At 65.5% G+C, this 54,414-nt stretch carries 46 protein-coding genes, 3 tRNA genes and 3 pseudogenes (1 of these 52 cut by a window edge); 35 read left to right on the plus strand and 17 right to left on the minus strand.

Annotated features, from left to right (window positions below; all coding sequences use genetic code 11):
• Positions 1-513: the 3' portion of a hypothetical protein gene (locus H276_RS0117070; RefSeq protein WP_019972518.1), read on the plus strand. 324 nt of this gene lie to the left of the window's left edge; only the last 513 of its 837 coding nucleotides appear in the window; the start codon falls outside the window, past its left edge; it ends in the stop codon at positions 511-513.
• Positions 514-577: 64 nt separating this feature from the next.
• On the opposite strand, the gene H276_RS0117075 is transcribed toward H276_RS0117070, so the two are convergent.
• From H276_RS0117075 to H276_RS0117085, 3 genes are all read right to left on the minus strand, one after another.
• Complete coding sequence (locus tag H276_RS0117075) at positions 578-1,276, minus strand: crotonase/enoyl-CoA hydratase family protein (RefSeq protein WP_019972519.1); 699 nt, start codon at positions 1,274-1,276, stop codon at positions 578-580.
• Between the two features lie 58 nt (positions 1,277-1,334).
• Entirely contained in the window at positions 1,335-2,333 is a 999-nt protein-coding gene (locus tag H276_RS0117080; RefSeq protein ID WP_026357111.1) for a DUF2235 domain-containing protein, read from the minus strand.
• 230 nt (positions 2,334-2,563) lie between these two features.
• A complete protein-coding gene (locus H276_RS0117085; RefSeq protein ID WP_019972521.1) occupies positions 2,564-3,289 on the minus strand; it encodes an MBL fold metallo-hydrolase in 726 nt (241 codons plus the stop codon).
• A 100-nt stretch (positions 3,290-3,389) separates the two neighbouring features.
• Between H276_RS0117085 and H276_RS0117090 the strand changes: the two genes are divergently transcribed.
• From H276_RS0117090 to rplA, 13 genes are all read left to right on the plus strand, one after another.
• Positions 3,390-3,836 (plus strand): Rrf2 family transcriptional regulator, encoded by a 447-nt coding sequence (locus H276_RS0117090; RefSeq protein WP_019972522.1) that lies wholly within the window; start codon positions 3,390-3,392, stop codon positions 3,834-3,836.
• Positions 3,836-5,071: a globin domain-containing protein gene (locus H276_RS0117095; protein WP_019972523.1), complete on the plus strand. Its 1,236-nt coding sequence runs from the start codon at positions 3,836-3,838 to the stop codon at positions 5,069-5,071. Before H276_RS0117090 ends, H276_RS0117095 begins: the two co-directional genes overlap by 1 nt.
• Before the next feature lie 117 nt (positions 5,072-5,188).
• Positions 5,189-5,261, plus strand: a tRNA-Thr gene (locus tag H276_RS0117100).
• 33 nt (positions 5,262-5,294) lie between these two features.
• Positions 5,295-5,368, plus strand: a tRNA-Met gene (locus tag H276_RS0117105).
• A gap of 35 nt (positions 5,369-5,403) precedes the next feature.
• Entirely contained in the window at positions 5,404-5,571 is a 168-nt protein-coding gene (gene rpmG / locus H276_RS0117110) for a 50S ribosomal protein L33 (RefSeq protein WP_018598675.1), read from the plus strand.
• Between the two features lie 10 nt (positions 5,572-5,581).
• Complete coding sequence (gene hadA, locus H276_RS0117115) at positions 5,582-6,058, plus strand: (3R)-hydroxyacyl-ACP dehydratase subunit HadA (RefSeq protein WP_026357112.1); 477 nt, start codon at positions 5,582-5,584, stop codon at positions 6,056-6,058.
• Complete coding sequence (gene hadB, locus H276_RS0117120; RefSeq protein WP_018598677.1) at positions 6,045-6,473, plus strand: (3R)-hydroxyacyl-ACP dehydratase subunit HadB; 429 nt, start codon at positions 6,045-6,047, stop codon at positions 6,471-6,473. The genes hadA and hadB overlap by 14 nt, the downstream gene beginning before the upstream one ends.
• Positions 6,474-6,486: 13 nt before the next feature.
• Positions 6,487-6,996, plus strand: coding sequence for a (3R)-hydroxyacyl-ACP dehydratase subunit HadC (hadC, locus tag H276_RS0117125; protein ID WP_019972525.1), 510 nt, complete (start codon positions 6,487-6,489; stop codon positions 6,994-6,996).
• Between the two features lie 176 nt (positions 6,997-7,172).
• Positions 7,173-7,245 (plus strand) — tRNA-Trp (locus H276_RS0117130).
• A gap of 69 nt (positions 7,246-7,314) precedes the next feature.
• Positions 7,315-7,764 (plus strand): preprotein translocase subunit SecE, encoded by a 450-nt coding sequence (gene secE / locus H276_RS0117135; RefSeq protein ID WP_019972526.1) that lies wholly within the window; start codon positions 7,315-7,317, stop codon positions 7,762-7,764.
• 27 nt (positions 7,765-7,791) lie between these two features.
• Positions 7,792-8,655, plus strand: coding sequence for a transcription termination/antitermination protein NusG (nusG, locus tag H276_RS0117140; protein ID WP_019972527.1), 864 nt, complete (start codon positions 7,792-7,794; stop codon positions 8,653-8,655).
• Positions 8,656-8,721: 66 nt separating this feature from the next.
• Positions 8,722-9,150, plus strand: coding sequence for a 50S ribosomal protein L11 (rplK, locus tag H276_RS0117145; protein WP_018598681.1), 429 nt, complete (start codon positions 8,722-8,724; stop codon positions 9,148-9,150).
• Between the two features lie 107 nt (positions 9,151-9,257).
• Positions 9,258-9,965, plus strand: a complete 708-nt coding sequence (gene rplA / locus H276_RS0117150; RefSeq protein ID WP_019972528.1) for a 50S ribosomal protein L1 — start codon at positions 9,258-9,260, stop codon at positions 9,963-9,965.
• Between the two features lie 96 nt (positions 9,966-10,061).
• On the opposite strand, the pseudogene H276_RS23200 reads toward rplA, so the two are convergent.
• From H276_RS23200 to H276_RS0117185, 8 genes and pseudogenes are all read right to left on the minus strand, one after another.
• Positions 10,062-11,175, minus strand: a pseudogene (locus H276_RS23200) (RNA polymerase sigma factor); the annotation flags it as partial.
• Positions 11,176-11,179: 4 nt separating this feature from the next.
• Entirely contained in the window at positions 11,180-11,902 is a 723-nt protein-coding gene (locus H276_RS0117160; RefSeq protein ID WP_019972529.1) for a YciI family protein, read from the minus strand.
• 94 nt (positions 11,903-11,996) lie between these two features.
• Positions 11,997-12,857, minus strand: coding sequence for a cyclopropane mycolic acid synthase family methyltransferase (locus H276_RS0117165; protein ID WP_019972530.1), 861 nt, complete (start codon positions 12,855-12,857; stop codon positions 11,997-11,999).
• A 322-nt stretch (positions 12,858-13,179) separates the two neighbouring features.
• A complete protein-coding gene (locus tag H276_RS0117170; RefSeq protein ID WP_019972531.1) occupies positions 13,180-14,085 on the minus strand; it encodes an alpha/beta fold hydrolase in 906 nt (301 codons plus the stop codon).
• Positions 14,086-15,462, minus strand: coding sequence for an AarF/ABC1/UbiB kinase family protein (locus H276_RS0117175; protein WP_019972532.1), 1,377 nt, complete (start codon positions 15,460-15,462; stop codon positions 14,086-14,088).
• A 140-nt stretch (positions 15,463-15,602) separates the two neighbouring features.
• Positions 15,603-15,752, minus strand: a pseudogene (locus H276_RS25370) (DUF2236 domain-containing protein); the annotation flags it as partial.
• Positions 15,746-16,333: pseudogene (locus H276_RS23205) on the minus strand (DinB family protein); the annotation flags it as partial. The pseudogenes H276_RS23205 and H276_RS25370, both read right to left, overlap by 7 nt.
• A gap of 3 nt (positions 16,334-16,336) precedes the next feature.
• Entirely contained in the window at positions 16,337-16,861 is a 525-nt protein-coding gene (locus tag H276_RS0117185; RefSeq protein WP_019972534.1) for a DinB family protein, read from the minus strand.
• 61 nt (positions 16,862-16,922) lie between these two features.
• Here H276_RS0117185 and H276_RS0117190 point away from each other — a divergent pair, with 61 nt between their 5' ends.
• From H276_RS0117190 to H276_RS0117265, 15 genes are all read left to right on the plus strand, one after another.
• Positions 16,923-17,882 carry a YafY family protein gene (locus H276_RS0117190; protein ID WP_019972535.1) on the plus strand — a complete coding sequence of 320 codons (960 nt, stop codon included), beginning with the start codon at positions 16,923-16,925 and terminating at the stop codon, positions 17,880-17,882.
• A 9-nt stretch (positions 17,883-17,891) separates the two neighbouring features.
• A complete protein-coding gene (locus tag H276_RS0117195; RefSeq protein ID WP_019972536.1) occupies positions 17,892-22,043 on the plus strand; it encodes an NEW3 domain-containing protein in 4,152 nt (1,383 codons plus the stop codon).
• A gap of 29 nt (positions 22,044-22,072) precedes the next feature.
• Positions 22,073-22,684, plus strand: coding sequence for a hypothetical protein (locus H276_RS0117200; protein WP_019972537.1), 612 nt, complete (start codon positions 22,073-22,075; stop codon positions 22,682-22,684).
• Positions 22,685-22,686: 2 nt separating this feature from the next.
• Positions 22,687-23,595, plus strand: a complete 909-nt coding sequence (locus tag H276_RS0117205; protein ID WP_019972538.1) for an ROK family protein — start codon at positions 22,687-22,689, stop codon at positions 23,593-23,595.
• A 27-nt stretch (positions 23,596-23,622) separates the two neighbouring features.
• Positions 23,623-23,949: a DUF1772 domain-containing protein gene (locus H276_RS23210; protein ID WP_231376704.1), complete on the plus strand. Its 327-nt coding sequence runs from the start codon at positions 23,623-23,625 to the stop codon at positions 23,947-23,949.
• Between the two features lie 370 nt (positions 23,950-24,319).
• Positions 24,320-24,847 (plus strand): 50S ribosomal protein L10, encoded by a 528-nt coding sequence (rplJ, locus tag H276_RS0117220; RefSeq protein ID WP_018598697.1) that lies wholly within the window; start codon positions 24,320-24,322, stop codon positions 24,845-24,847.
• 57 nt (positions 24,848-24,904) lie between these two features.
• A complete protein-coding gene (gene rplL, locus H276_RS0117225) occupies positions 24,905-25,291 on the plus strand; it encodes a 50S ribosomal protein L7/L12 (RefSeq protein ID WP_019972541.1) in 387 nt (128 codons plus the stop codon).
• Positions 25,292-25,465: 174 nt separating this feature from the next.
• Positions 25,466-26,545, plus strand: a complete 1,080-nt coding sequence (locus H276_RS0117230; RefSeq protein WP_026357113.1) for an ABC transporter ATP-binding protein — start codon at positions 25,466-25,468, stop codon at positions 26,543-26,545.
• Between the two features lie 396 nt (positions 26,546-26,941).
• Entirely contained in the window at positions 26,942-30,475 is a 3,534-nt protein-coding gene (locus tag H276_RS0117235; protein WP_019972543.1) for a DNA-directed RNA polymerase subunit beta, read from the plus strand.
• Between the two features lie 61 nt (positions 30,476-30,536).
• Positions 30,537-34,490 (plus strand): DNA-directed RNA polymerase subunit beta', encoded by a 3,954-nt coding sequence (locus H276_RS0117240; RefSeq protein ID WP_019972544.1) that lies wholly within the window; start codon positions 30,537-30,539, stop codon positions 34,488-34,490.
• Between the two features lie 359 nt (positions 34,491-34,849).
• Entirely contained in the window at positions 34,850-35,605 is a 756-nt protein-coding gene (locus H276_RS0117245) for a deoxyribonuclease IV (protein ID WP_019972545.1), read from the plus strand.
• A gap of 69 nt (positions 35,606-35,674) precedes the next feature.
• On the plus strand, positions 35,675-36,751 hold the full coding sequence (locus H276_RS0117250) for a phosphatase PAP2 family protein (RefSeq protein ID WP_019972546.1): 1,077 nt from the start codon (positions 35,675-35,677) through the stop codon (positions 36,749-36,751).
• Between the two features lie 87 nt (positions 36,752-36,838).
• A complete protein-coding gene (locus tag H276_RS0117255) occupies positions 36,839-38,599 on the plus strand; it encodes an acyl-CoA dehydrogenase family protein (RefSeq protein ID WP_019972547.1) in 1,761 nt (586 codons plus the stop codon).
• Positions 38,600-38,673: 74 nt separating this feature from the next.
• Positions 38,674-39,387: a PaaX family transcriptional regulator C-terminal domain-containing protein gene (locus tag H276_RS0117260; RefSeq protein ID WP_019972548.1), complete on the plus strand. Its 714-nt coding sequence runs from the start codon at positions 38,674-38,676 to the stop codon at positions 39,385-39,387.
• Positions 39,384-40,151 (plus strand): crotonase/enoyl-CoA hydratase family protein, encoded by a 768-nt coding sequence (locus H276_RS0117265; RefSeq protein WP_019972549.1) that lies wholly within the window; start codon positions 39,384-39,386, stop codon positions 40,149-40,151. Before H276_RS0117260 ends, H276_RS0117265 begins: the two co-directional genes overlap by 4 nt.
• Positions 40,152-40,159: 8 nt before the next feature.
• Here H276_RS0117265 and H276_RS0117270 read toward each other — a convergent pair whose 3' ends face one another.
• From H276_RS0117270 to H276_RS0117295, 6 genes are all read right to left on the minus strand, one after another.
• A complete protein-coding gene (locus tag H276_RS0117270; protein WP_019972550.1) occupies positions 40,160-40,927 on the minus strand; it encodes an enoyl-CoA hydratase family protein in 768 nt (255 codons plus the stop codon).
• Between the two features lie 63 nt (positions 40,928-40,990).
• Complete coding sequence (locus tag H276_RS0117275; RefSeq protein ID WP_019972551.1) at positions 40,991-42,157, minus strand: acyl-CoA dehydrogenase family protein; 1,167 nt, start codon at positions 42,155-42,157, stop codon at positions 40,991-40,993.
• On the minus strand, positions 42,154-44,109 hold the full coding sequence (locus H276_RS0117280) for a biotin carboxylase N-terminal domain-containing protein (RefSeq protein WP_019972552.1): 1,956 nt from the start codon (positions 44,107-44,109) through the stop codon (positions 42,154-42,156). The genes H276_RS0117275 and H276_RS0117280 overlap by 4 nt, the downstream gene beginning before the upstream one ends.
• A gap of 91 nt (positions 44,110-44,200) precedes the next feature.
• Entirely contained in the window at positions 44,201-45,790 is a 1,590-nt protein-coding gene (locus tag H276_RS0117285; RefSeq protein ID WP_196807942.1) for an acyl-CoA carboxylase subunit beta, read from the minus strand.
• Positions 45,791-45,792: 2 nt separating this feature from the next.
• A complete protein-coding gene (locus tag H276_RS0117290; protein WP_019972554.1) occupies positions 45,793-46,971 on the minus strand; it encodes an acyl-CoA dehydrogenase family protein in 1,179 nt (392 codons plus the stop codon).
• The gene (locus H276_RS0117295) at positions 46,968-48,755 is read right to left on the minus strand and encodes an acyclic terpene utilization AtuA family protein (RefSeq protein ID WP_026357114.1); all 1,788 of its coding nucleotides are present in this window, start codon (positions 48,753-48,755) and stop codon (positions 46,968-46,970) included. The genes H276_RS0117290 and H276_RS0117295 overlap by 4 nt, the downstream gene beginning before the upstream one ends.
• A 177-nt stretch (positions 48,756-48,932) precedes the next feature.
• Between H276_RS0117295 and rpmF the strand changes: the two genes are divergently transcribed.
• From rpmF to H276_RS0117325, 6 genes are all read left to right on the plus strand, one after another.
• The gene (gene rpmF, locus H276_RS0117300) at positions 48,933-49,109 is read left to right on the plus strand and encodes a 50S ribosomal protein L32 (RefSeq protein WP_026255793.1); all 177 of its coding nucleotides are present in this window, start codon (positions 48,933-48,935) and stop codon (positions 49,107-49,109) included.
• A gap of 57 nt (positions 49,110-49,166) precedes the next feature.
• A complete protein-coding gene (locus H276_RS0117305; RefSeq protein ID WP_018598714.1) occupies positions 49,167-49,853 on the plus strand; it encodes a response regulator transcription factor in 687 nt (228 codons plus the stop codon).
• 7 nt (positions 49,854-49,860) lie between these two features.
• The gene (locus tag H276_RS23215) at positions 49,861-51,345 is read left to right on the plus strand and encodes a HAMP domain-containing sensor histidine kinase (protein ID WP_051111474.1); all 1,485 of its coding nucleotides are present in this window, start codon (positions 49,861-49,863) and stop codon (positions 51,343-51,345) included.
• 162 nt (positions 51,346-51,507) lie between these two features.
• Positions 51,508-52,821, plus strand: a complete 1,314-nt coding sequence (locus H276_RS0117315; RefSeq protein ID WP_026357115.1) for a S1C family serine protease — start codon at positions 51,508-51,510, stop codon at positions 52,819-52,821.
• A gap of 32 nt (positions 52,822-52,853) precedes the next feature.
• The gene (locus H276_RS0117320) at positions 52,854-53,396 is read left to right on the plus strand and encodes a molybdenum cofactor biosynthesis protein B (protein ID WP_081625497.1); all 543 of its coding nucleotides are present in this window, start codon (positions 52,854-52,856) and stop codon (positions 53,394-53,396) included.
• A gap of 653 nt (positions 53,397-54,049) precedes the next feature.
• The coding region (locus H276_RS0117325) for an MspA family porin (RefSeq protein ID WP_019972559.1) at positions 54,050-54,414 on the plus strand (365 nt) is incomplete at its 3' end.

The raw sequence follows: 54,414 nt of genomic DNA on the forward strand, positions 1-54,414 counted from the left end.
GGGATGCGCGTCACCACACCGGTTCGGACTGCGCTGGACCTGGCCTGCAAGTTCCCCGAGGCCACTGCGGTACCGGCGATCGACGCGTTGGCCCGGGCGACGAAAACGAAGGTTGCCGACATCGAATTAGCGGCGGAGCATCAGGCTGGCCGCAGGGGTATCAAGCAGGCACGCACTACGATCGCGCTGGTTGATGCGGGAGCGGAGTCGCCACGTGAAACGTGGTTGCGGCTGCTCGTAATTCGGGCGGATTACCCACCGCCGCGAACACAGCACCCCATCTACAACGAATTCGGCGTGCTGATCGGTGAAGTCGACATGGCATGGCCGGATATGAAGATCGCGCTCGAATACGAAGGGCGCGACCACTTGGATCCCGACCAGTTACGCAAGGACATTCTGCGGGTGGAGGAGATGATCAGGGCCGGCTGGATCGTCATCCGAGTCACATGCCGCGACGGCGAGGGCGGCATCCTCAAGAGGCTTGCGACAGCGTGGGCTTCGCGTATGTAACGTCACGGCGAGGAATCGGACGTTTTTCCGCCACGGCGTTACGTACGTGACGTGATCCGAGCATCTACCCCGCGAATTCCGTTGGCAGCCCGTCGATTCCCGCGCGGACCGCGAGAATCGCGGCGGCCCGGGCCTTGAGCTTGCTGCCCACGTGTGCGCCGGCGTTCAGGGTGGCTGCCGCTTCGGCGGCCACCTGCTGTGCACGGGCCAGTACCGCCTCGGATTCAACGATCTCGTCGAGCCAGCCGGCCGCGATGGCGGCGTCGCCGGCGAACGTCGCGGCCATCGAGATGGCGCGCTGGAATGCCGCATGCGTCAGACGCATCCGCATGATCTCGATCGCAGCGATCGGCAGCGTCATGCCGATCGCCACCTCGTTGGCCTGACAGCGCGATCTCGGCGAGCCCACCCGGTGATCGGCGGACAGCAGAAGGAAAGAACCCATCGCGATCGCTGGTCCGGTCGCGGCCATGACGACCGGGACCGGGAAGGTCAGGCAGCGCAGTGACAGCTCGAAACCGCCGGCCAGCATGGCCAGAGTCGCCTGAGCGTCGCCCGATGCGAACACACTCAGGTCGAAGCCGCCGCTGAATACCTTCGCGTTGCCGGCCAGCACTACGGCCTTGGCGCCGTCCTCCACGGTGCGGTCGAGTGCCGCGTTGATGTCGTTCTGCATGGCCGGCGAGAGCGCATTGACCTTGCCGTCGTCGAGCGTGACGGTCGCGACGGACTCATCGAGCTGGTAGCTCACCGGGCTGCTCATCGCACCGATGGTACGGGCGGCCTTGATCAGGCTTTGTGCCGCCCGAGCGGGTCAAATGTCAGGATGCGGCCGCGGCGAGTACTTCGGGCACCACCGGCTCGGCCTGTGCGGGCGCGGACATCAGCCGTTCGCCGCGAGCCAGCCAATCGGAGTCGGCCCATTCGATGCGGGCAGGCAGGCGCCGCCAGTATTGCGGGTGGGCGCGCAGATAAAGCTCGACACTGGCGTGCACCGACGCGTCCAGCGGCGGGTGCACGATGCCGAATGTGGGAGCGGTACCGGCGAGCGCGTCCAGTTCGTTGGGGCTGCAGAGCCGTTCGGATACTCGTAGTCCGGCTTCGACAGCGCCGGAGAGTATCCAGTCCATCGCAATCTCGGTGAGCGCCCAGCACGCGCCGGTGCCGCCGGCGATATCGCAGTGCCCGCCTCGAAACCACACCTCGTCCATCGCGCCGCAGTCACCGGCGGCCGCCGATCGTAATGCGTCGATAGCCAAGGCGTGCCTACCGGTTTGGACGTTGGTCAGCGGCCCGGTGCGATGCCCCGACCCAGGCGTGCGGACGGCATCCCACAGCCCCAAAAACCGTACGGGGACCGTGCTTTCGGAGCCCCCGGTCAGCTCGGCGGCCAACCGGTTGACGTGCTCCCAATCCTGCCGCGTACGCGCCGTGCGAGGCAGCGCGTAAGTGGCCAGCGCATAGGTGACCAGATCATCGGAACGCTCGGGCAGCAAGCCGACGGACCCCAGCAAGGCCGCCAGTTCGCGCGCCCGGTCGGCGCCGTCGGCTCCGCCGAACAGGTAGATCGCGTCGCCGGGTTCCCAGCAGTCGCCGAGGAATCGGTAGGCCTCCAGGAGCGCGTCGCGGGCGTCGGCCACCGCGGCGCCACGGCGGCGCCGGAGAAACCTCGTTGCGCGCACCGACGTCGCCCCCGAGTGGTACCAGCCGAGTTGATCGCCGTCGATGTCCAGCAACCTGAACAACGCCTCGGTATTGGTCGCGTCGCGTGGACCGGGACGCTGATCTGTGTGGTCGAAGCACAGCACTATGTTCTTCACGACGACCCCCGACTGGACGGACGAGGAAAACTCCTCTATCAGTTTGCCGGGATCACGAAAACCTGTCCTGAGTATCGCGCTACTCTAATTGTCCGTTCATGCGGCTTCTTGACTGTGCAACTGGATGGTCGAGGAAGTCTGTCGCGGATACCCTGACATGCAGGGCTATTCGTTCGTGCCCGGTCGTGCGGCCGGTCAGATCGGTGCCGCGGAGAGTGTCGGTGCGGCTGTCAGCCGCCCATCAACGTCCGCCACTGCTGCAGGTCGGAAGCCCGGTATACGTAGTTGCTGCGCTTGACATCGGCCAGCGGCGCGCTGGGTTCGGCCGAGTACCAATGGCCGGGGAACACCATCGGATTGCCGGGCAGCTGCGCGAGCGCCTGCAGGCTACGGAACATGTCGTCGACGTTGCCGCCAGGAAAGTCGGTACGGCCACAACCCTCCAGGAACAGCGTGTCACCGGCCACCAGCCGATCGTCGAGCAGGAAGCACTGGCTGCCGGGTGTGTGGCCGGGGGTGTGGAGCAACTCGATGTCGATGGCGCCGACGTTGACCTTGTCGCCATGCTGGTGCCGCGTCAGGCTGCTGAGCGGGATCCCGGTGACACGCGAAACCCAGTTGGCCTCATGGGTGTTGACGTGCACGGGTACCTCGGTCTGGTCCAGAAGTTCGGCCAGCCCCTTGAGTTCGAAGCCCATCATCGAACCGCCGACGTGATCGGGATGATGGTGGGTGACCAGCACGCCTGACAATCGCATGCCGTCCGCCTCCAACGCGTCGACCAGGTCACCGGCGGCATACGCCGGATCGACCACCACGGCCTCGCCGGTCTCGCGGTCACCGATCAGATAGGCGAAGTTGCGCATCTGCTGAGCGATCATGTCGTCCGCGGCGAAGTCACTGCCGGACAGCAGTTGCTTGAAATAAAGGCGGTCCTGGGACGTCGAGTTGGCCATCAGCCCATCATTGCAGGTCAAAAAACCGCACTTCACACAGTGTTTAACGGCACAGCGCCAAAAGTCGCATCCCGAATGCGGAATTTAATAGCGTGAGGGCATGCAACTGACCCGGTTCACCGACCTAGGCCTGCGCACGCTGATGCTGCTGGCCTCGGGTGAGTCGACCGGCCACCGGGTCACCACGCGCACTATCGCGGTGAGTGTCAACGCCTCCGAACACCACATCGCCAAGGCCGTATCGCGGCTGGCCGAGCTCGGCATGGTTCACGCCCGACGTGGACGAGTCGGGGGACTGGTCCTCACTGACGCCGGGCGAACCGCGTCGATCGGCGCTCTGGTACGCGCACTCGAAGACGACCGCGAGGTCATCGAATGCCGAGGCGACAACCCGTGCCCGTTGATCGCGGCATGCCGGCTGCGCCGCGCGTTAGCCGAGGCCAAAGAGGCGTTCTACCGCGAACTTGACCGCCATACGGTCACCGATCTGTCGGGAGGCATCGACCTTCCGATTGTTCTGCAACTCACCGGAGAAAGGACCCAATGATGACCGTCACCACGCCCGAGCCGTCGGCCGTACGTGTCGAGCTCGAGCCGGACCACGCCGACATCGTCAAGGCAACGCTGCCGTTGATCGGTGCGAACATCGACGAGATCGCCAAGGAGTTCTACCGTCGGCTCTTCGACAACCACCCGGCGTTGTCGCGCAACCTGTTCAACCGCGGCAACCAGGCGCAGGGGGCCCAGCAGCGCGCGCTGGCGGCGTCGATCGCGACCTTCGCCACCCATCTGGTCGACCCGGCGCTGCCGCATCCGGCCGAGCTGCTGTCGCGAATCGGGCACAAGCACGCCTCGCTGGGCGTCACGCCCGAGCAGTATCCGATCGTCCACGAGAACCTGTTCGCGGCCATCGTGGAGGTGCTTGGCGCCGATACCGTGACACCGGAAGTGGCGGCGGCCTGGGACCGCGTGTACTGGATCATGGCCGACACCCTGATCGAGTTGGAGCGCGGACTGTACGCCGACGCCGGTGTCGAGGTCGGCGAGGTGTTCCGCCGGATGTCGGTCATCTCCCGCGTCGACGACCTTTCGGGTACCGTGCTCGTCACCGTCCGCGCCGCCGAACCGGTGAACTTCCTGCCCGGACAATATGTTTCGGTGGGTGTCACATTGCCCGACGGGGCGCGCCAGTTGCGTCAGTACAGCCTCGTCAACGACGCCGGAACGACCGATCTGACGTTTGCCGTCAAGCCTGTGGACGCGACCTCCACCCAACCCGCAGGCGAGGTTTCGAGCTGGATCCGCGCCAACCTGTGCGTCGGTGACCTGCTCGACGTCACCGTGCCGTTCGGCGACCTGCACGCATCCGGAAGCGAGGGCAAGGCGCTGGTCCTGGTGTCGGCGGGTATCGGCATCACGCCGATGATCGGCATCCTGGAGCACCTCGTCGCCTCGCGGCCGGACAAGCACGTGCGGGTGCTGCACGCCGACCGCAGCGACACCAGCCATCCACTGCGGGAACGCCAGCACGAACTCGTCGCCGCGCTGCCGAACTCCACTCTCGACGTCTGGTACGAGGACGGAGTCACCGCGGGTACGCCGGGCGTGCATCCCGGTCTGCTGAGCCTGGCGGGCATCGAGCTGCCGGTCGACGCGGAGATTTACCTGTGTGGTGGCGCGGGCTTCGTCGCGGCTGTACGCGCCCAGCTGAGCGACCGCGGAATCCCGCTGGAACGGGTGCACTGCGAGCTGTTCGCACCCAACGATTGGCTGTTGGACTGAACCGGAATGGCAAAATGCCTCCCGGCAGCCGCTCTGACCTGCGGTTTGGTGCGGTTGCCGGGTAGGCTGTACCCTCTTTAAGGCCCACGGCTTACCGCCGCGGGCCGAAGCAGACAGGCCCCCTTAGCTCAGTCGGTAGAGCGTTTCCATGGTAAGGAAAAGGTCAACGGTTCGATTCCGTTAGGGGGCTCGGTGGTCGCGGAGCGATGCCCGTGCCTATCGGGGCGGTGTAGCTCAGCTGGTTAGAGCGCACGACTCATAATCGTGAGGTCGGGGGATCGAGCCCCCCCACCGCTACAGGTACAAGTTAGACGTGAAAGAGGGCAGCTGACGTGGCGTCGAGTACGGACGTTCGGCCGAAGATCACTTTGGCCTGCGAGGTGTGCAAGCACCGCAACTACATCACCAAGAAGAACCGCCGCAACGATCCCGATCGTCTCGAGGTCAAGAAGTTCTGCCCGAACTGCGGACACCACCAGCCGCATAAAGAGTCGCGGTAAACCAAGGCCCGTGGCTCTGTCGTCGAAGCTCGTGGGGAAGCACTTTCGCTATCCCGAGCACTACGAGGTCGGTCGCGAGAAGATTCGTGAGCACGCTCTCGCGGTCAAGAACGACGATGCCTTTTACCGTGACGAGAGGGCCGCGGCCGAACTCGGTCACAGCGCGCTACCTGCGGCCCTTACCTTCATCTGCATTTTTGGGTACACGGCGCAGTTGGCGTTTTTGCATGACGCCAACATCGGTGTCGAGGATGCCCAGATCGTCCAGGTCGACCAGGCCCTGAAGTTCATCAAGCCGATTTTCGCAGGCGACAAGCTGTACGCGGACGTGTACGTGGACTCTGTTCGGCAGGCGCACGGCACCGATCTCATCGTGTTCAAGACCATCATCACCGATGATTCCGGTGACGTTGTGCAGGAGACTTACACGGCCCTTGCGGGCCGTACGGGCGAAGATGGAGAGGGCTTTTCTGATGGCGCTGCGTGAGTTCAGTTCGGTCAAGGTCGGGGACACGCTTCCGGAGAAGATCATTCCCTTGACCCGCGGCGACCTGGTCAACTACGCCGGTGTTTCCGGCGACCTGAATCCGATCCACTGGGACGACGAGATCGCCAAGCAGGTCGGCCTCGACACCGCGATCGCACACGGCATGCTCACCATGGGTCTCGGCGGCGGCTACGTCACCTCCTGGGTCGGCGATCCGGCCGCGGTGAAGGAGTACAACGTCCGGTTCACCGCGGTGGTGCCGGTGCCCAACGACGGTGTGGGTGCGGAGATTGTTTTCAACGGCCGGATCAAGTCCGTCGACCCCGAGGAAAAGCTCGTCACCATCGCCATTTCGGCCACCGCAGGCGGAAAGAAGATCTTCGGCCGGGCTGTCGCGACCGCACAACTGGCTTAGGGGATTCTGAGGCATGGCTCTCAAGACAGATATCCGCGGCATGGTCTGGAAGTACCCGGACCCATTCCTGATCGGCCGTGAGCAGATCCGCCAGTACGCCAAGGCGGTCAAGGCGTTCGACCCGGCGAGTCATGACGAGGCGGCGGCCACCGAGCTCGGTCACGATGCTCTGATTGCCCCGCTGACCTTCGCCTCCACCCTGGCATTGTTGGTCCAGCAGCATTTCTTCAAGCATGTCGATATCGGTATGCAGACCATGCAGATCGTCCAGGTGGACCAGAAGTTCGTCTACCGCAGGCCGCTCAAAGCCGGCGACCAACTGCACGCCGTCATGGAGATCACGTCCGTCGAGGAGCGGTTCGGCGCCGACATCGTCGTCACCCACAACGTCTGCACCGACGACGACGGGGAGATCGTGCTGGAGGCCTACACCACGATGATGGGCCACGAGGGTGACCACTCCATCCAGGTCAAGTGGGATCCGGAATCCGGCCAGGTCATCCGCAAGGCAGCCGGGGAGTAGGCGGGTGGCCGGCGCGATTAGTCGTTGATACCCAGACCGGGGTACACTCGGCTCTCGGGGTTTTTCCCATTTCAGCGCGCTGTCCGTCGGCTTCATTGAGCGAACGGGGAGCGCGCGAATTGTGTAAGCCCCGGACAGAGGACGTGATGACGGGGGTCAAATCTTGTCATCGCTGAAGGGGCGTAGCTCAACTGGCAGAGCAGCGGTCTCCAAAACCGCAGGTTGCAGGTTCAAGTCCTGTCGCCCCTGCTCAAATTGAATATTCGACAAGGTGTGGACACTGGAAGGTGACCACACAACCTGGATGAAAGGCATGCGGTGAGCGACGAGCGCGAAGGTGTCGGCTCCGCAGACGACACTGGGACCGACGCTGATGGCTCCGGTAACCACAGTCGGACCGCGGTCGTGACCAGGCCGCTGCGCCCGACCGGTAAGCGGTCGCGCCGCGGAGTGCCCGGCGAGGCCGAGGACGACGAGGCCGACAGCGGTGAAGACACCGCCGAGTCGAAGGATGCCGCCAAGAACGGCTCCGGCAAGACCAAGAAGACCAAGAAGGCTGCCGGCGGGCCGTCGCGCAACCCGATCATGTTCGTCATCAACTATCTCAAGCAGGTTGTTGCCGAACTTCGGAAGGTGATCTGGCCCAACCGCAAGCAGATGGTCAGCTATACGTCCGTGGTGCTGGTCTTCCTGGTGTTCATGGTCGCGCTGATTTCAGGTGCGGACCTGGGCCTGGCGCGGCTGGTGTCGCTGGTTTTCGGCACCTGACCTGAGATTTGAGAGAGGACTGACAACGTGACCACGTTCGACGGCGATGAGCAGACACTCGCCGACGAGACCGTCAGTGTCGAAGACGGCGGAGAAGCTGTCGTGGCGGAGACCGTCGACGAAGCAGTCGAAGAGGAAGAGACTGCCGGTGAGGACACCGCCGGCGACGAGGACGCCGCCGGCGAAGACGCTGAGGCGCCTGTTGACGACGCTGAGGCACCCGTTGCCGAGGCTGCGGAGGCTCCTGCCGACGGAGAAGACGTTGACCCTGCCGTCGCGCTCAAGAAGGAGCTGCGGCTGAAGCCCGGCGACTGGTACGTGATCCACTCTTACGCCGGTTACGAGAACAAGGTGAAGGCCAACCTCGAAACCCGCGTGCAGAACCTCGATGTCGGCGACTACATCTTCCAGGTCGAGGTGCCTATCGAAGAGGTCACCGAGATCAAGAACGGCCAGCGTAAGCAGGTCAACCGCAAGGTGCTGCCCGGTTACATCCTGGTGCGCATGGAGCTCAACGACGAGTCGTGGGGCGCAGTGCGCAACACCCCGGGTGTGACGGGCTTCGTCGGCGCCACCTCTCGGCCGTCGCCGCTGGCGCTCGATGACGTGGTGAAGTTCCTGCTGCCGCAGGGCGCGGCCAAGAAGGCCGCCGCGGGCAAGACGCCCGCCGCTGCTGCCGCTGCCTCAACCGAGGCCACGCTGGAGCGTCCGGAGATCCTGGTCGATTTCGAGGTCGGCGAGTCCGTCACTGTCATGGACGGTCCGTTCGCTACGCTGCCCGCCTCGATCAGCGAGGTCAACGCCGAACAGCAGAAGCTCAAGGTGCTGGTGTCCATCTTCGGCCGCGAAACACCTGTCGAACTGACCTTCACCCAGGTCGCCAAGATTTAGTCGGTAACGGCTAGAACAGCGGGCGCGGCACGCGCCCTCGGATAAGCGAGTAAGGAACACCACAGCATGGCCCCGAAGAAGAAGGTCGCCGGGCTCATCAAGCTGCAGATCCAGGCCGGGCAGGCCAACCCTGCCCCGCCGGTTGGTCCTGCGCTTGGCCAGCACGGCGTCAACATCATGGAGTTCTGCAAGGCGTACAACGCTGCGACCGAGTCGCAGCGCGGCAACGTCATACCCGTGGAGATCACCGTCTACGAGGACCGCAGCTTCACGTTCGCCCTCAAGACCCCGCCCGCCGCCAGGCTGCTGCTCAAGGCCGCCGGTGTGCCCAAGGGTTCGGGTGAGCCGCACAAGACCAAGGTCGCCAAGGTGAGCTGGGATCAGGTGCGCGAGATCGCCGAGACCAAGAAGGCTGACCTCAACGCCAACGACATCGACGCCGCGGCGAAGATCATCGCCGGCACCGCCCGTTCCATGGGTATCACTGTCGAGTAGCGCAGCGGATCGGCGCGACAACTAAAAGTCGCGCATCCCGTATCAATGCAATACGTGGAAGGGCCCGCTTCGGCCCGCCAACCACAAACTCTGAACTGGAGATTTCAATGAGCAAGAACAGCAAGGCATATCGCGAGGCGGCCGAGAAGGTCGACAAGGACAAGCTCTACACGCCGCTGGAGGCCGCGACGCTGGCCAAGGAGACGTCGTCCAAGAAGCAGGACGCCACCGTAGAGGTGGCCATCCGCCTGGGCGTCGACCCCCGCAAGGCGGACCAGATGGTCCGCGGCACCGTCAACCTGCCGCACGGCACCGGTAAGACCGCGCGCGTCGCAGTGTTCGCCGTGGGCGAGAAGGCCGAGCAGGCTATCGCCGCCGGCGCTGACGTGGTCGGCAGCGACGACCTGATCGAAAAGATCCAGGGCGGCTTCCTCGACTTCGACGCCGCGATTGCCACCCCGGACCAGATGGCCAAGGTCGGCCGGATCGCTCGCGTGCTGGGCCCGCGCGGGCTGATGCCGAACCCCAAGACCGGCACCGTCACTCCGGATGTCACCAAGGCCGTCCAGGACATCAAGGGCGGCAAGATCAACTTCCGTGTCGACAAGCAGGCCAACCTGCACTTCATCATCGGCAAGGCGTCCTTCGACGAGGCCAAGCTGGCCGAGAACTACGGCGCCGCGCTCGACGAGGTGCTGCGGGCCAAGCCGTCGTCCTCGAAGGGTCGTTACCTCAAGAAGGTGACTGTCTCGACCACCACGGGCCCGGGCATCCCGGTTGACCCTGCGGTGACCCGGAACTTCACCGAGGCGTAGCTCGCGGAGCCGACCATCGGCACCGAGGCGTAGTTTTTTCTGCGCGAGCAGACGCGAAAGTCCCCGCACACACGGTGTGTCGGGGACTTTCGCGTCTGCTCGGCGGTCAGGCGAGTTCGGTGATGCGGCGACGACGTTGGAGCGTGCCAGCCGAGGATCGTCGGCCACCTGGTCTAACGCTGCCAGTCCGGCGTCGAACCTGTCGCGAAACGCAAGCGCCACAGCATGATTGGCGCGCACCCCCCGGTGAATCGCTGAACTCCAGCAGCCGGTCGTACGCCTGGCAGATGACCGTCCAATCAGTGAGTTGCCAGCTCGGTGCGGTGGCGTGCACCGCCGCGATCACCGCCTGCGGCAGGTAGGGACCGGCCGTACCCTCGGCCAACCGCAACTGCTCCAGGCCGCGCGCGATGCGGCCACGGTCCCAACGCTTTCGGTCCTGTTCGTCCAGCGGTACCAGTGCACCGCTGTCGTCCACGCGGGTGCGCCGACGTGAATCATGCAGCAGCACAAGGGCTGCCAGTGCATGCGCATCCGGATTGTCGGACATCAACGCGCACAGCTCGCCGGCAAGTCGAACTCCCTCGTCGCACAACTCGTCGCGGATGGCCGACGGCCCGCCGGTGGACCAATAGCCCTCGGTGAACACCGAATAGATGCAGCCGAGTACGTGTGGTGTGTGTTCGGGCAGCAACTCTGCCGGTGGTACCCGTAGCGGGATGTTCGCGTTGCGAATCTTGTTCTTGGCCCGCGTGATTCGCTGGCCGATTGCGGCCTCGGACTGCAGCCGCGCCCGGGCGATCTCGGCCCCGGTGAGCCCGGAGATCAGCCGCAGGGTCAGGGCCAGCTGTGAGCTGCCATCAAGGGCCGGGTGTGCGCACGTGAACATCATCCGAAGCTGGTCGTCGTGGACGGGGTGCACTTCCTCGGTGACGTTCACGCGCGCCGTCATCTCCTCGTACACCGCTGCGAGTTCCTTTCCTGAACGCTGGAATTCGCGCCGGAAGCGGTCCAGGGCACGGTTGCGGGCCACCGCTGTCAGCCAGGCGCCGGGATTGGCGGGAAGGCCGTCGGAAGGCCAGGTGCGTAGCGCCTGGGCACAGGCCTCCTGAACGGCGTCCTCGGCGATGGTGAGATCACCGGACCACCGTGCGAGCGCTGCAACGGCAGGGCCCCACTCACGCCGGAAGACGCCGTCCAGCTCGGACATCCGCCTAGAGGCCGGCGATACCGGACAGCTGGCGCACCTCGATCGTCGAGGCCGGAATCATCGAGGCCAGCTTGACCGCCTCGTCGCGGTCGGTCGCGCGCAGCACATAGAAGCCGTTGGCCACTTCGGCGCCTTCGGCGTACGGACCGTCGGTGAGCATCACCTTGCCGTCTCGGACCTGCACCGTGGTGGCAGTGGACGGCGGATGCAGGGGTGCGCCGGCCAGGGTTTTGTCACCTATGGTCTTGGCAAGTTCGACGTGCCGGCCCGCCTGCTTGTTCCACTCGTCGGTTCCAGGCGTGTGAACGTTCTCCGGCGGCTCCAGCAATAGGGCAAGCCAATCGTTGCCCAGCGGCTGCTCGGGTGCCTGCCAGTGGACCATCGGCCACAGTTCGACGGCGCCGTGCTTTGCGACGGGTATATCGCGGGCCAGCGCGATGGCCTCGTCGAGATTGTTCGCTTCGAACACGTAGTAGCCCCCGGCTACTTCGGCGCCTTCTGCGAACGGGCCGTCGGTGACGGTCGTCGGCGGTGCCGACAATTGGACTACAGGATCGCCCGGACCGCCGGAGATGCGGACCGCAGCTGCAGCCGGGGTCAGCGCATCGCCCGCACGAATCGACGCTGCCGCTTTGGCGTGGAAGTCCAGGTACGCCGACATCTCGGCGGCACCCTGCTCAGGGGTGAGTGCCTTCTCCCGATTGATCAGTAGGGCGAAGTAGTACATCGTCGTCTCCCGGTGTCAGCGAGTGAGAACCTGCTGTTCCACTCTCTACCTATCCGACGAACGACGCCGCCGCGATCCGACAGCTCGCGCGAAATTACTTCTGCAGCGTGAACTGATGCACGCTGATGTGGCCCGAGGCGAAGTACTTCTGGCAGCCGTTGAGGTACTTGTCGTAGCGGTCGTAGACCTCTTGGCTCTGGATCGCGATGGCCTCGTCCTTGTGGGCCTCGAGCGCGTCGGCCCAGATCTTGAGCGTCCGGACGTAGTGCGGCCCGATCTCCTGCAGCTGGGTGAGCTTGAACCCGGCCTCGATGGCTTTCTCTTTCTCCATCGACACCGAGGGCAGCCGGCCACCGGGGAAGATCTCGGTCATGATGAACCGGGCGAACCGGGCGTCTTCGAACGTCATGTGCAGGCCGAGCTTCTGGCCTTCACGAAGATCGAACCCCGTGATGTTGTGCAGGAGCATCCGGCCGCCGTCGGGCAGCGCGTCGTAGGCCATCTTGAAGAAGGCCGGATAGCGGTCGAACCCGAAGTGCTCGAACGCGCCGATCGAGACGATGCGGTCGACCTTCTCGTCGAACTCTTCCCAGCCCTGCAGACGAACCTCGACATTGCGCTCGGTGGGGATCTTGGAGAGCTTGTCGATGGCGTACTCGCGCTGCTCGCCGGACAGGGTCAGGCCGATGACGTTGACGTCGTACTTTTCGACGGCCCGCGCCATGCCGCCGCCCCAGCCGCAGCCGATGTCGAGCAACGTCATGCCGGGTTCCAGGCCGAGTTTGCCCAGTGACAGGTCGAACTTGGCGAGCTGGGCCTCGTCGCCGGTCATGTCCTCGCGTTCGAAGTACCCACAGGTGTAGCCCATTGTCGGGCCGAGGAACAGTTCGTAGAATTCGTTCGAAATGTCGTAGATCGACTGCAGTTCTTCATATTTCGGTGTCAATTTGGACATATTCGAAAATGCTCCAAGCCTATAGTTTTCTGCTTGCGGGAAGTCAGCCTACAGCAGGTCAAGGCCGGTCAGCTTTGACTGCTGTCAACGTATCTGCCTGGCAAACGCGTAGTCTGTGCCACTGCGCCAATCGACTCACCGGTGCCAGCGGAAATCTAATCGCACCTAGGCTGGCAGCGAAGTCGATGCGACACGCCTATCGCTGCAAAGCGAACTGGTTTACGTCGATGTCGCCCCAGTCTGTGCGGAGTGTTCGTCGACCATCTGCACTGTCGGCAGCCGGCCGCCCGGGACAATTTCGGCCTTCTTGCGGGCTCACGCACTAGCCGGCATAGGCGAAATTCGTCTTGAGCTCGCCGACGATGTCGTCCCACACCGGTTCAGGTAGCTCGTGGCCCATGCCGTCGATCAACACCAGCCGGGCGCCTGCGATCGCCTTGGCCACGGCACGTCCCCCGAACGGCCGCATCAACCGGTCCGCGAGACCGTGGATCACCACTGTCGGGGCGGTGATCCGCTGATCGTGGTGAACCAGGCTGCCACTACCGAGGATCGCGGCGAAGTGTCGTGCGATGCCGGCCGGGTAGTACGCGCGGTCGTAGAGTTCGGCCGCCTCGGCGCGCATCTGGTCGTCTGGTGTGGGAAAGGCCGGGCTGCCGTTGATCTTGCCCAGCCGAACGGCGTTGTCGATGATGGCATCTCGCGTCGAGTTCGCCGGAGGACCGGTGATCACCGACAGCAATTGTTTGATACCCGGCGGCGGCAAGAGCGCCTTGTTGTTGCTGGAGAAGATCACCGCGAGGGTTTTGGTCCGGTCCCGGTACCGCGACGCGAAGACCTGAGCGACCATCCCGCCCATCGATCCGCCGACGATGTGGGCGGCGTCGATGTCGAGGTGATCGAGCAGGGCCGCGGCGTCGTCGGCGATGTCCTCGAGCGTGTATACCGACGGGCTGCGCAGCCCCAGGAACGAGCGGGCCATGCGGAACGCCAGCGGGGTTTCGACCCGCCGGCCGGACAACTTGCTCGACAGCCCGACGTCTCGATTGTCGTAGCGGATGACGCGCAACCCCTGGTCGACGAGCTTCTCGCAGAAACCGGTGCGCCACAACAACAATTGCGCACCCAGACCCATGATCAGCAAGACCACCGGGTCGTTCGGGTCGCCCATGTCCTCGTAGTAGAGGTCGATATCGCCGGCTTTGGCGTATCCGTTGCGAATTTCCATCTAGGTTTCGACCTCATCGCCGGTTTGTTCATCGACGGACTGGTGCTCGCGGCCGATATCCACCATGACGTTGGCGAAATAACCGGTGAGCTGCGGATCGTTCATCATCTGCCAATCGGGTGCCAGCAGTTTCATGTACCGCTCGACGTAGAGGAACTGTTTGCCGATCAGCACGAGCTCGCGGGGCAGCTTGACGTCATACGCATCGGCCAGCGCCGAGAGCTGCTTGCCGATTTCCGCGTAGGACATATCGCCCAGGGACTTCATGGTCAGCGGGGTCGTGAACGCCTCCAGGTCCTTGGCGGCCTCGCCCTCGGGCTTGACTGTGCCCACCGCGCCCATCAACACCACGATCTTGCCCGCGGCGGCATGGTCCTTATTGACCAGCAGGGCGTAGACGAGCTCCCGCAGCAGCCAGCGGGTGCGCGGATCGATGCGGCCCATGATGCCGAAGTCGAAGAACACGATCTTGCCGTCGTGGTCCACATGCAGATTGCCGGCGTGCAGGTCGCCGTGGAACAGGCCGTGCTTGAGGCCGCCCTCGAAAACACTGAACAGCAGCGCCTTCACCAGCTCCGTGCCGGCGAAACCGGCCTTGCGGATGGCGGCCACGTCGTCGATGCGGATGCCGGCCACGCGCTCCATCGTCAGTACTCGCGCACTCGTCAGGTCCCAATACACCTGCGGGACCCGGATGTTCTCACCGAGCGGTGAGGCGTGCATGTGCGACACCCACGCGTCCATCGACTGGGCCTCGAGTCGGAAGTCGAGTTCCTCGGCCAGGTTGTCGGCGAAATCGGCGACCACATCCTGCGCGGACAGTCGCCGGCCCAGCTTGGCGAGTTCGATGACCTGGGCGCTGCGCTTGAGGATCTGTAGATCCGCCGCGACGCGACGACGGATGCCAGGACGCTGGATCTTGACGACCACCTCTTCACCGGAGTGCAGCCTCGCGTGATGGACCTGGGCGATCGAGGCAGAGGCGAACGGCTTCTCGTCGAACGACTTGAACAGATTCTGTGGGTCGTCGCCGAGTTCCTCTTTGAAGAGTTCGTGTACCGCTGCGGTGTCCGCCGGCGGCACCCGGTCCAGCAGGCTGCGGAATTCCCGGCTCAACGGCTCACCGAAGGCGCCGGGGCTGGAGGCGATGATCTGGCCGAACTTGACGTACGTCGGACCCAGATCAGAGAACGTCTGAGGAACCTGCCTGATGATCTTCTCCTGCAGAGATCCCTTGCCGAGGAGGTTCGTGACGACGCGGGCGCCCGTGCGGGTGATCTGCCAGCCGGTCGCGCCGATGCGTGCGGCCTCGACCGGCAGGGGGACGCGATCCAGCTTGGCTCCCTCGCGCTGTTTGGATTTCGGCGGAGTGCTCACTACCGCAGTGTCTCAAAACCGCCGGTACCGCCAAAAATGGGTGTGTTGTGTATCACAGTGCGACGGCGTGCGCGCAATGCACACAACCGCTTAATCGCTGCTCAGGCCGGCTTGTGTGCACAACCGTGCCATTCGTCATGTCAGGCGAAGCTGTGCTCGACCTGGTCGCGGCTGAGTGTCGGATCACTGCCGGGCACATATGTCGGTACGGTATGCGGCGCCAAGATGGGGTCGACGCCGCCGGCAACTCGGGCCTGCGCCTGCCGGAACTCCGGAATGGGCCCGGCCGCCACCGCTTGATCCACTCGGTCTCTGGCCATTCCTCCGCGGCGGCCATCAACTCGTACATCGTTGCCCCATCGACGGATTCACGGATGATGTCAGCGTGCCCGGCATGCCGGGCGAGCTCCTCCACCAGATGCATGGCCACCCAGCGCGGCGACCAGTGTTCGATGTCCTTGGGGAACCACGGCACGTCCTGAGGAACCGGGACGGGTGTGTTCACGTCGGCCTCGGCGAACGTTTGCCGGGTGGCGGCGTTCTCTGCCGTCAGCGCGGCGACCAGACCATCGAGGGTTTCGTCCTCGCGCATCACATGCTGGTCGGCGTACTCGGCCATGATCTCGGCCATCGGCCGCGGGTCTGGCGCCGGGAAGCCCGGTGCTGACCTGACGCGGTCCGCCCAACTGCGTTGCACCGCGGTGACATGCTTGATCAGGCCGCCCACCGACAGCGCGCTCACCGATGGAGTACAGCGGGCCTGCTCGTCGGTGAGGCCGTGGCACACCGCCACGAATGCGTTCTGATTGTGGCGCAGGAACTCGATCAGGCTCTGACGCTCGTCGGCGGCCGGTGTGGGCAATCCGGGCATGGTTCAGTTCTCCTGGTTGTGGTGTGAATGCGCGTAAAGGTCTCGGATGCACGCGATTTCGGCACCGTGATGGATGGCCTCCCGGTTGATGTGCAGAATCAGCTCGGTCATCGAGTAGTCGGCCCATTGCCCTTCGGCCGGTCCGATCGGCTTGTTCAGCTCATCGTCGCCGAGGGACCGGACTCCGTCGATCCAGACTCGATACGCGGTGTCGAGCTGGGTCAGGGCGGTGGCCGCGTCGGTGGCGTACGGCCAGGACTGGTAGTCGGCGGGCGGGCCGCCGAAGTGCGCGTAGTTGCGCATGGCGAACACGCCGACGATGACGTGCGCCAGCCGCCACGCGATGGTTGTGAACGGTTCGGGCTGCGGCGGGGGATAGCTGAAGTCGATGGCGCCGTCGGGATGGACCGTCCAGCAGTCGGGGACCGGCTGCCAGAAGTACTCGGCGTCGGTGAGTCCCTCCAACCGGGGGCGCAGCTGGTGGATCCAGTGGTAGTCCAACTGATCGGCCAGCGGGTTTCTCTGCATAAAGCCACCTTTGCACCCATAGAGGACAGTTCCTGTCCTAAGAATGCGGCAGACTTTGTCCATGGCTGAAACGACCGGCCGGGTCCTCCAATTGCTCGGCCTGCTGCAGTCGCGTCGCGTCTGGTCGGGGGAGGAACTCTCCGAGCGGCTCGGCGTTACCGCCCGCAGCGTCCGGCGCGACGTCGAGCGGCTGCGCGACCTGGGATATCCGGTGCACGCCAGCAAGGGGCACGGCGGTGGCTATCAGCTCGGTGCCGGGGCGGCGCTGCCCCCGCTGCTGCTCGACCCGGACGAAGCTGTCGCGATGGCCGTCTGCCTGCGCCTGGCCGCCGGCGGCAGCGTCGCCGGCGTCGGGGAATCGGCCCTGCGGGCACTGTCCAAACTCGACCAGGTGATGCCGGCGCGGCTGCGCTCACAGGTAGCGGCGGTGCACGACGCCACCGTCACCCTGGCACCCGACTCATCGGACGCGCCGGTCGAACCCGATGTGCTGATGACCCTGGCCCGTGCCTGCCGCGACCGCGAACACGTCGCCGCCGGCTACACCGACGTCCGTGGCAACGACACGCAACGACGGCTGGAGCCCTATCAGCTCGTCACCACTGGTCGCCGGTGGTATCTGATGGCCTACGACCGCGACCGCGCCGACTGGCGTACGCTGCGCCTGGACCGGATGTCCGAGGTCAGGGCGCTGGGCAGCACCTTCACACCGCGGGACGCGCCCGACCCGGCCGACTACGTGCGCCGGGCGATCAGCGCGTCGCCGTACCGGTATGTGGCCCGGGTGCGGTACCAGGCCCCGCAAGACGTTGTGGCACCGATGTTTTCACCGGCCTCAGCTATCGTCGAGGCGGACGGGTCCGATGCGTGCATCGTGACCGCCGGAGCCGACGACCCGCAACGCATGGTGATGTACTTCGCCACAGTGGGGCACGATTTCGAGGTGCTTGAGCCGCGTGAGCTGACCACGGCCGTGCGGGCAATGGCCGAACGCCTGTCCCGGAGCGTTGCACAAACGTAAGGTCGCTGCATGCCCGTCATCGCCGCGGAGTCCACGGAATTATTCGTCGGTTCTTCGGATCTACCGGTGCAGCTGGCCCGAGTGACCTACACGGGATGTACCGCTCCGGCGACCGTCCGGGTAGAGGGCGACGGCTTGTCCGGGCACGCTGTCGCGGGCCCGGGTGACGGCGTGGTCGAGGTGCCGGTGACCGTGCGCGATCCGATCCCCGGGGAGACGCGCGCCGCCGTGGTCGACGGACTGGAGTTCGAGTTCACCGTTGCCGAACCGGGCTGGACGATGTACATGATCAGCCACTTTCACTATGACCCGGTGTGGTGGAACACCCAGGCCGCCTACACCAGCGTGTGGACCGAGGACCCACCCGGCCGGTGCCGACAGACCAACGGCTTCGACCTGGTTCACGCGCATCTGGAAATGGCCCGCCGCGAACCGGAATACAAGTTCGTGCTGGCCGAGGTGGACTACCTCAAGCCCTACTGGGATGCCCACCCCGAAGACCGGGCCGATCTGCGCCGGTTCATCGCCGAGGGCCGCGTCGAGATCATGGGCGGCACCTACAACGAACCGAACACCAACCTCACCAGTCCCGAGACAGCCATCCGAAACTTCGTGGCGGGCATGGGCTTCCAGCGTGACGTGCTCGGCGCAAACCCCGCGACGGCATGGCAGCTCGACGTGTTCGGACACGATCCGCAGTTCCCCGGCATGGCGGCCGACGCGGGCCTGACATCCAGTTCGTGGGCCCGTGGACCGCATCACCAGTGGGGTCCGATGCAGAACGACGGTGACCCCGAACGCATGCAGTTCGCCAGCGAATTCGAGTGGATCGCCCCGTCGGGTCGCGGGCTGCTGACCCACTACATGCCGGCGCACTACTCGGCCGGTTGGTGGATGGATTCCGCGGCCACGCTGGCCGATGCCGAAGAGTCCACCTACCGGCTGTTCACCAAACTCAAGCGCGTCGCCCTGACCCGCAACGTGCTGCTGCCGGTCGGCACCGACTACACCCCGCCCAACAAATGGGTCACCCAGATCCACCGCGACTGGAACGCCCGCTACCTCTGGCCGAAGTTCGTGTGCGCACTGCCCAGCGAGTTCTTCGCCGCGGTACGAGCCGAACTCGACTCCCGCGGCGGCAAACCCTCGCCGCAGACCCGGGACATGAACCCGATCTACACCGGCAAGGACGTCTCCTACATCGACACCAAACAGGCCAACCGGGCCGCCGAGGACGTGGTGCTCGATGCCGAACGCTTCGCGGTGTTCGCGAGCCTGCTCGGGGGTGCGGACTACCCGCAGGCGGCGCTTGCCAAAGCGTGGGTGCAACTGGCTTACGGCGCGCACCACGACGCCATCACCGGATCGGAATCCGATCAGGTCTACCTCGATCTGCTGACCGGATGGCGTGACGCGTGGGAGCTGGGCCGCGTCGCCCGAGACAATGCGCTGGCGCTGCTCTCTGAGGCGGTGTACGGATCCCTGGTGGTATGGAACCCGTTGGCGCACAAGCGTACAGATCTGGTCACCGTGCATCTCGACGTGCCGTTGGGTGGCGTGCTGCTCGACACCGACGGCTCCGAGGTGCCCGTTCTGGTCGAACACGGCGGCAGGACCGTGAGCTTTTTGGCCCGCGACGTGCCTTCGCTGGGCTGGCGTGCCTACCGGTTCGCCGACGGCTCGGTGCAGGGGTGGGAACCGTTGGTGGGGCACACGATCGAGAACGACCGCTATCGACTGACGGTCGACCCGGCTCGAGGCGGCGGGGTGGTCTCACTGATCCGGGCCGGCCGCGAACTGATCGCCGACGGAGCGGTGGGCAACGAACTGGCGGTGTACGACGAATACCCGGCCCATCCGCAAGCCGGTGAGGGTCCGTGGCACCTGCTGCCCAAGGGGCCTGTCGTTTGCTCCTCCAGCGGTGCGGCCGACGAAGTCCTTTGCCACCGAAGTGTATTGGGGCAGCGGCTGACCGTGCGCGGCCGCATCGACGGGCTGCTCCGGTATACCCAGACGATCACCCTGTGGCACGGCCTGGATCGCGTCGACTGCCGCACCACGATCGATGACTTCACCGGATCCGACAAACTGCTGCGACTGCGTTGGCCGTGTCCCGTGCCCGGTGCGCTGCCGGTCAGTGAAGTCGGCGACGCGGTCATCGGGCGCGGCTTCGGTCTGCTGCATGATCACGAACAGACCGCAGTCGACACGGCACAGCATCCATGGACGCTGGACAACCCCGCCTACGGCTGGTTCGGTCTGTCCTCGGCGGTGCGTATCAAGGTCGGGGACACGATGCGGGCGGTGTCGGTGGCAGAAGTGGTCACGCCGGACCTCATCGCTTCCTCGGATGCAGCTGACCCGCGAGAGCTGATGGTCGCACTCGTCCGTGCCGGGGTGACCGCCACCTGCAGCAGCGCCGACAAACCTCGCTACGGCAACCTGGCCGTGGATTCCAACCTGCCCGACACCCGGCTCGCTCTCGGCGGACCCAGTGAAAACTCTTTCACTGCAGCAGTTCTCGCCGAAGCCGATGTCGCCTATAGTGACGAACTCAAACGTCAGCTGGACGCCACCGGATCGGCCAGGGTGTGGGTGCCCGCGACGACGCCACTGGCTGAGCAGTGGGTTCCCGACGCCGACCTGCGTGCGCCGCGGGCCTTGCCGGTGTTGATCCTGGCCGGCGACCTCACGGCGGTGGTCGACGACCTCGCCGACGCCGAGATCGTCGTCGACCAGCATGTGCCGACCGAGGCCGAAGCGTTCGAGCAGCGCACGGTTGCGGTGCTCAACCGAGGTGTGCCGGGGTTCGCCGTCGAGCCTGACGGCACCCTGCACACCTCGCTCATGCGGTCGTGCACCGGCTGGCCGTCGGGCACGTGGATCGACCCGCCGCGAAGGACCGCACCCGACGGTTCTAATTTCCAATTACAGCACTGGACACATACTTTCGACTACGCAGTGGTGGCCGGCGATGGTGACTGGCGTGAGGTCGGCGTCGCCGCGCGCGGGGCGGAATTCAACCGGCCGCTGCGGGCGGTACCGGCTGGGCGCAGCCCGGCCGGTGGCCTGCCGTCGTGGGGTTCTCTGCTGGAGATCGAGCCGGCCGGACAGGTGCGACTCGACGCGCTCAAGCCCACCGGCAATCCGTTGTCCTCCGGCAGTGTGCGGCCCGCTGACCCGGCTGGCGGCATCACCGCTCGGCTGGTCGAAATCTGCGGTAAGGCAACCGATGTGCAAATCCGATCCGGGCTGCGCTTGGTACCTCTGACACGCCTCACTCTGCTCGAGGAGTCCCGCATGCAGCAGGTACCGCGAGACCAATTGGGGCTGAGTGGTTTTGAGATAGCAACGGTGTCAACCCGGCTGAACCTGCCCCGGATATTACGTGCGGAGCACCGCGCATTGGCCCCGGAGGCCGAGGCTGTCCAACCGCTCTACGCTCGGTACTGGCTGCACAATCGAGGCCCGGCACCGCTGGGTGGCCTGCCAGCTGTGGCGCATCTGCACCCGGAAAGCCTTACCGTGACGGCGGATTCACCGGTGGTGCTGCACCTTACCGTGGCCAGTGACTGCACCGATGCGCCACTGCACGGCCGGGTCCGGGTGATCGTTCCGCCGGGGTGGACAGCGGAGCCGGCCGAACTCCCGTTCGTGCTCCCGCCTGACGAACATCTGGAAACGGAGGTGACACTGGGCATGCCGGCCGGCGTCGCACCCGGGCTTTACCCGATTCGCGCGGAACTCGTGGTCACCGGAACCGACTCGGCCGCGTTGCCGCCGTCTTGGCGTCAGGTGGTCGAGGACATCTGCGTCGTGACCGTCGGTGAACCGGGCGGGAAGGTGCTCAAACTGTGCTCCGAACTGCAGCCGATAGAGGTGAAAGCCGGTGATAACAAACAGCTTTCGGTTGAGCTGGGTACTGATGCCCGGGCCGCCTTGAGTGCCCAGGCGCACTTGATCAGCCCGTGGGGCACCTGGGACTGGATGGGGCCGGCGGCCGTCGGATTTGAACTTCCGGCAGGTGGGACGGCGCAGATCGGTTTCGACGTGATGCCGCCCGAATGGATCGAGCCAGGTGAATGGTGGGCGCTGATCAGGGTCGGCTGTGCCGGGCGGCTGTTGTACACCCCTGCTGTCCGGGTGGTGGTGCACCAGTGAGCGCTTGCGCGAAGAGCCGAGCGGCCCCGATGGGTGTGGCTGCGGTGGTCGCTGGAAAGCCGGTGCTGGTCAGTGAGATCGACCAACGGGAGGCGATGGTGCGGGCAGGAAACCTTGCGTCGGCGCTGCCGCGTCCTGGTACCAGCGAGGGCAGGCAGCTACGCCGCTGGCTGACGCAGCTCGTAGTGGCGGAACGGGTCGTGGCGATCGAGGCCGCTGCCCGCCACCCGGACCTCGCCGGGGCCGACACCGAGGACGAGCTGTTGCCGGATACGGCCGCGCGCCTGGAGATCGGCAGTGTGGCCGCCGCAGTACTGACCACGCCACTGGCACGGGCGGTGTTTACCGAGGTCACCCGGGCCGTAGAGGTGAGCGACGAGGATATTGTCGCGTACCACGCCCGTAACCCGTTGCGCTTCGCGGCGAAACCTGGAGTCCAGCAACAGGGCTGGCATGCCAAGCCGGTGCCGCCGGCGTTCGATCAGGTGCGCGACCGGATCGCCCAGCACCTGTTGGCCGCAGCCCGCCGACGTACCTTCCGGCTGTGGCTCGACGTGCGGTGTGCCGAACTGGTCGAGCTCGCGGCCGGGTATGAGCATCCGGGGGATCCGCGGCAGCCAGACAACACCCACAAGCATTAGCGATGAGCACCCTCACCCTTGCCCTGGACATCGGCGGAACCAAGGTCGCCGCGGGTCTCGTCGACGCCGACGGCGTCCTGGTGCACCACGCCACCGCGCCGACCCCGGACGGGGACGCCGAGACGATCTGGGGCGCCGTCGAGACTCTGCTCGTCGACACGCTGCGCCTGGCCGACGGGGCAGTGTGTGGTGTCGGTATCGGATCAGCCGGGCCGATAGACCTGCCGAGCGGAACCGTCAGCCCCATCAATATCACGCAGTGGCATCGGTTTCCGATCGTCGAACGCGTTGAGTCGGTGTCGCGGTTGCCGGTGCGACTCGGGGGCGACGGGTTATGCCTGGCGTTGGGGGAGCATTGGCGGGGTGCCGGTCGGGGTGCCCGGTTCATGCTCGGCATGGTGGTGTCGACCGGGGTCGGCGGCGGGCTGGTGTTCGACGGCGCGCCGTATGCCGGCCGCACCGGGAATGCCGGACACGTCGGACATGTCATCGTTGCGCCGGAAGGCGGGGCGCTGTGTGCGTGCGGCGGGTACGGGTGTGTGGAGACGATCGCCTCCGGACCGCACCTGGTGCAGTGGGCGCGCGAACAGGGCTGGGCTGCGCCCGAGGGTGCCGACGCCGGGGCGCTGGCCGCCGCAGCCCTCGCGGGGGAGCCGCTTGCGCACAAGGCTTTTCGACGTGGTGCCACTGCGATTGCGGCGATGATCGCGTCGGTGGGCGCGGTGTGCGACCTCGACTTGGTCGTGATCGGCGGCGGGGTGGCCAAGTCCGGGGACCTGCTGTTCACACCGATCCGCGACGCGCTTGCGTGCTATGCCGGGCTGGCGTTTCTGCGCACGTTGCGCGTCGTGCCTGCCGAACTGGGCGGCGACGCCGGCCTGGTCGGTGCGGCCGCTCTCCTGCGCGCCTGAGGCTTCTGCATCTGGAGCTGCATGTGGGTGCGTCCCCAGTCGCACAGGACCTGCAGCACCGGCCCCAGCGTCATGCCGTTCTGGTACTTCGCTGCGGCGGCCCCGTTGGTCGGTGTCGCGTGGCTGGGGCGGTCCCCGCTGGCGATTGCCGCGGTCGCGTTGATGGGTGTGATCATGGTCCTGTCACTGACCACGCTGGTGCCCATCAACAATCGCGTCGCGGCGTCGGTGGGAGCCGGTCCCGAGGAGACGCCGGTTCGGGAGCTGGCGCATCGGTGGGACCGACTGCATTGGCTGCGGGTGGCCCTGTTGGCCGTGGCGTTCGTGTTGCTGGTGGTCGCGGGTGCACGCTGAGCGGCGACGAACGTGCGCATAGTGGCGGTCGGACGCGGTGTGTCGGGTGACAGACGCGCACGTTCGCGGTGCAGGGGACGAGGAATTAGGACGCCAGGCGGGTGCTCGGCTACTCTTATCGGGTTCCACCGAAGACCGTCGGTCACCGATGAGCGCTTGCGCGAAGAGCAAGTGGCTCGGCAATCGGTTGAAGGCCTGGGAGAGATCCCAGCGGCCCACGCAGGAGGACGAGGCTAGTTGCGACCTTCGGATTTAAAAGTCCGTAGATTTCCACGCCCCGACCTGTCTGCGTCGGGGCGTTCGTCATTTCATGGCCTTTGGCGCCGGCTGTCCAGGTGGATCGACCGATACCCACCACAAGGAGGCATGCATGGCCAAGGCTGATAAGGCCACGGCGGTTGCCGACATTGCCGAGCAGTTCAAGGGGGCGACGGCCACCGTCGTCACCGAGTACCGCGGGCTCACCGTGGCAAACCTGGCCGAACTCCGTCGTTCCCTCGGCGACTCGACCACGTACACCGTCGCCAAGAACACCCTGGTGAAGCGGGCCGCCTCGGAAGCCGGCATTGAAGGCCTCGATGATCTGTTCGCCGGTCCGACGGCGATCGCGTTCGTCCAGGGCGAGCCGGTCGACGCCGCCAAGGCGATCAAGAAGTTCGCCAAGGACCACAAGGCGCTCGTCATCAAGGGCGGCTACATGGACGGCCGCGCCCTCTCGATCTCCGAGGTCGAGAAGATCGCCGACCTCGAGTCGCGCGAGGTGCTGCTGGCCAAGCTGGCAGGCGCCATGAAGGGCAACCTGTCCAAGGCTGCCGGCCTGTTCAACGCACCCGCTTCTCAGGTCGCCCGGCTGGCCGCCGCGCTGCAGGAGAAGAAGGCATCCGAAGAAGCGGCATAGAGCCCGCCGCTTTCACCTACCCCATACATCAGTAAGAAATAAGGAAGGACCATCAACATGGCAAAGCTGTCCACCGACGAACTGCTCGACGCTTTCAAGGAAATGACGCTGCTGGAGCTCTCTGAGTTCGTCAAGCAGTTCGAGGAGACCTTCGAGGTCACCGCCGCCGCTCCGGTCGCCGTCGCGGCCGCCGGTGCCGCCCCGGCCGCCGCCGAGGCCGCCGAGGAGCAGTCGGAGTTCGACGTCATCCTCGAGGGTGCCGGCGAGAAGAAGATCGGCGTCATCAAGGTCGTCCGCGAGATCGTCTCCGGCCTGGGCCTGAAGGAAGCCAAGGATCTGGTCGACGGCGCCCCCAAGCCGTTGCTGGAGAAGGTCACCAAGGAGGCCGCCGAGGACGCCAAGGCCAAGCTCGAGGCTGCCGGCGCTTCGGTCACCGTCAAGTAGTTTCCGTCTTGCCAAAGATCCCCGAATCCCTCGGATTCGGGGATCTTTGCTGTTCTGGCAGCTGTGCGGATTCCGTGGACACAACGCTGCTGCGGTGGTAGTGCGTAGGTTATGGTGACTCAACCCACAGGCTGGAGTCGTGGCGCGGTCAAGGGGTAGGCGGAAGGATCTTTGATGGGCGTCCAAATCGACGTAACCGGACTCAGCAAGTCATTTGGATCATCGAAGATCTGGGAAGACGTGACCCTGACCATCCCTGCCGGGGAGGTCAGCGTGTTGCTGGGCCCGTCCGGTACCGGGAAGTCTGTGTTCCTGAAGTCTCTGATCGGTCTGCTGCGTCCCGAGCGCGGCTCGATCGTCATCGACGGCACCGACATCATCGAGTGCTCGGCCAAGGAACTCTACGAGATCCGCACGCTGTTCGGTGTGCTGTTCCAGGACGGCGCGCTGTTCGGCTCGATGAACATCTACGACAACACCGCCTTCCCGCTGCGCGAGCACACCAAGAAGTCCGAAAGCGAAATCCGCAACATCGTCATGGAGAAGCTCGAGCTGGTGGGCATGCCCAACGACGGGCACAAGTTCCCTGGTGAGATCTCCGGCGGTATGCGCAAACGTGCCGGCCTGGCCCGCGCTTTGGTGCTGGATCCGAAGATCATCCTGTGTGACGAGCCGGACTCCGGTCTGGACCCGGTCCGTACCGCCTACCTGAGCCAGTTGCTGATCGACATCAATGCCCAGATCGACGCCACGATCCTGATCGTGACGCACAACATCAACATCGCTCGAACCGTGCCGGACAACATGGGCATGCTGTTCCGTAAGCACTTGGTCATGTTCGGCCCCCGTGAGGTGCTGTTGACCAGCGACGAGCCAGTCGTCAAACAGTTCCTCAACGGCCGGCGGATCGGGCCGATCGGAATGTCCGAGGAGAAGGACGAGGCGACCGCCGCGGCCGAGCAGGCCATGTTGGACCTGGGCCAGCACGACGGCGGCGTCGAAGAGATCGAGGGCGTGCCGCCACAGCTCATGGCGACGCCCGGCATGCCCGAGCGCAAGGCGGTGGCGCGTCGTCAGGCCCGCGTGCGCGAGATGATGCACACCCTGCCGCCGGCCGCGCAGGCAGCGATCATGGACGACCTCGAGGGCACTCACAAGTATCCCGTGCACGAGTACGACGAGCCCACCAAACGGCATGATCGTTCGGCGGACGACGACCCGACGGGCGTCATCGAGGTGCCCACTCAGAGCTGAGTCGTGAAATATCCCGCGACGTCCGGTCAAGTTTCCTGGCTAAAGGAGCGTGTGAACTCTTGACTGACGAGCCCAGACGGGTCAATCTGTTGGTCAGCATGTGTGAACGGGTTCAGGACGCCAGCCAGCGACGAGTGACCCAGCTCATAGCATGGGTCTGTCTGGTTGAGGAATGCGCCGTTCTGCGCTATCGTTGGACGTTGCGCTGGCTGCATCCTGCCCACCTCACCTGTACCTGACATCGTGGTCCTAGTCTGAGCATTGCTCAGTACCTAGTCGCGTGCGTTGCGTCCGGGAGTTTGGACGAGGCTCAAAGCAGGAAAACGCCAGCCGAACCGACGCAGAACAGAGCGACAACAGGACCGGTGCAGTCCGGCATCCGAATCGTCGCGTGAGGTGCTGGAAGGATGCATCTTGGCAGTCTCTAGCCAGAGCACAGCGAACGCTAACACCAATAACTCCGTCCCAGGAGCACCGAACAGAGTTTCATTTGCCAAGCTCCGCGAGCCGCTTGAGGTTCCGGGGCTTCTCGACGTTCAGACCGATTCTTTCGAGTGGCTGGTCGGCTCCGACCGGTGGCGGCAGAACGCTGTCGACCGCGGTGACGACAATCCCGTCGGTGGCCTCGAAGAGGTCCTCGCCGAGCTCTCGCCGATCGAGGACTTCTCCGGCTCGATGTCGCTGAGCTTCTCCGACCCGCGTTTCGACGAGGTCAAGGCTCCGGTCGACGAGTGCAAAGACAAGGACATGACGTACGCGGCCCCGCTGTTCGTCACGGCCGAGTTCATCAACAACAACACCGGTGAGATCAAGAGCCAGACGGTCTTCATGGGTGACTTCCCGATGATGACCGAGAAGGGCACCTTCATCATCAACGGCACCGAGCGTGTCGTGGTGAGCCAGCTGGTCCGTTCGCCGGGTGTGTACTTCGACGAGAGCATCGACAAGTCGACCGAGAAGACCCTGCACAGCGTCAAGGTCATCCCCGGCCGCGGCGCGTGGCTGGAGTTCGACGTCGACAAGCGCGACACCGTCGGCGTGCGCATCGACCGCAAGCGCCGTCAGCCGGTCACCGTGCTGCTCAAGGCGCTGGGCTGGACCGCCGAGCAGATCACCGAGCGCTTCGGCTTCTCCGAGATCATGATGGGCACGCTGGAGAAGGACAGCACCGCAGGCACCGACGAGGCGCTGCTGGACATCTACCGCAAGCTGCGTCCGGGCGAGCCGCCGACCAAGGAGTCCGCGCAGACCCTGCTGGAGAACCTGTTCTTCAAGGAGAAGCGCTACGACCTGGCCCGCGTCGGCCGTTACAAGGTCAACAAGAAGCTGGGCCTCAACCCCAACAGCAAGGTCCAGCCATCCACTTCGACCACGCTGACCGAAGAAGACATCGTCGCGACCATCGAGTACCTCGTGCGCCTGCACGAGGGCCAGACCACGATGACGGTCCCCGATGGTGTCGAGGTTCCCGTAGAGGTCGACGACATCGACCACTTCGGCAACCGTCGTCTGCGTACCGTCGGCGAGCTGATCCAGAACCAGATCCGGGTCGGCCTCTCGCGTATGGAGCGTGTCGTCCGCGAGCGGATGACCACCCAGGACGTCGAGGCGATCACGCCGCAGACCCTGATCAACATCCGTCCCGTCGTGGCGGCGATCAAGGAGTTCTTCGGGACCAGCCAGCTGTCGCAGTTCATGGACCAGAACAACCCGCTGTCGGGTCTGACCCACAAGCGTCGTCTGTCGGCGCTGGGCCCCGGTGGTCTGTCCCGTGAGCGCGCCGGCCTTGAGGTCCGCGACGTGCACTCGTCGCACTACGGCCGCATGTGCCCGATCGAGACCCCTGAAGGTCCGAACATCGGTCTGATCGGCTCGTTGTCGGTGTACGCCCGGGTCAACCCGTTCGGCTTCATCGAGACCCCGTACCGCAAGGTCGTCGACGGTGTCGTCACCGACCAGATCGACTACCTGACCGCCGACGAGGAGGACCGCCACGTCGTGGCGCAGGCCAACTCGCCGACGACCGACACCGATGGCGGTGCCCGGTTCGTCGAAGAGCGCGTCATGGTCCGCAAGAAGGGCGGCGAGGTCGAGTTCGTGGCGGCCGACCAGGTCGACTACATGGACGTCTCGCCGCGCCAGATGGTGTCGGTCGCGACCGCGATGATCCCGTTCCTCGAGCACGACGACGCCAACCGCGCCCTGATGGGTGCCAACATGCAGCGCCAGGCGGTTCCGCTGGTGCGCAGCGAGGCCCCGCTGGTCGGTACCGGCATGGAACTGCGCGCCGCGATCGACGCCGGTGACGTGGTGGTCACGGCCAAGTCCGGTGTGGTCGAGGAAGTGTCCGCCGACTACGTCACCGTGATGGCCGACGACGGCACCCGGCACACCTACCGGATGCGCAAGTTCGCCCGGTCCAACCACGGCACGTGCGCCAACCAGCGTCCGATCGTGGACGCCGGGCAGCGCGTCGAGTCCGGCCAGGTGATCGCCGACGGTCCGTGCACCGAGAACGGTGAGATGGCCCTGGGCAAGAACCTGCTCGTGGCGATCATGCCGTGGGAAGGCCACAACTACGAGGACGCGATCATCCTCTCCAACCGCCTGGTGGAAGAGGACGTGCTGACTTCGATCCACATCGAGGAGCACGAGATCGATGCCCGCGACACCAAGCTGGGCGCCGAGGAGATCACCCGGGACATCCCGAACGTCTCCGATGAGGTCCTGGCCGATCTCGACGAGCGCGGCATCGTCCGCATCGGCGCCGAGGTCCGTGACGGCGACATCCTGGTCGGCAAGGTCACCCCGAAGGGTGAGACCGAGCTGACCCCGGAGGAGCGCCTGCTGCGTGCCATCTTCGGTGAGAAGGCCCGCGAGGTTCGCGACACGTCGCTCAAGGTTCCGCACGGTGAGTCCGGCAAGGTCATCGGCATCCGCGTGTTCTCGCGCGAGGACGACGACGAGCTGCCTGCCGGTGTCAACGAGCTGGTCCGCGTGTACGTCGCCCAGAAGCGCAAGATCTCCGACGGCGACAAGCTCGCCGGACGCCACGGCAACAAGGGCGTCATCGGCAAGATCCTGCCGGTCGAGGACATGCCGTTCCTGCCCGATGGCACCCCGGTGGACATCATCCTGAACACCCACGGTGTGCCGCGTCGTATGAACATCGGCCAGATCCTGGAAACCCACCTCGGATGGGTGGCCAAGGCCGGCTGGACCATAGATACGGACGCAGCTGGAGCACCTCCCGCTTGGGCGACCAAGCTGCCCGAGGATCTGTACAGCGCGCCGCGCGACAGCATCGTGAGCACCCCGGTGTTCGACGGTGCGCAGGAAGGTGAGCTGCAGGGCTTGCTCGGTTCGACGCTGCCGAACCGCGATGGCGAGGTCATGGTCGACGCCGACGGTAAGGCGACGCTGTTCGACGGGCGTTCCGGCGAACCGTTCCCGTACCCGGTGACGGTCGGCTACATGTACATCCTCAAGCTGCACCACCTAGTGGACGACAAGATCCACGCCCGCTCGACTGGCCCGTACTCGATGATCACCCAGCAACCGCTCGGTGGTAAGGCGCAGTTCGGTGGCCAGCGCTTCGGTGAGATGGAGTGCTGGGCCATGCAGGCCTACGGCGCTGCGTACACCCTGCAGGAGCTGCTGACGATCAAGTCCGACGACACGGTCGGCCGCGTGAAGGTCTACGAGGCCATCGTCAAGGGCGAGAACATCCCTGAACCCGGTATCCCCGAGTCGTTCAAGGTGCTTCTCAAGGAGCTGCAGTCGCTGTGCCTCAACGTCGAGGTGCTCTCCAGCGACGGCGCGGCGATCGAGATGCGTGACGGTGACGACGAGGACCTGGAGCGTGCCGCTGCCAACCTCGGTATCAACCTGTCGCGCAACGAGTCCGCCTCTGTCGAAGACTTGGCCTGATTCGCGGCACCGCCGCGGGCACTGAGTTGTTTTCTAGTCCCGAAAGGGGAAAGGGAGTTACGTGCTAGACGTCAACTTCTTCGATGAACTCCGCATCGGCCTCGCCACCGCGGACGACATCCGTAACTGGTCCTTCGGCGAGGTCAAGAAGCCGGAGACCATCAACTACCGCACGCTCAAGCCTGAGAAGGACGGCCTGTTCTGCGAGAAGATCTTCGGACCGACTCGCGACTGGGAGTGCTACTGCGGTAAGTACAAGCGCGTTCGCTTCAAGGGCATCATCTGTGAGCGCTGTGGCGTCGAGGTCACTCGCGCCAAGGTGCGTCGTGAGCGGATGGGCCACATCGAGCTGGCCGCGCCCGTCACGCACATCTGGTACTTCAAGGGCGTCCCGTCGCGCTTGGGCTACCTGCTGGACCTGGCCCCGAAGGATCTGGAAAAGATCATCTACTTCGCGGCCTACGTGATCACCGCAGTCGACGACGAGATGCGGCACAACGAGCTCTCCACGCTCGAGGCCGAGATGGCCGTCGAGCGCAAGGCCGTCGAGGACCAGCGTGACTCCGACCTGGAGGCGCGGGCCCAGAAGCTCGAGGCCGACATGGCCGAGCTCGAGGCCGAGGGTGCCAAGTCTGACGTGCGCCGCAAGGTGCGCGACGGCGGCGAGCGCGAGATGCGTCAGCTGCGTGACCGGGCCCAGCGCGAGCTGGACCGGCTCGACGAGATCTGGAGCACCTTCACCAAGCTGGCTCCCAAGCAGCTGATCGTGGACGAGGTGCTCTACCGCGAGCTGCAGGACCGCTACGGCGAGTACTTCACCGGCGCCATGGGCGCCGAGTCGATCAAGAAGCTCATCGAGAACTTCGACATCGACGCCGAGGCGGAGTCGCTGCGCGACACCATCAAGAACGGCAAGGGCCAGAAGAAGCTGCGCGCGCTCAAGCGCCTGAAGGTCGTCGCGGCCTTCCAGCAGTCCGGCAATTCGCCGATGGGCATGGTGCTCGACGCCGTCCCGGTGATCCCGCCGGAACTGCGCCCGATGGTTCAGCTCGACGGTGGCCGGTTCGCCACCTCCGACCTGAACGACCTGTACCGCCGCGTGATCAACCGCAACAACCGGCTCAAGCGACTGATCGACCTCGGCGCACCCGAGATCATCGTCAACAACGAGAAGCGCATGCTTCAGGAGTCCGTGGACGCGCTGTTCGACAACGGCCGTCGTGGTCGTCCCGTCACCGGGCCGGGCAACCGTCCGCTCAAGTCGCTGTCCGATCTGCTCAAGGGCAAGCAGGGCCGCTTCCGGCAGAACCTGCTCGGTAAGCGCGTGGATTACTCCGGTCGCTCCGTTATCGTCGTGGGTCCGCAGCTCAAGCTGCATCAGTGCGGTCTGCCCAAGCTGATGGCCCTGGAACTGTTCAAGCCGTTCGTGATGAAGCGTCTGGTCGACCTGAACCACGCGCAGAACATCAAGAGCGCCAAGCGCATGGTCGAGCGTCAGCGCCCGCAGGTGTGGGACGTCCTCGAAGAGGTCATCGCCGAGCACCCCGTGCTGCTGAACCGTGCACCTACGCTGCACCGCCTGGGCATCCAGGCCTTCGAGCCGCAGCTGGTGGAAGGCAAGGCCATCCAGCTGCACCCGCTGGTGTGTGAGGCGTTCAACGCCGACTTCGACGGTGACCAGATGGCCGTGCACCTGCCGCTGTCGGCAGAGGCGCAGGCCGAGGCGCGGATTCTCATGCTGTCCTCGAACAACATCCTGTCGCCTGCGTCGGGTAAGCCGCTGGCCATGCCGCGTCTGGACATGGTGACGGGGCTGTACTTCCTGACCACCGAGGTTCCCGGTGACATCGGCGAGTACACCCCGGCCGGTACGGACACCCCGGAGACCGGCGTGTATAGCAGCCCGGCCGAGGCCATCATGGCCCTCGACCGTGGTGCGCTGTCGGTGCGTGCCCGGATCAAGGTCCGGCTCACCGATCTGCGGCCGCCGGCCGACGTCGAGGCCCAGCTGTTCGAGGACGGCTGGAAGTACGGTGACGCCTGGATCGCGGACACCACGCTGGGTCGGGTGCTGTTCAACGAGTTGCTGCCGCACGGGTATCCGTTCGTCAACGAGCAGATGCACAAGAAGGTCCAGGCCCGGATCATCAACGATCTGGCCGAGCGTTACCCGATGATCGTGGTGGCGCAGACCGTCGACAAGCTCAAGGACGCCGGCTTCCACTGGGCCACCCGTTCGGGTGTCACGGTTTCGATGGCCGACGTTCTGGTGCCGCCGCAGAAGCAGGAGATCCTGGAGCGCCACGAGGCCGAGGCCGAGGCGATCGAGAAGAAGTACCAGCGCGGTGCGCTCAACCACACCGAGCGCAACGAGTCGCTGGTCAAGATCTGGCAGGACGCCACCGAAGAGGTCGGTAAGGCGATGGAGGAGTACTACCCGGCGGACAACCCGATCATCACGATCGTGAAGTCCGGCGCCACGGGTAACCTCACCCAGACCCGCACCCTGGCCGGCATGAAGGGCCTGGTGACCAACCCGAAGGGTGAGTTCATCCCGCGTCCCATCAAGTCCTCGTTCCGCGAGGGCCTGACGGTGCTGGAGTACTTCATCAACACCCACGGCGCTCGTAAGGGCCTCGCGGACACCGCTCTTCGTACCGCCGACTCGGGTTACCTGACCCGTCGTCTGGTCGACGTGTCGCAGGACGTCATCGTTCGCGAGACCGACTGTGAGACCGAGCGCGGCATCATCGTCACGCTGGCCGAGCGCGGCCACGACGGTTCGCTGATCCGCGATGCGCACGTCGAGACCTCGGCCTTCGCCCGGACTCTGGCGACCGACGCGGTCGACGCCAACGGCAAGGTGATCATCGAGCGCGGTCACGATCTCGGTGATCCGGCGATCGACGCGCTGCTGGCCGCGGGTATCTCGCAGGTGAAGGTGCGTTCGGTGCTGACCTGTGCGTCGGCTGCCGGCGTGTGTGCGAAGTGCTACGGCCGTTCGATGGCCACCGGCAAGCTGGTCGACATCGGCGAGGCCGTCGGCATCGTCGCCGCCCAGTCCATCGGTGAGCCCGGCACGCAGCTGACCATGCGTACCTTCCACCAGGGTGGTGTTACCGGTGGTGCGGACATCGTCGGTGGTCTGCCTCGCGTGCAGGAGCTGTTCGAGGCTCGTATCCCGCGGAACAAGGCGCCCATCGCCGACGTCGCGGGCCGCGTCCGGCTGGAGGAGAGCGACAAGTTCTTCAAGATCACCATCGTCCCCGACGATGGCGGCGAGGAAGTTGTCTACGACAAGCTCACCAAGCGTCAGCGCCTGCGGGTCATCACGCACGAGGACGGCTCGGAGGGCGTGCTCTCCGACGGCGACCACGTCGAGGTCGGCGACCAGCTGATGGAAGGCTCCGCCGATCCGCACGAGGTGCTGCGTGTCCAGGGCCCCCGCGAGGTGCAGATTCACCTCGTCAAGGAGGTCCAGGAGGTCTACCGGGCCCAGGGTGTGTCGATCCACGACAAGCACATCGAGGTCATCGTCCGGCAGATGCTGCGTCGCGTCACGATCATCGATTCGGGTTCGACGGAGTTCCTGCCCGGCTCGCTGACCGAGCGTGCCGAGTTCGAGACCGAGAACCGTCGCGTCGTGGCCGAGGGCGGCGAGCCCGCGGCCGGACGTCCGGTGCTGATGGGTATCACCAAGGCGAGCCTCGCCACCGATTCGTGGCTGTCGGCGGCGTCGTTCCAGGAGACCACTCGCGTGCTGACCGATGCGGCGATCAACTGCCGCAGCGACAAGCTGCAGGGTCTGAAGGAGAACGTGATCATCGGCAAGCTGATCCCGGCCGGTACCGGTATCAACCGCTACCGCAACATCCAGGTGCAGCCCACCGAAGAGGCCCGCGCTGCTGCGTACACGATCCCGTCCTACGAGGATCAGTACTACAGCCCGGACTTCGGCCAGGCCACCGGTGCTGCGGTGCCGCTGGACGATTACGGCTACTCGGACTACCGCTAGTCACTACGGAAAAGCCCCCGCTTCGGCGGGGGCTTTTGCGTCTGCGGGTCCGGTCGGCCGTGCAGGCTGCGGCTCTGTGCGGGCCGGTCGCGCTCCGTCGCCGATGGGCTCTGTCACGGACTACTCTGTCGCCGACTGCTTTGTCGCCGGGACGGCTCTGTCACGCCAGAGTGGCTCCCGACGCTGAGAGCCACTCTGGCGTGACGCTCGACAAGTGGGGCCGACATGACAGCCTCGGCTCGCCACTCTGGCGTGACACTCGAGCGCGACAGTCACTCTGGCGTGACAGACCCCGCGCCCCTGCAGGGATGACAATGCGGGTAGGCGGGCGTGTCGCTGGGGCTCACTAGACTGGCGGCGTGCTCATCGGTTCGCATGTAGACAACACTGACCCGCTGGCCGCGGCGGCCGCTGACGGCGCCGACGTCGTGCAGTTCTTCCTCGGCAACCCGCAGAGCTGGAAGAAACCGAAGCCTCGCGAAGATGCCGCCGTGCTCAAGGCCGCGAGCGTTCCGCTGTACGTGCATGCGCCGTACCTCATCAATGTCGCGTCCGCGAACAACCGGGTGCGCATCCCATCCCGCAAGATCCTGCAGGACACGTGCGACGCTGCCGCCGAGATCGGCGCCACCGCAGTGATCGTGCACGGCGGGCATGCCGATGACAACGACATGGAGGCCGGGTTCGAGCGCTGGGGCAAGGCGCTCGACTATCTGAATTCCGACGTACCGGTGTATCTGGAGAACACCGCGGGTGGGGACCACGCCATGGCCCGCCATTTCGACACCATCGCCCGGCTGTGGGACCGCATCGGTGACAAGGGTATTGGCTTCTGCCTGGACACCTGCCACGCATGGGCCGCGGGCGAGGCGCTGGTCGACGCGGTGGACCGCATCAAGGCCATCACCGGGCGCATCGATCTGGTGCACTGCAACGACTCCCGGGATGCCGCAGGCTCCGGCGCCGACCGGCACGCCAATTTCGGTCTGGGACAGATCGATCCACACCTGCTGGCCGCGGTGGTCAACGCCGCCGACGCTCCGGTGATCTGTGAGACGTCCGAGGAAGGTCGCAAGGACGACATCGCGTTCCTCCGCGAGCACACTGTGGGCTGAGCCGCCACGCCAGAAACGGTTCCCAAACGGGGGGTTAGCGGCCGGTGAACTAGCCTTGTCCGGGTGTCCATGATTGACGAAGGGCAGTCAATCGTGCGATCACCGGTCGATCCTCCAGCGGAGGCCGCCGCGCGCCGCGCGCTTTTGTTGCGTATCGTGCGCTATCTAGCGGTCGCGGTCTGGGCTGTCATCGTCGGTTATCGGACGGTCACCGACGGTTTCGCATTCAATCGAGAACTGTTGCTGCTCTACATCTCTACGGGCCTGCTGGCCGCCAGCATCGGACAGGGCCGGCGCATGCTCTACGTCATCCGAGACTGGCTTCCGTTCGCGTTGGTGCTCGTCGCCTACGACTTCAGCAGGGGAGCGGCGACGTTGATCGGGCGGCCGACCCTCTGGCAGTGGCAGGTCAACGCGGACCGCTGGATGTTCTTCGGGACAGTACCGACGGTGTGGCTACAGGAACGACTCAAGGCTCTGAACCCGCCGTGGTGGGAGATCGTGATCAGCACGGTCTACATGTCGTTCTTCATCCTGCCGTACGTTGTCGCCGGGGTGTTGTGGCTGCGTGACCGTGAGGAGTGGAAACGGTTCGTGCGGCTGTTCGTCGGGCTGTCGTTCGCGGCACTGATGATTTATGCGTTGCTGCCCGCCGCGCCGCCGTGGGCTGCAGCCCGGTGTACCGCAGATGATGTCGACGGTGGTCCGTCCGGCCCGCGGTGCATGTTCCGCTCGGCGCGCGAGACCACCAACGGCGGACTGCTCGGGGCGATGCAGGGCAACCGGGACGGCGGGCATGAGTGGATCGAGCGAATCGTCACGCGCGGCTGGGGCAAGCTCAACCTGCACACTGCGACAGCGTTGATCGATCAAGGCCAGGCGAGCGTAAATCTGGTGGCGGCCATTCCATCACTACATGCCGGACTGACAGCGGCGGTCTCGGCGTTTCTGTGGAACCGCGTCAACCGCGGCTGGCGGCCGGTCTTGGTGGGTTACGTCCTGATCATGGCATTCACGTTGGTCTACACCGCCGAGCACTACGTGATCGATATCCTGCTGGGCTGGGCCTTGGCGGCCGTAGTGGTGACGGTGTTGAACCGCTATGAAGCGCGGCGGTCCGCACGCGAATCCGACGTCGGCGCCTAGAGATGTCTGCTCGCAAACGCGGGCACGGGGGTTTCCGGCGGTCATTACAACTCTTGAACAACTGTCGAGAAACTGTAACACTGGGGTATGGCTCACAATCCTGCGCTCCTCGCGTCCGCGGTTGACCCTGCGCTCCTCGCGTCCGCGGTTGACCCTGCGCTCCTCGCGTCCGCGGTTGACCCTGCGCTCCTCGCGTCCGCGGCCACCCACGTCGTCACCAATCAGGTCCCGCCGCTCGAGAACTTCAACTCCGCGGCCTCACCGGTGTTGACCGAGGCACTCATTCGCGAAGGTGGTGAGTGGGGTCTCGACGAGGTCAACGCGGTCGGTGCGCTCAGCGGCAGCGCCCAGGTCCAGCGCTGGGGCGAGCTTGCCGACCGCAACCAGCCGATCCTGCACACCCACGACCAATACGGCTACCGCGTCGACGAGGTCGAATACGACCCGGCCTACCACGAGCTGATGGCCGCGGCGATCAAGCACGGCTTGCACGCGGCACCATGGGCCGATGACCGGCCCGGATCCCACGTGGTGCGCGCCGCCAAGACCTCGGTGTGGACCGCCGAGCCCGGTCACATGTGTCCGATCTCGATGACATACGCCGTGGTCCCCGCGCTGCGGTTCAACCCAAAGCTGGCCAAGGTTTACGAACCCCTGCTGACCAGTCGAGTCTACGACCCCGAGCTCAAGGTGCCGTCGACCAAACCCGGCATCACCGCGGGCATGTCGATGACCGAGAAGCAAGGTGGCTCCGACGTCCGGGCCGGTACCACGCAGGCTGTGCCCAACGGTGACGGCACCTACTCGCTCACCGGGCACAAATGGTTCACCTCGGCGCCGATGGGCGACATCTTCTTGGTGTTGGCCCAAGCGCGCAGAGACGAGCGAAGCGACGGAGGATCGTCCGGTGGGCTGAGCTGTTTCTTCCTGCCGCGGGTGCTGCCCGATGGCAGCCGCAACCGAATGTTCTTGCAGCGCCTCAAGGACAAGCTCGGAAATCATGCCAATGCCTCCGGCGAGGTCGAGTACGACGGCGCGGTGGCGTGGCTGGTCGGCGAGGAAGGTCAGGGTGTGAAGACCATCATCGAGATGGTCAACCTGACCCGGCTCGACTGTACGTTGGGCAGCGCCACCAGTATGCGTACCGGGCTGAGCCGTGCGGTGCACCACGCCCAGCACCGAAAGGTGTTCGGCACCTACTTGATTGACCAGCCATTGATGCGCAACGTACTTGCCGACCTCGCCGTGGAAGCCGAAGCGGCCACGATGCTCGCCATGCGGATGGCCGGGGCCACCGACAAGGCGGTGCGCGGCGACGAACGCGAAGCGCTACTGCGCCGCATCGGGTTGGCTGCCGGAAAATACTGGGTGTGCAAGCGCGCTACCCCGCACGCGGGTGAGACGATGGAATGCCTGGGCGGCAACGGCTACGTCGAGGAATCCGGTATGCCGCGGTTGTACCGCGAGGCTCCGCTGATGGGCATCTGGGAGGGTTCCGGCAACGTCAGCGCCCTGGATACGTTGCGCGCCATGGCTACTCGCCCCGAGTGTGTCGAAGTGATGTTCGACGAGTTGGCGCTGGGACAGGATCCACGGCTGGACGCCCACGCCGCGGCGCTCAAGGAGCAGCTCGGCACGTTCGACAACATCGAATACCGCGCCCGAAAGATCGCCGAGGACATCAGCCTGGCCCTGCAGGGCTCGCTGCTGATCCGCCACGGTCACCCGGCGGTGGCCGAGGCGTTCCTGGCCAGCCGGCTCGGCGGGCAGTGGGGCGGTGCCTTCGGAACCCTGCCCGCCGGGCTGGATCTCGCCCCGATCATCGAGCGCGCGTTGGTCAAGGGATGATTTCCAACCCCTCGCGAGGAGCGGTGACGGCACGGCCGCCAGCCGGGGTCTGACGGGTGCCTGCCCTGAACCGGATGACGGCCCGTTCGGTCGTGCTGAGCGTACTGCTCGGGGCGCACCCCGCATGGGCGAGTGCAGCTGAACTGATCAGGCTCACAGCGGATTTCGATATCAAGGAAACCGCGTTGCGGGTCGCGCTCACTCGCATGGTCGCGGCGGGTGACCTGGTGCGCTCCGAGGACGGCTATCGACTGGCCGACCGACTGCTGGCCCGGCAGCGCCGCCAAGACGACGCCATCAACCCCCGGCTGCGCCCAGACAACGGGGAATGGCTCACCCTCGTCATCACCAGTGTCGGCACCGACGCACGTACCCGCGCCGCCCTGCGAATCACTTTGCAGCAGTATCGTTTTGCTGAGTTGCGTGAGGGGGTATGGATGCGGCCCGACAATCTCGACCAGGTGCTGCCGCAGGAAATCACCGAACGAGTGCGGATACTGCACACCCGCGACGACGACCCGTTCGATCTGGTCGGCCGGTTGTGGGATCTGCCCGGTTGGGTCCGGGCGAGCCTCCGGTTGTTGGACGATATCGCGTCCGCCACCGATGTTCCGGGCCGGTTCGTGGCGGCCGCGGGTATCGTGCGGCATCTACTCACCGACCCGGTGCTGCCCGACGAACTGTTGCCTGCAGACTGGCCCGGCACGCAACTGCGCACGGCGTACACCGATTTTGCCGCCGAACTCGTCGCGCGGCGCGACCGGGAAGAACTCATGGAGGCGACATGACCGAACCCGTCCGAACCGAGCGCGACGGCGCGGTGACCACCGTCATCCTGCATCGTCCGCACGCGCGCAATGCGGTGGACGGACCTACCGCGGCCGCGCTGGTCGCCGCGTTCGAAGAATTCGACGCCGACGATGCCGCATCGGTCGCCGTGTTGTGGGGCGATGGTGGAACATTCTGTGCCGGAGCCGATCTCAAGGCGTTCGGCACGCCGCAGTCCAACACCCTCAGCCCGGTTGGTCCGGGTCCGATGGGGCCGAGCCGGATGGTCCTGTCCAAGCCGGTGATCGCAGCCATCAGCGGCTACGCGGTGGCCGGTGGCTTGGAGTTGGCGCTGTGGTGCGACCTGCGGGTGGTCGAAGAGGATGCGGTGCTGGGCGTGTTCTGCCGACGCTGGGGCGTTCCGCTCATCGACGGCGGCACCGTGCGCCTGCCGAGGCTCATCGGCGAAAGCCGGGCCATGGACCTGATTCTGACGGGCCGCGCCGTCGACGCCGCTGAGGCCCACGCGATCGGCCTGGCCAACAGAGTAGTTCCCAAGGGCGATGCCCGAACCGAGGCCGAGGAGCTGGCAGCGCAACTGGCGGCCTTACCCCAGCGGTGCCTGCGGGCCGATCGCCTGTCCGCGCTACACCAATGGGGCCAAACAGAGCAAGCTGCAATGGAATTCGAGTTCGACAGTATCGAACGGGTCAAGCACGAGGCCGCACACGGGGCCGGCCGGTTCGCGGCGGGCGCAGGCCGCCACGGCGCCAGCGCGAACTGAGGCCCGGCTCAACCGATCCAGCTCGGCCGGCGTTTCTGCAGGAAGGCCAGCATCCCCTCCCGTGCTTCGTCGGAGGCGAACAGTTCGGCCGACAGTCGGGTCAACTCCTCGGCATGCTCGTCGAACGACCTGAGAATCGCCGCGGTCGTCAGCGCCTTCGACATCGCCAGACCCTGCGGTGAACCCTTGGCGATTTCGGCGGTCAGACCCGCGACAGTGCCCTCGAGGTCGTCGGAGGCCACGGTGATCAACCCGATCGCGGCAGCCTCGGCGGAGCCGAACTTCTCTCCGGTGACGAAGTAGCGGCCCGCCGAGCGCGGTGACATCTTCGGCAACAGTGTCAGCGAGATGATCGATGGCGCAACGCCGATCCTTGCCTCGGTGAGGGCGAACGTGCTGTTGTGCCCGGCCACCACAAGGTCGCAGGCGCCGACCAGGCCCAGGCCCCCGGCCCGGACATGGCCGTCGATCGCCCCGATGACAGGCACGGGCAGCTCGAGGATCGCGCGCAACGTCTTCGTCATCTCACGCGCCCGATCGACCGCGACGTCACCCGGTTCGCGACCCGCCGCTTCGCTCAGATCTGCACCCGCACAGAATGTTCCACCGGTATGGCCAAGGACCACCACCCGCACCGCCGGGTCGGCGGTCGCTCGCGCCAGGCCGTGGTGCAATTGATCGACCAGGGCCGTAGACAGTGCGTTGCGGTTGTGCGGTGAGTCGAGGGTCAACCGGGCGACGGCACCGTCGGCTGCGTATTGGACGAGTTCGCTCATCAGTGCCGTTTCTTCTTCGCGCAAGCGCTCATCAGTATCGTTTCTTCTTCGCGCAAGCGCTCATCAGTATGACCGGGGGAGGCCCAACGACGTCTGCGCCACGAAGTTGAGAATCATCTCGCGGCTGACCGGGGCGATGCGGGCCAGCTTCGACGCGGTAACGGCCGCGGCGATGCCGTACTCCTTGGTCAGACCGTTGCCGCCGAGCGACTGCACGGCCTGGTCGACGGCCCGCACCGACGCTTCGCCCGCGGCGTACTTGGCCATGTTGGCGGCCTCGGCCGCACCTGCGTCGTCGCCGGCGTCATACAGGGTCGCGGCCTTCTGCATCATGAGCTTGGCCAGTTCGATCTCGATGTGGTTCTGCGCCAAAGGATGTGACAAGCCTTGGTGCGAGCCGATCGGAACCTTCCAGACCTGGCGGGTCTTGACGTACTCGACGGCCTTGTTGATTGCGAACCGGCCCATGCCGACCGCGCTGGCCGCACCCATGATGCGCTCGGGGTTCAGCCCGGCGAACAGTTGCGCGATCGCAGCGTCCTCGGAGCCGACCAGGGCATCGGCGGGCAGTCGCACGTCGTCGAGGAATACCTGGAATTGGTTTTCCGGGCTGGTGATCTCCATCTCGATCTTGGTCCAGTTCAGGCCCGGGGTGTCGGTCGGGACGACGAACAGCGCGGGACGCAGAGATTCCGACTTGTGAACTCCCTCTTTGTAGGCGCGGCCGACGACGAGCACGGCCTGAGCCTGGTCAATGCCGGAGATGAACGTTTTCTGCCCCTTGAGGATCCAGTCGCTGCCATCGCGGTGGGCCGTGGTGGTGATGCGGTGGCTGTTCGACCCGGCATCCGGTTCGGTGATCGCGAAGGCCATGGTGATAGAGCCGTCCGCGATGCCGGGGATCCAGCGCTTCTTCTGCTCGTCGGTGCCGAACTTCGAGATGATGGTGCCGTTGATGGCGGGGGACACCACCATCATCAGCAGCGCCGACCCTGCCGCCGACATCTCCTCCATAACCAGGCTCAGCTCATACATGCCGGCGCCACCGCCGCCGTACTCCTCGGGCAGATTGACCCCGATGAAGCCGAGTTTCCCTGCCTCACTCCATAGTTCAGTGGTGTGCTGGCCGGACCGGGCCTTCTCCAGGTAGTAGTCCTGACCGTAGTTGGTGGCCATCGCGGCCACCGCCTGGCGCAGCGCCTGCTGTTCCTCGGTTTCGACGAAGTTCACTGTTGTTCTCCTCCTTGAGATGACGCCGCTTCCACGCGGGCAAGGACGGCGCCCACCTCGACCTGCTGGCCCGCGGTGACATTGAGTTCGGTCAGCACCCCATCCTCGGGTGCGGCGATGGTGTGTTCCATCTTCATCGCCTCGAGCCAGATCAACGGCTGCCCGGCGGTGACGCTGTCGCCCGCGGCAGCGCCGACCCGCACCACTGAACCGGGCATGGGCGCGAGCAGCGAGCCGTGCGCGACGGCATCGTTGGGATCGGGAAAGCGGGGCAGCGCGGTGAATTGCACCGGGCCCAGCGGTGAATCGACGAAAACGTCAGGGGCGTCGGGGTTCCCGTACCGGGCTACGTCGAACGCCCACTCGACGCCGTCGACTCCCAGCACCACATGCTCAGGCTTCGCGGTAACGAGCGTGACGTCGGGGTGGTCAGGCAGTTCCACACCGGTGCGGGCGAACCGGTACCGCACGCTGTGCTCGGTATCGGCCTCGCGATAGGTCCTGGTCTGATAACCCGACGCCAGGTTGCGCCACCCGCTCGGAGCGGCCCTGAAAACCTTCGCGGTGTCGCGGCTCTGCGCTGCATCGGCCAGCGCGGCGGCGACGGCGCTCAGCGTCACCGACCCCGGTGAGCTGAGCGGGGCAGCCAGCACCTCCAGACCATGCGTGTCGAAGAATGCGGTGTCGGTGGCCCCGTCCAAAAACGCAGGATGGCGCAGCACGTTCACCAGCAGATCCCGGTTCGTGCGGACCCCGTGGATCTTCGTGCGGGCCAACGCATCCGCCAGAACTCCGGCGGCCTGTCGACGCGTCGGCGCGAAGGAGATGATCTTGGCCAGCATCGGATCGTAGAAGATCGAGACCACTGACCCGTCCTCGATGCCGGCGTCGACGCGGACCTGTCCGGGCACGGCGAACCGGTGCACGGGGCCAGCCTGCGGTTGCCAACCTTTGGCCGGATCCTCGGCGTAGAGGCGAGCCTCGATCGAGGAGCCTCGAGCCGGCGGCGGCTCGGGATCGAGCCGACCACCGTCGGCAACCGCGATCTGCAGCTCGACCAGATCGAGCCCTGTGGTGGCCTCGGTGACCGGATGCTCGACCTGCAGGCGCGTGTTCATCTCCAGGAAGAAGAAGTCACCGTCTTCGGAAGCCATGAATTCGACGGTCCCCGCACCGGTGTAGCCGATGGCCTCCGCGGCCAGCCGGGCCGCCTCGAACAGCTTGGCCCGCATGCCCGGCGTGCGTTCGACGAGGGGCGACGGCGCTTCTTCGATGATCTTCTGATGGCGACGCTGGATCGAGCATTCGCGTTCGCCGACCGCCCAGACCGTGCCGTGCGCGTCGGCCATCACCTGGACCTCGACATGGTGACCGGCGGGCAGATACCGTTCGCAGAACACCGTGGGATCGCCGAACGCCGACTGAGCCTCGCGTTGCGCCGCGGCGACTTCGCTTGCCAGCGCGTCGAGTTCCCGCACGACACGCATACCGCGTCCCCCGCCGCCGGCAGACGCCTTCACCAGCACCGGCAGCTGCTCGGCCGTCACGCTGTCCGGCGAGAGCTCGTCAAGCACCGGCACGCCGGCCGCGGCCATCATCTTCTTGGCCTCGATCTTGGAGCCCATCGCCTGCACCGCGGGTACCGGCGGGCCGATCCAGGTCAGCCCGGCATCGATCACCGCTGCCGCGAAATCTGCGTTCTCCGAGAGGAATCCGTAGCCGGGGTGGATCGCGTCGGCACCCGCGGCACGAGCGGCCTCGATGATCTGCGCGGCGTCGAGATAGGCGGTGTTACCGGTGAGACGCACCCGCGCGTCGGCCTCGGTGACGTGGGGAGATTCGGCATCGGGATCGGTGTACACCGCGACGGTGCCGATACCCAGGCGGCGGCACGTGGCGAACACCCGACGGGCAATCTCGCCGCGGTTGGCGACCAGAACTCTGGCGATCATCTTCCTCCTCCGCCGAAACGACGCTTTTTGGCGGGATTCGGTCCGAAAGTCGACAGAATGCGTAGTCCCGGCGCAGGCATGTGATGCCCCCTCACATCCGGAAGACGCCGAAGTTCGACGTTCCCTCGATCGGGCCATTGGCGATGGCGGACAGGCACATTCCCAGCACCGTGCGGGTGTCGCGGGGGTCGATGACCCCGTCGTCGTACAGCCGGCCGGATAGGAACATCGGTAGCGATTCGGCCTCGATCTGGGCCTCGACCGCCGCCCGCAGCGCGGCATCGGCAGCCTCGTCGACCTCCTGGCCGCGCGCCTCGGCGGCCGCGCGGCTGACGATCGAGAGCACGCCGGCCAACTGCGCGCCGCCCATTACCGCCGATTTCGCGCTGGGCCAGGCGAACAGGAACCGGGGATCGTAGGCGCGCCCGCACATGCCGTAGTGTCCGGCACCGTAGGAGGCGCCGATCAGCAGAGAGATGTGCGGCACCTTCGAATTGGACACGGCGTTGATCATCATCGAGCCGTGCTTGATCATGCCGCCCTCTTCGTACTGCTTACCCACCATGTATCCAGTGGTGTTGTGCAGAAACAGAAGCGGGGTATCGGCCCGGTTGGCCAACTGGATGAACTGCGTGGCCTTCTGGGATTCCTCGCTGAACAGCACGCCGCGCGCATTGGCCAGGATGCCGATCGGGTAGCCGTACAGCGTGGCCCAGCCCGTCACCAACGATGACCCGTACAGCGGCTTGAACTCGTCGAAGTCCGAGCCGTCGACAATACGAGCGATGACGTCGCGCGGATCGAACGGGATCCGCAGATCCGCGGGCACGATGCCGACGAGTTCTTCGGAATCGAACAGTGGCTCGATGACCGGGGCCGGTGCCGGGCCCTGCTTGCGCCAGTTCAACCGGGCCACGATGCGCCGGCCGATCCGGATGGCGTCGAGCTCGTCGGCGGCCAGGTAATCACCGAGACCCGATGTGCGGGCATGCATCTCGGCGCCACCGAGCGACTCGTCATCGGACTCCTCGCCGGTCGCCATCTTCACCAGCGGCGGTCCGGCCAGGAACACTTTGGACAGCGCGTGGATCATCACGACGTGATCGGACATGCCCGGCACGTACGCACCGCCTGCGGTCGAGTTGCCGAACACCAGGGCGATCGTCGGTATGCCCGCGGCCGAAAGCCTGGTCAGGTCCCGGAACATCTGCCCACCCGGGATGAAGATCTCCTTCTGGGTGGGTAGATCGGCTCCGCCCGACTCCACCAGTGAGATCACCGGAAGCCGGTTCTGCAGCGCAATCTGGTTGGTGCGCAGGATCTTTTTCAGTGTCCAGGGGTTGCTGGTGCCCCCCTTGACGGTCGGGTCGTTGGCGACGATCAGGCATTCGACACCTTCGACCGCGCCGATGCCGGCCACGACGCTGGCGCCGACGGCGAAGTCGCTGCCCCACGCCGCCAGCGGGCTCAGTTCCAGGAACGGTGCGTCGGGGTCCAGCAGCAGCTCGATGCGTTCGCGTGCGGTGAGCTTGCCGCGGGAGTGGTGCCGGTCCACGTACTTGGGCCCGCCACCGGCCAGTGCCTTTGCGTGCTCGGCCTCGAGTTCGGCCAGCTTGGCGGTCATCACCTCTGCAGCCTCGGTAAACCCGGGGGAGTGGCGGTCGACCGTCGATTTCAGGATTGTCATGGCTGGAACCCCAATGTCTTCGCGGCCAGAGAGGTCAGAATCTCGGTGGTCCCTCCGCCGATGCCGAGAATGCGCATGTCCCGGTACTGCCGTTCGACCTCGGATTCGGCCATGTAGCCCATGCCGCCGAACAACTGCACGGCGGCATTCGCAACCCATTCGCCGGCCTCCACCGCAGTGTTCTTGGCGAAGCACACCTGAGAAATAAGGTCGATCTCCCCCTGGCCCGATGTCACTGTCGAGGCGGCTCCGGCGAGTTGCCGCTCGACGAGGTTGCGGGTGTACACGCGGGCCACGTCGGTACGGCGGGCCATCTCGGCCAGCGTGTTCTGCACCGACTGCCGGGAAATGAGTGGCCTGCCGAAGGTTTCGCGGTTGCGACACCACTCGACGGTCAAGTCCAGGCAGCGCTGTGCGCTGGCATACGCCTGCGCGGCAAGACCGACCCGCTCGGAGACGAATGCCGCGGCGATCTGGAGGAAACCAGAGTTTTCTGCACCCACCAGATTGGCGACCGGCACCCGCACATCGGTGTAGGACAGCTCGGCGGTATCGCTTGAGCGCCAACCCATTTTGTCGAGTTTGCGGCTCACCTCAAACCCGGGAGCGCCTTTGTCCACCACGATCAGCGATACCCCGGCCGCGCCCGGCCCGCCCGTGCGCGCGGCGGTCACGACGTAATCGGCGCGTACGCCCGACGTGATGTAGGTCTTGGCGCCGTTGAGGACGTATTCATCGCCGTCCCGAGTGGCCTTGGTCGTAAGATGCCCGACGTCGGAGCCGCCGCCCGGCTCGGTGATGGCCAGCGATCCGATGAGATCCCCTCGCAGCGTGGGCTTCACGTAGGTTTCGATGAGCCGCTCGTCGCCAGAGGCGATCATGTGCGGCGCCGCGATCCCACACGTGAACAGCGACGCGAACACACCGCCCGGAGTTCCCGCGTAATGCATCTCCTCGCAGATGATCAGCGCGTCGGCACCATCGCCGCCGCCACCGCCGACCGACTCGGGGAAATTGGCTCCGAGCAGTCCGGCCTCACCCGCTCTGCGGTGCAGTTCGCGAGGGAGTTCGCCCGTGCGCTCCCACTCCGCGACGTTCGGCAGCACCTCACGTTCAGCGAAGCTGCGCACAGTCTTTCGCAGAGTCTCCCGTTCGGGGGTGTTCCAGATGCTCACTCGAGAAGGTCCTCCGGGATATCGAGATGACGGCTGCGCAACCATTCGCCCAACCCCTTGGCCTGCGGATCGAACCGAGCTTGATAGGCCACGCCTTGGCCGAGGATGCCTTCGATGATGAAGTTCACGGCCCGAAGATTCGGCAGCACATACCGGGTGATGGTCAGATCCGCTGTCTCGGGCAGTAATTCGCGAAGTTTGTCGACGGTCAGCGCATGCACGAGCCACCGCCACTGCTCGTCGGCTCTATCTCCCGTCGCTGCGCTCGCCCCGGTGCTGTTTCCCGTCGCTGCGCTCGCCCCGGTGCTGTTTCCCGTCGCTGCGCTCGCCCTGGCCCGCACCCATACCCCAACGTTGGCCGAGCCACCCTTGTCGCCGCTGCGGGCGCCGGCGATCGTCCCGAGCGGGACCCGGCGGGTGGGCCCGGCCGGTAATGGCTCAGGTAGGTGTGGCTCTGCAACCGGTGCGACAACGAGGGTTTCGGTGGCCGGCGCGATGTCGACGCGGGCGCCGTCGGCGTGCACGGCGACATGCGGCACCTCGGCGGCATCGACGTATCCCGGGGTGAACACGCCGTAAACCTGACCGTCAGCGGGTGGCGCGGTGGTGGTGAAGCCCGGGTAACTAGCCAGTGCGAGTTCGATCCCCGCGGCGGAGAATTGGCGGCCGACGACATTGGGGTCGGGATCGCGCGCCACACAGTGAAGCAGTGCACTGGCGGCTTCCTCGGTATCGGCGTCGGGATGGTCGGTGCGGGCCAGGAACCATTCCAGCTCGGCCGGTTTGACCTTCAGACCCGCTTCGAGTTGACTGCGCACGAGCTCGGCCTTGGCCGCGATGTCCAGACCGGTCAGCACGAACGTCGCGGCGTTGCGGAATCCGCCGATGCTGTTCAGCGACACCTTGAGCGTCGGAGGCGGGGCCTCACCCGTCACACCGGAGATGCGAACGCGGTCGTCGCCGTCCCGGCTCAACCGCAACGAGTCGACGCGCAGTGTCACATCGGGATTGGGGTAGCGGGCGCCGGCGATCTCGTAGAGCAGCTGTGCGGTGACGGTGCCGACGCTGACCTGGCCGCCGGTGCCGGGATGTTTGGTGATCACCGACGAGCCGTCGGCCGAGATCTCGGCGAGGGGGAAGCCCGGCCGCTGCAGATCGGGTATCTCGGTGAAGAACGCGTAGTTGCCGCCGGTGGCCTGCGTGCCGCATTCGATGACGTGCCCCGCGGCGACCGCGCCCGCGAGGGAGTCGTAATCGGTTCGGCCCCAACCGAAGTGCGCCGCGGCCGGCCCGACGATCACCGAGGCGTCGGTGACCCGTCCGGTGACCACAACGTCGGCACCGCTGTTCAAGCATTCGACGATGCCCCACGCGCCCAGGTAGGCGTTGGCCGCAAGCGGTGTCCCCAGACCGAGCTCAGTCGCCCGCCCCACCAGATCGTCACCCTCCACATGTGCGACGTTGACGTCGAGACCAAGGCGTTCGGCCAGCGCGCGCACCGCGGTGGCCAGCCCTGCAGGGTTCAGCCCACCGGCGTTGGCGACGATCTTCACGCCCTTGTCCAGGGCTATACCCAGCGACTCCTCCAGCTGCAGCAGGAAGGTCTTGGCGTAACCGCGCTCGGGATTCTTGGCTCGGTCGCGCGCCAGGATCAGCATGGTGAGCTCGGCGAGATAGTCGCCCGTCAGATAGTCCAGTTCGCCCCCGGCGAGCATGTCCCGCATCGCGGCGAGCCGATCACCGTAGAAGCCCGAACAGTTGCCGATCCGTACTACAGGTGGCACACGCACTCCCGTCGACGCCGATGAGCGACCCAACCAACTGGTAGGTTAGCGGGTACCGCGGGTCTCACGTCAAGCGGCCTGCCCGTTTTGGACCCCACGCAGGTCAACCGTTACTCTGTAGTGCAATCGTCTGCCGCTGCGGTGCGTGCGGCAACCCCAAGCAAGGAGATGCACGTCATGGCTGTGCCCAAGCGCAGAATGTCGCGCGCGAACACTCGTAGCCGTCGCGCGCAGTGGAAGGCCGAGGCTACCGGTCTGGTCGGTGTCAATGTCGCTGGCCAGCAGCACAAGGTCCCGCGCCGTCTGCTGAAGGCTGCACGCCTGGGTCTGCTCGATCTGGATCGCCGACGCTAGACATATTCTCGGCGCGCCTCTCAGGTCAATCTCAGATAGAGCGTTGAGACTGTGCCTGTGCGCATACTTGTCGTCGACGATGATCGCGCTGTGCGCGAATCACTGCGACGGTCGCTTTCCTTCAATGGTTATTCGGTTCAGCTCGCCCAAGATGGGGTTGAAGCTCTCGAGCTGATCGCCGATGACCGGCCTGACGCCGTGGTTCTCGACGTGATGATGCCGCGGCTCGACGGTCTTGAAGTGTGCCGGCAACTTCGCAGCACCGGTGACGATCTCCCCATCCTGGTGCTGACTGCTCGCGATTCCGTGTCGGAGCGGGTCGCCGGCCTCGACGCCGGCGCCGACGACTACCTACCCAAGCCGTTCGCGCTTGAGGAACTGCTTGCGCGCATGCGCGCGTTGCTCCGTCGCACCGTGTCCGACGACGGCGCCGAATCGCAGAAGATGTCGTTCTCGGATCTGACCCTGGATCCCGTCACTCGTGAAGTCACGCGCGGTGAACGTCAGATCAGCCTCACCCGAACCGAGTTCGCGCTGCTGGAAATGCTGATCGCCAACCCGCGGCGGGTGCTCACCCGTAGCCGCATCCTCGAAGAGGTGTGGGGCTTCGATTTCCCCACCTCGGGTAATGCGCTCGAGGTCTACATCGGTTACCTACGCCGCAAGACCGAAGCCGACGGTGAGCCACGGCTCATCCATACCGTGCGCGGTGTCGGCTACGTGCTGCGGGAAACGCCTCCCTGATCGGATGATGTCGCTCAATCCGAACACTTGGCGGCCGGGCGCGCTGCCCAATACCAGTTCACTGTCGTTGCGCTGGCGCGTGATGGTGCTCGCGATGTCGATGGTGGCCATGGTGGTGGTGCTGATGGCCGTCGCGGTGTACGCCGTGGTGTCCCGCGCGCTCTACGACGACCTCGACAACCAGCTGCACAGCCGGGCCCGGCTGCTCATCGAGAGTGGGTCGTTGGCCGCCGACCCGGCCAAGGCCATCGAGGGCACGGCCTACTCCGACGTCAACGCGATGCTGGTGATCCCGGGCCGGGCCATCTACACAGCGAATCAGGAGGGGCAGATGTTGCCCCTGGGGCAGCCGGAGAAGGGTGTGATCTCCGGTGAGCTGCTGATGTCGCTGCGGACCGCCAACCATCAGCGGGTGCTCGCGGTGCACCTGGCCAACGGCAGCTCATTGCTGATCTCCAAGAGCTTGGCGCCGACCGGGCAGGTGCTGGGACGGCTCGGCACCATCCTGCTGATCGTCGGCGGAGTCGGGGTGGCGGTCGCTGCGATGGCAGGTGGTGCCGTCGCCAGGGCAGGTCTGCGGCCGGTCCGCCGACTCACCGAAGCCGCCGAACGCGTCGCCCGCACCGATGACCTGCGTCCCATTCCCGTTCTCGGCAGCGACGAACTCGCTCGGCTCACCGAGGCGTTCAACATGATGCTGCGCGCGCTGGCCGAATCCCGGGACCGGCAGGCGCGGCTGGTGTCCGACGCCGGGCACGAGTTGCGTACCCCACTGACCTCGCTGCGTACCAACGTCGAACTGCTGATGGCGTCACAGGCACCCGGGGCGCCGCCGTTGCCCGAAGAGGAAATGGCCGGGCTGCGCGCCGACGTCATCGCACAGATCGAGGAACTGTCCACTCTGATCGGTGATCTGATGGACCTGACGCGCGACGACGCGGGCGGTGTGATCCACGAACCGGTCGACATGGTCGAGGTGGTGGATCGCAGTCTGGAGCGAGTCCGGCGGCGCCGCAACGATATCCAGTTCGATGTCGCGATGACGGGCTGGCAGGTCTACGGTGACGCGCCCGGCATGGGTCGTGCTGTGCTCAATCTGCTCGACAATGCCGCCAAGTGGAGCCCACCCGGTGGCCGGGTGGGGGTATCACTGCGCCAGATCGATCCTGGGCACGCCGAGTTGGTGGTGTCCGACTACGGGCCCGGCATCCCGCCGCAGGAGCGCCGGCTGGTGTTCGAACGGTTCTACCGGTCGGCTGCGGCCAGGGCGATGCCCGGATCGGGCCTCGGGCTGGCGATAGTGCAGCAGGTGGTGCTCAAACACGGTGGCGCACTCCGCATTGACGAGACTGTGCCGGGCGGCAACCCGCCGGGCGCATCGATCCATCTGATCTTGCCGGGTATGCCGCTTCCCGCGGAGCTTCCCGACATCGCACCGACACGCGATCAAAGCGACGTCACCGACGATCCGGTCAGCGCGGACGAAAAGTGAGACAGTTAACCGCAGCCGGGGACAAAACATGGGTGGAACCGACAATTCTCTAAGTGGATTCTCAGTCCGCCCAGGCAACCTGACGGACACCTCCCTCGTTTGTTGAGTAGCAGTAGCGCCAGAGCCGATAGACCCCATACAAGAGAAGAGCATCGCACCGCCATGACAAACCATCCCAGGTACTCATCACCGCAGCAGCCAGGCCATGGTCCCGGTGGCGGTGCTCCTGGCTACCAGGGGAACCCGGACCCGTATCAGTCGCAGGCCTACGACTGGCGATATGCGCGTCAGCAGCAGCAACAGCCTTATCGCACACCGTACGATCCGTACCGCGTCGCGTCGGCAACCCCGCAGATGGTCGGCCCCGTCGCCAAGAAACGGGGCAAGGGCGGCCTGGCCGCAGGCGCGTTGGTGTTGGCCATGGTTTCGGCGGGCATCGGCGGCGGCGTCGCCACAGTCGTGACCCATCAGGACCGTCCCCACCTCGGAGCGGAATCCAGCAGCGTGGCGCCCAGCGTGCCCGCGGCTGCACTGCCTGCCGGTTCGGTCGAGCAAGTGGCGGCCAAGGTGGTGCCGAGTGTGGTGAAGCTCGAAACCGACATGGGGCGGGCCTCCGAGGAGGGATCGGGCATCATCCTGACCTCCGACGGTCTGATCATGACCAACAACCACGTCGTGCAGGCGGCCAAGCAGTCGGCGGGTGCTCCCGGCGGTGCGCAGACGAAGGTGACGTTCGCCGACGGCACCACCAAACCGTTCACTGTCGTGGGCACCGACCCGAGTAGTGACATCGCCGTCGTGCGCGCGCAGGGCGCCTCCGGGTTGACCCCGATCGCCCTCGGTTCGTCGAGCAACCTGCGCGTCGGCCAGGACGTGGTGGCGGTCGGTTCGCCGCTCGGCCTGGAAGGCACCGTTACAACCGGCATCATCAGTGCGCTCAACCGTCCGGTCGCCGCCGGCGGCGATGCCCGCAATCAGAACACCGTTCTCGACGCCATCCAGACCGACGCCGCGATCAACCCGGGTAACTCGGGCGGTGCGCTGGTCAACATGAGTGGCGAACTCGTCGGGGTCAACTCCGCGATCGCGACCATGGGTGGCGATTCGGCGCAGGCGCAGAGCGGGTCGATCGGTCTGGGCTTCGCGATCCCGGTCGACCAGGCCAAGCGGATCGCCGACGAACTGATCCAGAACGGCACGGCGACACATGCCTCGCTCGGAGTCCAGGTGAGTAATGACGCCACCACCGATGGCGCCAAGATCGTCGAGGTCACCAAGGACGGCGCCGCCGCGGCGGCCGGGCTGCCCAGCGGGGTCGTGGTCACCAAACTCGACGACCGCGTGATCCCGAGCGCCGACGCGCTCGTTGCCGCGGTGCGGTCCAAGGCACCTGGTGAGAAGGTCACTTTGACCTATCTCGACCAGGCTGGCAAACCGCAGACGGTCACGGTCACGCTCGGTAAGGCCGACCAGTGAGGATCCTGACACCAGCTCTGGAACAGCTGTCACTGCGAGTGGCTGCGCCGCTGTCTGCGCGCACATATACGGTTGCAGGCATGGAACAACCAGGGGAGTTGGTGGGGCGGGCACTTGTAATCGTCGTGGACGATCGCACCGCTCACGGCGAGGCGGACCACAGCGGTCCGTTGGTTACCGAATTGCTCGGCGAAACCGGGTTCGTCGTCGATGGAGTGGTGGTGGTTTCGGCCGATGAGGTCGAGATTCGCAACGCGCTGAACACGGCTGTCATCGGCGGAGTGGATCTGGTGGTGTCCGTCGGCGGCACGGGTGTGACCCCCCGCGACGTCACGCCGGAAGCCACCCGCGACATCCTGGATCGCGAACTGCTCGGCATCGCCGAGGCACTGCGCGCCTCCGCTCTGTCGGCCGGCATCGTGGATGCGGGCGTATCGCGCGGACTGGCCGGTATTTCCGGCAGCACACTCGTGGTGAACCTGGCGGGCTCCCGTTCAGCCGTTCGCGACGGCATGGCGACGCTGGGGCCACTGGCAGTGCAGATCATTGGCCAGTTATCAAGCTTGGACATCTAATGAGTGCGATACGGCTGTCGATGGGCACCGCTTCGTGGAAGACGGCAAATGCGATTCCGATCGAGCGACGGGGTTGGCAACAAGGCGACACCCGTCCGCGACAGATGTGATCTTCATCACAAAAGGGAATGTCGATGACTCATCCGCCCCAGCCGTCACGCCGTCTAGTTAACAAAATTTTCGGGGAAACACTCCCCGCGGTTGCGCCGAGCGAGCGTGACGAGCCCTCGCCGGAGGACGCCTCCGAGCATGACCGGTGGTTGCGGAACAATATTCCGCCGCATCACGGTTGAGCTGTGTTGCCGCAGTGAACGCTGTAAATGCACAGTAGACAATGTGGTGTAGCTCAACATCGGTTAGCGAAAGCGGGCCACATCACAGCGTTGCCTGAGCGCGCAATTGGCAGGATCCGCACTCTCCTTAGCATCCCCTTACTTGAAGCTGGCAAACTTTGGACGGCTGACTGTAGACATCTGCGTTGTTTGTCCTTGCGTTGCCGGTTGGAGGCTGCGCCGTTATGTTCCTCGTGTCAACGATGAGCGAAATGTAAGAGCGAGGTGTGACCGTTCTAATCTGGGTCACGTCACTGGTCTTGCCGGGAGCTCGGCCCGCAGCGGGTCGGGCACCCCTACAACGACATAGCTAGGGAGAACATGAAGGCATTCAGTCGAGTGCTGACCGCGTTGGTGGTTGCGATGGCAGGTGCCTTCGCAACGCTGTTCGTGAGCACCGGTACGGCGCATGCAGGTCTGGATAATGAGCTGAGTCTGGTCGATGGCCAGGATCGGACCTTGACGGTCCAGCAGTGGGACACGTTCCTCAATGGGGTGTTTCCCCTGGACCGCAACCGGCTGACCCGTGAGTGGTTCCATTCCGGTCGGGCCAAGTACCACGTTGAGGGCCCCGGTGCCGATGACTTCGCGGGCACGCTGGAACTGGGCTATCAGATCGGCTTCCCGTGGTCACTGGGTGTGGGCATCAACTTCAGCTACACCACCCCGAACATCCTGCTCGACGA

The organism is Mycobacterium sp. 141, from assembly GCF_000382405.1.
In the GTDB taxonomy this organism is placed as follows: domain Bacteria; phylum Actinomycetota; class Actinomycetes; order Mycobacteriales; family Mycobacteriaceae; genus Mycobacterium.

Coding starts and splice junctions, on each gene's coding strand:
- H276_RS0117190 (WP_019972535.1), top strand. CDS start 16,923: ATGGCTGAAACGACCGGCCGGGTCCTCCAATTGCTCGGCCTGCTGCAG.
- H276_RS0117185 (WP_019972534.1), bottom strand. CDS start 16,861: ATGCAGAGAAACCCGCTGGCCGATCAGTTGGACTACCACTGGATCCAC.
- H276_RS0117265 (WP_019972549.1), top strand. CDS start 39,384: ATGACCGAACCCGTCCGAACCGAGCGCGACGGCGCGGTGACCACCGTC.
- H276_RS0117315 (WP_026357115.1), top strand. CDS start 51,508: ATGACAAACCATCCCAGGTACTCATCACCGCAGCAGCCAGGCCATGGT.
- H276_RS0117255 (WP_019972547.1), top strand. CDS start 36,839: ATGGCTCACAATCCTGCGCTCCTCGCGTCCGCGGTTGACCCTGCGCTC.
- hadB (WP_018598677.1), top strand. CDS start 6,045: ATGGCGCTGCGTGAGTTCAGTTCGGTCAAGGTCGGGGACACGCTTCCG.
- H276_RS0117075 (WP_019972519.1), bottom strand. CDS start 1,276: ATGAGCAGCCCGGTGAGCTACCAGCTCGATGAGTCCGTCGCGACCGTC.
- rplL (WP_019972541.1), top strand. CDS start 24,905: ATGGCAAAGCTGTCCACCGACGAACTGCTCGACGCTTTCAAGGAAATG.
- H276_RS0117200 (WP_019972537.1), top strand. CDS start 22,073: ATGGGTGTGGCTGCGGTGGTCGCTGGAAAGCCGGTGCTGGTCAGTGAG.
- H276_RS0117195 (WP_019972536.1), top strand. CDS start 17,892: ATGCCCGTCATCGCCGCGGAGTCCACGGAATTATTCGTCGGTTCTTCG.
- H276_RS0117090 (WP_019972522.1), top strand. CDS start 3,390: ATGCAACTGACCCGGTTCACCGACCTAGGCCTGCGCACGCTGATGCTG.
- H276_RS0117280 (WP_019972552.1), bottom strand. CDS start 44,109: ATGATCGCCAGAGTTCTGGTCGCCAACCGCGGCGAGATTGCCCGTCGG.
- H276_RS0117250 (WP_019972546.1), top strand. CDS start 35,675: ATGATTGACGAAGGGCAGTCAATCGTGCGATCACCGGTCGATCCTCCA.
- H276_RS0117165 (WP_019972530.1), bottom strand. CDS start 12,857: ATGTCCAAATTGACACCGAAATATGAAGAACTGCAGTCGATCTACGAC.
- rpmF (WP_026255793.1), top strand. CDS start 48,933: ATGGCTGTGCCCAAGCGCAGAATGTCGCGCGCGAACACTCGTAGCCGT.
- H276_RS0117230 (WP_026357113.1), top strand. CDS start 25,466: ATGGGCGTCCAAATCGACGTAACCGGACTCAGCAAGTCATTTGGATCA.
- H276_RS0117160 (WP_019972529.1), bottom strand. CDS start 11,902: ATGTACTACTTCGCCCTACTGATCAATCGGGAGAAGGCACTCACCCCT.
- hadC (WP_019972525.1), top strand. CDS start 6,487: ATGGCTCTCAAGACAGATATCCGCGGCATGGTCTGGAAGTACCCGGAC.
- H276_RS0117205 (WP_019972538.1), top strand. CDS start 22,687: ATGAGCACCCTCACCCTTGCCCTGGACATCGGCGGAACCAAGGTCGCC.
- rplA (WP_019972528.1), top strand. CDS start 9,258: ATGAGCAAGAACAGCAAGGCATATCGCGAGGCGGCCGAGAAGGTCGAC.
- H276_RS0117095 (WP_019972523.1), top strand. CDS start 3,836: ATGACCGTCACCACGCCCGAGCCGTCGGCCGTACGTGTCGAGCTCGAG.
- H276_RS0117170 (WP_019972531.1), bottom strand. CDS start 14,085: ATGGAAATTCGCAACGGATACGCCAAAGCCGGCGATATCGACCTCTAC.
- rplJ (WP_018598697.1), top strand. CDS start 24,320: ATGGCCAAGGCTGATAAGGCCACGGCGGTTGCCGACATTGCCGAGCAG.
- H276_RS0117260 (WP_019972548.1), top strand. CDS start 38,674: ATGACGGCCCGTTCGGTCGTGCTGAGCGTACTGCTCGGGGCGCACCCC.
- H276_RS23215 (WP_051111474.1), top strand. CDS start 49,861: ATGTCGCTCAATCCGAACACTTGGCGGCCGGGCGCGCTGCCCAATACC.
- H276_RS0117270 (WP_019972550.1), bottom strand. CDS start 40,927: ATGAGCGAACTCGTCCAATACGCAGCCGACGGTGCCGTCGCCCGGTTG.
- H276_RS0117085 (WP_019972521.1), bottom strand. CDS start 3,289: ATGGCCAACTCGACGTCCCAGGACCGCCTTTATTTCAAGCAACTGCTG.
- rplK (WP_018598681.1), top strand. CDS start 8,722: ATGGCCCCGAAGAAGAAGGTCGCCGGGCTCATCAAGCTGCAGATCCAG.